The 57,671-nt window shown below is 40.7% G+C and carries 51 protein-coding genes (1 of these 51 only partly in view); 21 read left to right on the forward strand and 30 right to left on the reverse strand.

The window, feature by feature from the left end; all coding sequences use genetic code 11:
• Positions 1–343: 343 nt before the first annotated feature.
• A complete protein-coding gene (tnpA, locus tag MTN97_RS06755; RefSeq protein WP_036932746.1) occupies positions 344–772 on the reverse strand; it encodes an IS200/IS605 family transposase in 429 nt (142 codons plus the stop codon).
• Between the two features lie 56 nt (positions 773–828).
• On the opposite strand from tnpA, the gene MTN97_RS06760 reads away from it, so the two are divergent.
• Together MTN97_RS06760 and MTN97_RS06765 are read left to right on the forward strand one after the other, a co-directional pair.
• Positions 829–1,971, forward strand: a complete 1,143-nt coding sequence (locus tag MTN97_RS06760; protein ID WP_248474015.1) for a transposase — start codon at positions 829–831, stop codon at positions 1,969–1,971.
• Positions 1,972–2,181: 210 nt separating this feature from the next.
• On the forward strand, positions 2,182–2,526 hold the full coding sequence (locus MTN97_RS06765; protein ID WP_248474016.1) for a hypothetical protein: 345 nt from the start codon (positions 2,182–2,184) through the stop codon (positions 2,524–2,526).
• 55 nt (positions 2,527–2,581) lie between these two features.
• Here MTN97_RS06765 and trpS read toward each other — a convergent pair whose 3' ends face one another.
• From trpS to rpe, 3 genes are read right to left on the reverse strand one after another with little or no spacing between them, the layout of a single operon-like run.
• The gene (gene trpS, locus MTN97_RS06770; protein WP_138626375.1) at positions 2,582–3,586 is read right to left on the reverse strand and encodes a tryptophan--tRNA ligase; all 1,005 of its coding nucleotides are present in this window, start codon (positions 3,584–3,586) and stop codon (positions 2,582–2,584) included.
• Positions 3,587–3,619: 33 nt separating this feature from the next.
• Positions 3,620–4,285, reverse strand: coding sequence for a phosphoglycolate phosphatase (locus MTN97_RS06775; RefSeq protein ID WP_069438818.1), 666 nt, complete (start codon positions 4,283–4,285; stop codon positions 3,620–3,622).
• Positions 4,285–4,968: a ribulose-phosphate 3-epimerase gene (gene rpe, locus MTN97_RS06780; protein ID WP_248474017.1), complete on the reverse strand. Its 684-nt coding sequence runs from the start codon at positions 4,966–4,968 to the stop codon at positions 4,285–4,287. The genes MTN97_RS06775 and rpe overlap by 1 nt, the downstream gene beginning before the upstream one ends.
• Before the next feature lie 297 nt (positions 4,969–5,265).
• On the opposite strand from rpe, the gene MTN97_RS06785 reads away from it, so the two are divergent.
• Together MTN97_RS06785 and MTN97_RS06790 are read left to right on the forward strand one after the other, a co-directional pair.
• Entirely contained in the window at positions 5,266–5,565 is a 300-nt protein-coding gene (locus MTN97_RS06785) for a hypothetical protein (protein WP_248474018.1), read from the forward strand.
• A 4-nt stretch (positions 5,566–5,569) separates the two neighbouring features.
• Entirely contained in the window at positions 5,570–5,755 is a 186-nt protein-coding gene (locus MTN97_RS06790) for a DUF2970 domain-containing protein (protein ID WP_008115053.1), read from the forward strand.
• Here the strand turns inward: MTN97_RS06790 and MTN97_RS06795 are convergent.
• The 9 genes from MTN97_RS06795 to MTN97_RS06835 all read right to left on the reverse strand — a co-directional run bounded on the left by MTN97_RS06795 (position 5,718) and on the right by MTN97_RS06835 (position 14,850).
• Entirely contained in the window at positions 5,718–6,569 is an 852-nt protein-coding gene (locus MTN97_RS06795) for a Dam family site-specific DNA-(adenine-N6)-methyltransferase (protein ID WP_036981101.1), read from the reverse strand. The genes MTN97_RS06790 and MTN97_RS06795 overlap by 38 nt on opposite strands.
• 53 nt (positions 6,570–6,622) lie before the next feature.
• On the reverse strand, positions 6,623–7,939 hold the full coding sequence (locus MTN97_RS06800) for an AAA family ATPase (RefSeq protein ID WP_036981100.1): 1,317 nt from the start codon (positions 7,937–7,939) through the stop codon (positions 6,623–6,625).
• Complete coding sequence (aroB, locus tag MTN97_RS06805) at positions 7,940–9,010, reverse strand: 3-dehydroquinate synthase (RefSeq protein WP_036981098.1); 1,071 nt, start codon at positions 9,008–9,010, stop codon at positions 7,940–7,942.
• Between the two features lie 29 nt (positions 9,011–9,039).
• A complete protein-coding gene (gene aroK / locus MTN97_RS06810) occupies positions 9,040–9,558 on the reverse strand; it encodes a shikimate kinase AroK (RefSeq protein WP_008466255.1) in 519 nt (172 codons plus the stop codon).
• 447 nt (positions 9,559–10,005) lie between these two features.
• Positions 10,006–12,096, reverse strand: a complete 2,091-nt coding sequence (locus MTN97_RS06815; protein ID WP_214552035.1) for a type IV pilus secretin PilQ — start codon at positions 12,094–12,096, stop codon at positions 10,006–10,008.
• Entirely contained in the window at positions 12,083–12,619 is a 537-nt protein-coding gene (locus MTN97_RS06820; protein WP_036983362.1) for a pilus assembly protein PilP, read from the reverse strand. The genes MTN97_RS06815 and MTN97_RS06820 overlap by 14 nt, the downstream gene beginning before the upstream one ends.
• The gene (locus MTN97_RS06825) at positions 12,619–13,221 is read right to left on the reverse strand and encodes a type 4a pilus biogenesis protein PilO (protein ID WP_036981094.1); all 603 of its coding nucleotides are present in this window, start codon (positions 13,219–13,221) and stop codon (positions 12,619–12,621) included. Before MTN97_RS06825 ends, MTN97_RS06820 begins: the two co-directional genes overlap by 1 nt.
• Positions 13,211–13,783: a PilN domain-containing protein gene (locus tag MTN97_RS06830; RefSeq protein WP_069438813.1), complete on the reverse strand. Its 573-nt coding sequence runs from the start codon at positions 13,781–13,783 to the stop codon at positions 13,211–13,213. Before MTN97_RS06830 ends, MTN97_RS06825 begins: the two co-directional genes overlap by 11 nt.
• A complete protein-coding gene (locus MTN97_RS06835) occupies positions 13,771–14,850 on the reverse strand; it encodes a pilus assembly protein PilM (RefSeq protein ID WP_036981089.1) in 1,080 nt (359 codons plus the stop codon). The genes MTN97_RS06830 and MTN97_RS06835 overlap by 13 nt, the downstream gene beginning before the upstream one ends.
• Positions 14,851–14,981: 131 nt before the next feature.
• Between MTN97_RS06835 and MTN97_RS06840 the strand changes: the two genes are divergently transcribed.
• The gene (locus MTN97_RS06840; RefSeq protein ID WP_248474019.1) at positions 14,982–17,456 is read left to right on the forward strand and encodes a penicillin-binding protein 1A; all 2,475 of its coding nucleotides are present in this window, start codon (positions 14,982–14,984) and stop codon (positions 17,454–17,456) included.
• Between the two features lie 48 nt (positions 17,457–17,504).
• Here MTN97_RS06840 and metL read toward each other — a convergent pair whose 3' ends face one another.
• Both metL and metB read right to left on the reverse strand, forming a co-directional pair.
• Positions 17,505–19,850 (reverse strand): bifunctional aspartate kinase/homoserine dehydrogenase II, encoded by a 2,346-nt coding sequence (metL, locus tag MTN97_RS06845; protein WP_248474037.1) that lies wholly within the window; start codon positions 19,848–19,850, stop codon positions 17,505–17,507.
• Positions 19,851–19,899: 49 nt separating this feature from the next.
• The gene (gene metB, locus MTN97_RS06850) at positions 19,900–21,147 is read right to left on the reverse strand and encodes a cystathionine gamma-synthase (protein ID WP_248474020.1); all 1,248 of its coding nucleotides are present in this window, start codon (positions 21,145–21,147) and stop codon (positions 19,900–19,902) included.
• A gap of 198 nt (positions 21,148–21,345) precedes the next feature.
• Here metB and metJ point away from each other — a divergent pair, with 198 nt between their 5' ends.
• Positions 21,346–21,666: a met regulon transcriptional regulator MetJ gene (gene metJ / locus MTN97_RS06855; protein ID WP_008115021.1), complete on the forward strand. Its 321-nt coding sequence runs from the start codon at positions 21,346–21,348 to the stop codon at positions 21,664–21,666.
• 70 nt (positions 21,667–21,736) lie between these two features.
• Here the strand turns inward: metJ and MTN97_RS06860 are convergent, their stop codons facing one another.
• Both MTN97_RS06860 and rpmE read right to left on the reverse strand, forming a co-directional pair.
• The gene (locus MTN97_RS06860; RefSeq protein WP_013463901.1) at positions 21,737–22,978 is read right to left on the reverse strand and encodes a malic enzyme-like NAD(P)-binding protein; all 1,242 of its coding nucleotides are present in this window, start codon (positions 22,976–22,978) and stop codon (positions 21,737–21,739) included.
• A 524-nt stretch (positions 22,979–23,502) separates the two neighbouring features.
• Positions 23,503–23,718, reverse strand: a complete 216-nt coding sequence (gene rpmE / locus MTN97_RS06865; protein WP_008115018.1) for a 50S ribosomal protein L31 — start codon at positions 23,716–23,718, stop codon at positions 23,503–23,505.
• A 230-nt stretch (positions 23,719–23,948) separates the two neighbouring features.
• On the opposite strand from rpmE, the gene priA reads away from it, so the two are divergent.
• The 5 genes from priA to MTN97_RS06890 all read left to right on the forward strand — a co-directional run bounded on the left by priA (position 23,949) and on the right by MTN97_RS06890 (position 29,060).
• Entirely contained in the window at positions 23,949–26,132 is a 2,184-nt protein-coding gene (gene priA / locus MTN97_RS06870; RefSeq protein WP_069438811.1) for a primosomal protein N', read from the forward strand.
• A 20-nt stretch (positions 26,133–26,152) separates the two neighbouring features.
• Positions 26,153–26,680: an SPOR domain-containing protein gene (locus MTN97_RS06875; RefSeq protein WP_028834485.1), complete on the forward strand. Its 528-nt coding sequence runs from the start codon at positions 26,153–26,155 to the stop codon at positions 26,678–26,680.
• Positions 26,681–26,760: 80 nt separating this feature from the next.
• Entirely contained in the window at positions 26,761–27,279 is a 519-nt protein-coding gene (gene hslV, locus MTN97_RS06880; protein ID WP_008115012.1) for an ATP-dependent protease subunit HslV, read from the forward strand.
• 12 nt (positions 27,280–27,291) lie between these two features.
• Positions 27,292–28,620: an HslU--HslV peptidase ATPase subunit gene (gene hslU / locus MTN97_RS06885; RefSeq protein ID WP_013463899.1), complete on the forward strand. Its 1,329-nt coding sequence runs from the start codon at positions 27,292–27,294 to the stop codon at positions 28,618–28,620.
• Between the two features lie 65 nt (positions 28,621–28,685).
• Positions 28,686–29,060 (forward strand): gamma-butyrobetaine hydroxylase-like domain-containing protein, encoded by a 375-nt coding sequence (locus tag MTN97_RS06890; RefSeq protein WP_036981078.1) that lies wholly within the window; start codon positions 28,686–28,688, stop codon positions 29,058–29,060.
• Positions 29,061–29,130: 70 nt separating this feature from the next.
• Here the strand turns inward: MTN97_RS06890 and MTN97_RS06895 are convergent, their stop codons facing one another.
• Positions 29,131–31,011, reverse strand: a complete 1,881-nt coding sequence (locus MTN97_RS06895; RefSeq protein ID WP_036981076.1) for a methyl-accepting chemotaxis protein — start codon at positions 31,009–31,011, stop codon at positions 29,131–29,133.
• 427 nt (positions 31,012–31,438) lie between these two features.
• On the opposite strand from MTN97_RS06895, the gene rraA reads away from it, so the two are divergent.
• Positions 31,439–31,936: a ribonuclease E activity regulator RraA gene (gene rraA, locus MTN97_RS06900; RefSeq protein WP_008115004.1), complete on the forward strand. Its 498-nt coding sequence runs from the start codon at positions 31,439–31,441 to the stop codon at positions 31,934–31,936.
• A gap of 1 nt (position 31,937) precedes the next feature.
• On the forward strand, positions 31,938–32,987 hold the full coding sequence (locus tag MTN97_RS06905) for a formimidoylglutamase (protein ID WP_248474021.1): 1,050 nt from the start codon (positions 31,938–31,940) through the stop codon (positions 32,985–32,987).
• Between the two features lie 6 nt (positions 32,988–32,993).
• Here the strand turns inward: MTN97_RS06905 and MTN97_RS06910 are convergent, their stop codons facing one another.
• Both MTN97_RS06910 and hutI read right to left on the reverse strand, forming a co-directional pair.
• Positions 32,994–34,718: a GGDEF domain-containing phosphodiesterase gene (locus MTN97_RS06910; RefSeq protein WP_248474038.1), complete on the reverse strand. Its 1,725-nt coding sequence runs from the start codon at positions 34,716–34,718 to the stop codon at positions 32,994–32,996.
• A gap of 59 nt (positions 34,719–34,777) precedes the next feature.
• On the reverse strand, positions 34,778–36,025 hold the full coding sequence (gene hutI, locus MTN97_RS06915; RefSeq protein WP_036981072.1) for an imidazolonepropionase: 1,248 nt from the start codon (positions 36,023–36,025) through the stop codon (positions 34,778–34,780).
• Positions 36,026–36,135: 110 nt separating this feature from the next.
• On the opposite strand from hutI, the gene hutC reads away from it, so the two are divergent.
• From hutC to hutH, 3 genes are read left to right on the forward strand one after another with little or no spacing between them, the layout of a single operon-like run.
• Positions 36,136–36,864, forward strand: a complete 729-nt coding sequence (gene hutC, locus MTN97_RS06920) for a histidine utilization repressor (RefSeq protein ID WP_096038897.1) — start codon at positions 36,136–36,138, stop codon at positions 36,862–36,864.
• 22 nt (positions 36,865–36,886) lie between these two features.
• Positions 36,887–38,566, forward strand: a complete 1,680-nt coding sequence (hutU, locus tag MTN97_RS06925) for a urocanate hydratase (RefSeq protein WP_248474022.1) — start codon at positions 36,887–36,889, stop codon at positions 38,564–38,566.
• Positions 38,563–40,095: a histidine ammonia-lyase gene (gene hutH / locus MTN97_RS06930; protein WP_069438805.1), complete on the forward strand. Its 1,533-nt coding sequence runs from the start codon at positions 38,563–38,565 to the stop codon at positions 40,093–40,095. Before hutU ends, hutH begins: the two co-directional genes overlap by 4 nt.
• Here the strand turns inward: hutH and MTN97_RS06935 are convergent.
• Complete coding sequence (locus MTN97_RS06935) at positions 40,092–40,862, reverse strand: NADP-binding protein (protein WP_069438804.1); 771 nt, start codon at positions 40,860–40,862, stop codon at positions 40,092–40,094. The two genes, hutH and MTN97_RS06935, sit on opposite strands and share 4 nt — an antisense overlap.
• 614 nt (positions 40,863–41,476) lie before the next feature.
• On the opposite strand from MTN97_RS06935, the gene secA reads away from it, so the two are divergent.
• Both secA and mutT read left to right on the forward strand, forming a co-directional pair.
• Positions 41,477–44,185, forward strand: a complete 2,709-nt coding sequence (secA, locus tag MTN97_RS06940) for a preprotein translocase subunit SecA (RefSeq protein WP_036981064.1) — start codon at positions 41,477–41,479, stop codon at positions 44,183–44,185.
• A gap of 70 nt (positions 44,186–44,255) precedes the next feature.
• Complete coding sequence (gene mutT / locus MTN97_RS06945; protein ID WP_016899312.1) at positions 44,256–44,654, forward strand: 8-oxo-dGTP diphosphatase MutT; 399 nt, start codon at positions 44,256–44,258, stop codon at positions 44,652–44,654.
• A gap of 84 nt (positions 44,655–44,738) precedes the next feature.
• Here the strand turns inward: mutT and MTN97_RS06950 are convergent, their stop codons facing one another.
• The 3 genes from MTN97_RS06950 to pmbA form a co-directional block, all read right to left on the reverse strand.
• Positions 44,739–46,811, reverse strand: coding sequence for a M13 family metallopeptidase (locus MTN97_RS06950; RefSeq protein ID WP_248474023.1), 2,073 nt, complete (start codon positions 46,809–46,811; stop codon positions 44,739–44,741).
• 239 nt (positions 46,812–47,050) lie between these two features.
• Positions 47,051–47,530: a DUF721 domain-containing protein gene (locus tag MTN97_RS06955; protein WP_036955747.1), complete on the reverse strand. Its 480-nt coding sequence runs from the start codon at positions 47,528–47,530 to the stop codon at positions 47,051–47,053.
• Positions 47,531–47,639: 109 nt separating this feature from the next.
• Positions 47,640–48,989 (reverse strand): metalloprotease PmbA, encoded by a 1,350-nt coding sequence (gene pmbA / locus MTN97_RS06960; RefSeq protein ID WP_248474024.1) that lies wholly within the window; start codon positions 48,987–48,989, stop codon positions 47,640–47,642.
• Between the two features lie 145 nt (positions 48,990–49,134).
• Here pmbA and yjgA point away from each other — a divergent pair, with 145 nt between their 5' ends.
• Positions 49,135–49,659, forward strand: a complete 525-nt coding sequence (gene yjgA / locus MTN97_RS06965) for a ribosome biogenesis factor YjgA (protein WP_069438800.1) — start codon at positions 49,135–49,137, stop codon at positions 49,657–49,659.
• 115 nt (positions 49,660–49,774) lie between these two features.
• Entirely contained in the window at positions 49,775–51,148 is a 1,374-nt protein-coding gene (gene hemN / locus MTN97_RS06970) for an oxygen-independent coproporphyrinogen III oxidase (protein ID WP_248474025.1), read from the forward strand.
• A gap of 69 nt (positions 51,149–51,217) precedes the next feature.
• On the opposite strand, the gene MTN97_RS06975 is transcribed toward hemN, so the two are convergent.
• From MTN97_RS06975 to MTN97_RS06985, 3 genes are all read right to left on the reverse strand, one after another.
• Positions 51,218–51,733, reverse strand: coding sequence for a DUF2489 domain-containing protein (locus MTN97_RS06975; protein ID WP_024602131.1), 516 nt, complete (start codon positions 51,731–51,733; stop codon positions 51,218–51,220).
• Positions 51,734–51,745: 12 nt separating this feature from the next.
• Entirely contained in the window at positions 51,746–52,330 is a 585-nt protein-coding gene (yihI, locus tag MTN97_RS06980; RefSeq protein ID WP_036981057.1) for a Der GTPase-activating protein YihI, read from the reverse strand.
• Positions 52,331–53,062: 732 nt separating this feature from the next.
• Positions 53,063–53,695 carry a c-type cytochrome gene (locus tag MTN97_RS06985; RefSeq protein ID WP_013463877.1) on the reverse strand — a complete coding sequence of 211 codons (633 nt, stop codon included), beginning with the start codon at positions 53,693–53,695 and terminating at the stop codon, positions 53,063–53,065.
• Positions 53,696–53,975: 280 nt separating this feature from the next.
• Between MTN97_RS06985 and yihA the strand changes: the two genes are divergently transcribed.
• Positions 53,976–54,632 carry a ribosome biogenesis GTP-binding protein YihA/YsxC gene (yihA, locus tag MTN97_RS06990; protein ID WP_036981056.1) on the forward strand — a complete coding sequence of 219 codons (657 nt, stop codon included), beginning with the start codon at positions 53,976–53,978 and terminating at the stop codon, positions 54,630–54,632.
• On the opposite strand, the gene MTN97_RS06995 is transcribed toward yihA, so the two are convergent.
• From MTN97_RS06995 to polA, 3 genes are all read right to left on the reverse strand, one after another.
• Positions 54,633–55,151 (reverse strand): DUF1285 domain-containing protein, encoded by a 519-nt coding sequence (locus MTN97_RS06995; protein ID WP_138626390.1) that lies wholly within the window; start codon positions 55,149–55,151, stop codon positions 54,633–54,635.
• Positions 55,148–55,735 carry a YceI family protein gene (locus tag MTN97_RS07000; protein ID WP_036981054.1) on the reverse strand — a complete coding sequence of 196 codons (588 nt, stop codon included), beginning with the start codon at positions 55,733–55,735 and terminating at the stop codon, positions 55,148–55,150. Before MTN97_RS07000 ends, MTN97_RS06995 begins: the two co-directional genes overlap by 4 nt.
• 499 nt (positions 55,736–56,234) lie before the next feature.
• A protein-coding gene (gene polA, locus MTN97_RS07005) for a DNA polymerase I (RefSeq protein WP_036981053.1) crosses the window boundary here: on the reverse strand, positions 56,235–57,671 show its 3' portion. It continues 1,299 nt past the right edge of the window; the window shows 1,437 of its 2,736 coding nt (coding positions 1,300–2,736); its start codon lies off the right edge, out of view; its stop codon occupies positions 56,235–56,237.

Here is a 57,671-nt window from a genome sequence, read left to right on the forward strand (position 1 = left end):
ATGGTTTAACCTTAACACCGCGCAAAAACTTTATCTGCTTGCGTTTATAACCCTAGCCATTTTTAAGTTAACGTGGCTATGTGCCACTATTACTATTATTGCGCTGATCATAGAATTTTGGCCTAAGTTTAATCAGCTCTGGAATTCACTCGCCGGTAAAGCAGTTATTTTGGTATTTTATGCCAGTATTACTAATCAAGCCATTTGGATCTGATCGCATAAAGTTTATTAGCCAAAGCTACTCACCACTTCTAACTGCATTAACCCGCTTTTTTTAGCAGTTTCGCCGTAAACCCTCGCCCGATCCTAGGGCGGGGATATAAGGCATAAAGTTCGAAGAACTTTAATCTGGTGTTGATTGGCTATCAACATAAGCTCGAAGCGTTTCAATCGTTGCTCCACCCGCACTGCAAGCAAAGTAAGACCTAGACCACAAAGCAGCACTCTTACTTTGTCTTGTTAAATGCGTATTTTGTAATCTCAGCATCCGTGATGAAACGGCTTTAAGATTATTCACCATTACACTAATTGAAAGTTTTGGCGGGTACGCCACAAGTAGATGTATGTGATCTTGTTCTCCGTCCATCTCAATAAGTTCACATTCTAATTTTCCGCAAGCTGACTCAAGTGCATCCCTTAACTGTTCGATCATTACGCCAGTAAGTAACTTACGCCTGTACTTCGTTGTGAAAACTAAATGCACTACCAACTTGCTTACGCTGTGGCGCTTTCTCAGGTAATTACTCAATAGCTCTTTATTGTGCGCACTCACTTTACAAATCCAGTTTAAATTAATAATATATAGATATTATACAGGTGAGCACTGAAATGTTAAGAGCAACAAAGGTACGTATTTACCCAACGCAAGAACAGGCTGAGTTTTTAATTGCTCAGTTTGGCGCTGTACGTTTTGCGTATAACAAAGCTCTTTATTTAAAATCTCACATGTACCGCAAGTATGGTGTCACTCTGAATCCTAAAAAGGATATAAAGCCACTACTTGCAGTTGCCAAGAAATCACGAAAATACCACTGGTTGAAGCAATACGACTCCATCGCTTTGCAGCAATCGGTAATTAACCTTCATCAAGCCTTTGATAACTTTTTCAATCCGAAGTTAAAAGCCAAATACCCGCAATTCAAGCGTAGACAGGGCAAACAATCTAGTTATCACTGCGTAGGTGTTAAGGTGCTTGATGGCGCAATCAAGCTCCCAAAGATGAAGCCTGTTAAAGCGAATATCCATCGTGAAATTATTGGCTCAGTTAAAAGCATCACGGTAAGCCTAAGCAAAACGGGTAAGTTCTACGCCTCGATCCTTGTTGATGATGGAGTTGAAGCGCCAGTACTGCTTCACACGGTAAGTAAGGTTACAGGTATCGATCTAGGTTTATCTCATTTTGCTATTCAATCTAATGGCAGAAAAACCGCCAACCCAAGATTTGTAAAACGTGCTGAGAAAAACCTCAGACGCAAACAGCGTCAGTTATCCAGAAAAGCAAAAGGCAGCGCAAACAGGGCAAAAGCACGTTTGCTGGTAGCCAAATGCCATGAAAAAGTAGCGAATGCTCGCGCTGACTTTCAACACAAACTCTCTCGAACTCTCGTTGACGAAAACCAAGCGGTGATAGTTGAGACATTGAAATCAGCCAATATGATGAAAAACCACAAACTGGCGAAACACATAGCGGATGCCTCATGGCATGGCTTTGTCGTTAAGTTGGAGTACAAACTGAAAGAGCAAGGTAAGCACCTAGTGAAGCTCGACCAGTGGTATGCAAGTTCTAAAACTTGTCATTGTTGTGGTCATAAAATGGATGAAATCCCCTTATCAGTTCGCAAGTGGGATTGTCCATCTTGCGGCACTACAGGTATAGATCGCGACTTAAATGCCGCCCTCAATATCCGTGATAAAGGTATTCAGGAATTAAAGGCGGCTGGACAGTCGTCTCTGCTTATGGAAGCTGCGTAAGTCTCGATACTACCGAGCAACGGCTAACGAAATAAGAAGCATCGCCTGATAAGGCGGTGAGTAGTCACCGACGGTAGTGTTTGTAAGTCTGATTGCATTTATTGATGAAAAACAACCTGAAAAAGTATTAAACGATATAGTAAATAGCTTTGAAAATAGCCAATCGCTCGCAAATAACCCCCCGCTGAACAAGAGCAAGCCATAGAAAAGTTGAGTAAGCAAATAAAGAAAAAACTTCCCTCTTCAGACGATGACGGCGCTCAGACAAAAACATTTGGTATTCGCTTAGAAGGCGAAGATGAGAACACTCAAACGGTTAGGCAGTTTTTAGATACTAAAGGCTACTTTGAACATAGTAAGCGCTTAATTGCCATGTTTGCCTATAGTTATGAAGCTGACAGTTATTCACGCTGTAAGAAATCAACAGAGAGTAAGTCAATAGAGCTAAATGATTACGAAATTATTGAAATAACGCCTGATCAAAGCATGCCTTACGGTTATAAATTTATAGTTAGAGCCTGTGAGTCTGCCGGTATTTCTGCTACAAAACATTAAAATACAAAAAATGCCGCTAAATTAGCGGCATTTTTGTATCTGCAAATAAACGAGCCTATGGGCGTGGAATAAACCCAACCGCATCATAAACTGCTTTTAATGTAGTTTCTGCACGCGCGCCGGCTTTTTCAGCCCCTGCTCTCATGATGTCATTAAGAAGTGTTTGATCTTCACGAATTTCTTTAAAACGTGTTTGAATTGGCTCAATCATGCTGACAACAGCTGCTGCGGTGTCTTTTTTCAAATGGCCATACATTTTGTCTTCGTATTCAGGGACTAACTCTTCAATTGAGCGCTTAGTTGCCACACTTAGTAGTGTAAGTAAATTAGATACACCTGGCTTTTCTTTGCGATCAAAGTAAATACGCGCTTGCTCGTCAGAATCGGTAACTGCTTTTTTAAGCTTTTTCTCAATCTTTTTCGGCTCGTCTAACATCATAATAAAGCCATTTGGATTTTCATCTGACTTAGACATTTTCTTCAGTGGATCTTGCAGGCTCATTACTCGCGCACCAAATTCTGGAATATACGGTTCTGGCAGCGTAAAAATATCGCCGTAAACATTATTAAAGCGAGTTGCAATATCACGCGTTAGTTCAAGGTGCTGTTTTTGATCTTCACCTACAGGTACTTTGTCTGCTTGGTACAGTAAAATATCAGCCGCTTGCAAAGCTGGATAAGCAAATAACCCCACATTAATATTATTAGCATGCGTTGCCGACTTATCTTTAAACTGGGTCATGCGATTAAGCTCACCCATTTGCGCATAACAGTTTAATACCCAGCCAAGTTGCGCATGCTCAGGTACCTGAGATTGTACAAATAACGCTGCTTTTTCTGGGTTAATACCGCATGCCGTATATAACGCAACGCCATCGAGTACACGAGCACGCAATAATTCAGGGTCTTGGCGTACGGTAATTGCATGCAAGTCTGCAAGCATAAAGTAGCTATCATATTCTTCCTGTAGCTTAACCCACTGGTTAATAGCGCCAACATAGTTGCCTATTGTCATACCACCGGTTGGCTGCATGCCACTTAATACTACTGGTTTGCTCATGATTTTCCTTTATTTTTACTTAATTAAATATGCTTAACGCTGTGTTAGTGTCGGTATTATAGCTAAGAAGTTATCGCATAGGTACTGCGGATTATAATCCGCTAACTGCTCTCCCTGGTGATACCCATAAGTAAGCGCTATCACGTCAATGTTAGCGGCTTGCGCTGCGAGTATGTCACTCTTTGAATCACCAATCATAATCGCTTTATCAGGCGTTATATTTAATGCATCGCAAGCAAATAATAGCGGCTCAGGTGACGGTTTTTTTGCCATGTCATCACCGCAAACAATCACTTCAAAATGACTGCGAATAGCGAGCTTATCTAAAAGCATTTCAGTAAAGCGGCGTGCTTTATTAGTAATAAGTGCTTTAGGCATACCACTGAGAGCAGCAAGACCAGTTTCAACATGCTGATATAACACACTGTATTCACCGACCTGCTCACTGTAATGTTGATAAAACAGGTTGGTAGCTCGTTCGCTTAAAGCCTCATCGAGATGCTCACTAATTTGCATATCGCCGCAAAGAGCTCGTTTAACTAACACCTCAATGCCATTACCTACCCAGCTTTCAACTAATCGCTGACTGACAATTGGAAACGCTAAATCGCTAAGTGTTAAATTTAAAGCCATATACAAGTCGTACACGCTATCAACTAGGGTGCCGTCTAAGTCAAAAAACGCTGCATCATATTTCATTATTTAACACTTTCTAATTGCTGACGCATCTCATCAATCACCGTTTTATAATCAGGCTGATTAAAAATAGCTGAGCCTGCAACAAACATATCGGCTCCCGCTTCAGCCGCCGCGGCTATGTTATCTACTTTAATACCACCATCTACTTCTAAACGAATATCACGTCCATATTCAACAATGCGTTGTTTTGCCTCTCGCAGTTTCTCGAGTGTTTGTGGAATAAAACTTTGCCCACCAAACCCAGGATTTACTGACATTAATAAGATCACATCTACTTTATCCATTACGTGATCGAGGTAGCTTAAACTTGTTGCAGGGTTGAACACTAAGCCTGCTTGACAACCTTCATCTTTTATCAATTGCAAAGTACGGTCAATATGCTCGCTCGCCTCTGGATGGAAGGTAATAATTGATGCACCCGCCTCGGCAAATTGTGGAATTAAGCTATCTACCGGTTTTACCATTAAATGCACATCAATCGGGGCTTTAATCCCGTAGTCGCGAAGTGCTTTACATACCATTGGGCCAACCGTTAAGTTAGGTACGTAATGGTTATCCATTACATCAAAATGAACGACATCAGCACCAGCGGCTAACACTTTGTCGACATCTTCGCCTAATCGTGCAAAGTCTGCAGATAATATTGAGGGCGCTATTAAGTATTTTTGTTCACAGTTGAGCATCGCTAATCCGTTAATGAATAATTTATGCCGTTAATGTAACTTAATTAGCGAAGTTACCCAAGTACCACCTTTAAAAATAGCGCCAAATAAGTAATGTTAAAGCCTTATTGCGGCTAGTCATGAAAAAGAATAACCTGCTGAGGATGTAGGCTTTATAATTAAAAACAGAGTCAGTTTTTAAGGGGGTATCACTCAGTATTTAAAACACAATACAAATAAACAATAACAAAAATAAAGTGTATTATTTAAGCAGTTTTTGTTATGCTGCGCGAAGAACTAAATTATTAGGTTTATATTATGCGTGCTTTTAAAATTGGATTATTAATCACGTCGGTAAGTGTTATTATTGGAGCAATATCGTTTTGCTCAAATACTGAGCAAGATTTAAGCTCTGCCAACATTTGTCTTCATAAAGAGCAAACCAACGCTATTAATAATAACGCAACCCGTTGCATTCAAATTGAAGAGGATTCGTCTTGGGCCTCTTGGTTAACAGGTGATAGCCGTAGCGCTCAGTTTCATTACTTAGACTTGCTAGAGTTGTTAACGGGTACTGATGATAAACACAAACCCTCTTCAATCAAGCCATTATTTTAATTAAATGCAGCACTTTTTTAGCGCGTTACAAAGCGTACTGGCTGCATTTTTTGGTGTTCAATCTGAAGATAAGCGCAAAACAGACTTTAAGTACCACTCTCCAATTACGCTGATAGCTATTGCCGTAGTACTGTTTGTATTATTTGTACTGGCTATTTATGCAACCGTGACTTCGGTGCTAAATACATAGCCATTAGCTCATCCACTTTATTTCGTGAACCGCCCTTTGGACTAATCGTACGTTTAACCTGAATTTTATCCAGTGATGCTTGACTGTAAATTTTGCGTGTCCACACGGTATCGTGGTTTGAAATAAGGACTGGCGTGTTATTCTCAAATGCCGCTTGCTCAGCCAAGTTAGCTAAATTAGCCTGATCATCTAAGTTAAATCCGCCTTTAGCGTAAGAGGTAAACGATGCGGTTTTACTTAATGGCACATAGGGCGGATCGCAGTATATCACCGCATTTTTAGGGACCAGTTTAAATACATCATCGTAGCCTAAGCAGGTAAATGTTGCTTTTTGTGCTTTGCTAGCAAAAAAGTACATTTCTTTTTCAGGAAAATAAGGCTTTTTATATTTACCAAAAGGCACATTAAAAATGCCCTTTAAGTTATAGCGACATAATCCGTTATAACCATGGCGGTTCATATATAAAAATAAAATAGCTCGCTCATACACATCGCTGCTTTGGTTAAACTGCACACGATAATCGTAATACGCATCTGGATGGTTATTTAAATCAACAAATAGTTTTTTTGCATCGCTAATAAACTCATCCGGCGAACGTTTAAGCTCTTTATATAAATTGATTAAATCAGCATTTATATCGTTAAGTACGTAGTGTTTAAAATTACTATTTAAAAACACTGAGCCCGCACCAACAAAAGGTTCAACCAAGGTATCTGCATGTTTACTTGCTTGATTTAGTCGCGCGTTAATATCTTCAACGAGGCTGTATTTTCCGCCTGCCCATTTAAGGAAGGCTCTACTCTTTTGCTGCATTGGCTCTTTACTTCAATTCGGTGTTGCGCGATTTTACACTAAAGTCACTGAGTTTACTGATCAACTCGTGCAATTTCTTGTTTTATTTTGCTAATTTTTTTATAGAAAGGTTTATTTTTTCTTACTCCAGCGGGGAGTGCTTGCAGTGCTTGTTTTGCCTCATTTAAGTTAGCAAAACTGCCTGTTGTTACCACCCACCACATTTTACCATTTCGCTTAGTTTGGTATGTATTGATAATACTTTCTAGCTTATGTTCAGCAATAAACTCATTGCTTACCTGCTGCTGAGTTACGGCTAATAGCTGAATAACAAAATTATCTTCAGGTTGTTCCAGGTACCAGTTACTAGGTATTTTTACCATTTGGCTTTGCTGCTTTACCACCTCAGGTACGCTAATGACTTCTTCAACCGGCGGCGGTGCTGGCTTTTCTTGTTCAGTTAAAGTCGATGGCTCAGTTAAACTTCCTACAATTGCTGGCACGTCATTGTGGGCACGCTCATCTGTAGTTGGCTCTTTAGTTATAGGCTGTGGTGAGGTAAACAGGGTTGGTGATTTAGCCGGTTGTTGTTTATTTTGAATAGCTTGCTCGGTTGTAATAGCGGTTGTGAGGACTTGCTCATCGCTTTGACTATTAGCATTTTTCCACCATTGGGTCATATCAGCTTTGTATACAACGCCAATAATCAATAACATAATTATGAGTAATAGTGTGAGCAACTGTAAGCGCCAAGATACTTTGTCTTTTACTATAATATCAGCAACTTGTTCGCTAGGCTGCCAGGCTAATAAAAGACTTGGGTTACCTTGGGCTTCAACTAAAAAGGTTTTAAATACAGGGTCTTCATCATAAGGTAGCGCCGTGAAGTACCATCCCATTAGCTGCTTACTTTCAACCAAGTTTAATGGCTCTAAATGAATATTAACTGCCTCTTTAAACGGCAATTTAGACTGCGATGCAATCATAATGTAAAGCACATTGGGCGCATTTTTTGATAACAGCTCGAGCTCTGCAATTAGCTCATCAGATAAGTGCCTGCCGCCATCGATAACCCATAAACACGCGCCGCATTGTTGTTGCTTCGCTAATTGATAATAATTTTGTGATAAGCTCAGGTTGTGATCAATTAAAGGGCCATTAAAGCTTTGCTCTAATAATTGAGTCATCAATTGCACATCAGTCATTTGAGCGCCAACTTGCACAAACGCTTTATTAAAATCGTTATATTTATCAGTGATGAAGGTTTCAAGCAAATAGCTTTTACCTAAACCAGAAGTGCCCAACAAAACAATTAGGTTTTGACCATATTCAAATTGCAATGCGATTCTATCCACCAAAGCCGCACGGCTCGGTAAAATTTGTGACTGCATTTATTGCTCGATCAATGCTCTGACTTGCTCATCAGACACATCATCAACTAATGCACATTGACCAAATTCGGTGGGTAAAATGAATCTGATAGTCCCTTTTTTATTCTTTTTATCTTTTCGCATATGCAGTAAAAAGTGCTCACTGGTCATATCGCTAGGTATCTCGATTGGTAAGCTATATTGTGCTATTAATGTAGCAATACGCTCTACATCTTCTCGTGTTAAATCTTGGCGAGTATAAGCAAGCTTTGCAGCAAGCACCATACCTGTCGCGACCGCTTCTCCATGTAACCAAACACCGTAACCCATTTGCGCTTCAATAGCATGCGCAAACGTGTGCCCTAAATTTAACAACGCACGAAGGCCCTGCTCTTTTTCATCTTGTGCAACAATAAGCGCTTTAATTTCACAGCATCTGAAGATGATGTGCTGTAAACACGCCTCGTCTAATTGTTGTAATTTAGCGATGTTATGCTCTAGATAAGCAAACAGTTCAGTATCGTAAATCAAGCCATACTTAATAACTTCAGCCATACCTGCAGCAAACTCGCGTGTTGGTAAGGTATGCAACGAACGTGTGTCAATAAATACAGCTTGGGGTTGATAAAAAGCCCCAATCATATTTTTACCTAGCGGGTGATTAACCGCTGTTTTACCGCCAACTGAAGAATCAACTTGAGATAATAAAGTGGTTGGTATTTGGATAAATGGGACGCCACGCTGATAACAAGCAGCAACAAATCCAGTTAAATCACCTACAACGCCACCACCTAATGCAATTAAGCAGGTGTCACGGCCGCAATTATTCTCAAGTAGGAATGCCGATATTTTTTCAAACCAAGTGAGTGATTTATATTGCTCACCATCTGGAATAATAAAATGCAGTGGGTTTAGCTGTGCTAATGAATCAAGCAACTGTTGAAGGTACAGCGGTGCAATCGTTTCATTAGTAATGATGATAGGCCGACAATCACCAATGTGATGGATTAGACGGCCTGTATCTTGAAGTGCAGATTGACCAATATAAATAGGATAACTTCGCTCGTCTAAATTAACAGTTAATTCAAGCATGCTGGGTTAGTCCTTTTTAATACTGGCTTTTAAAAATCCAATTTCTCGATGATTTGGTTAGCAACAACTTTCGCGCTCTGCTCATCAGTGCGTACAACAAAATCAGCTACTTCTTTATATAATGGTTCACGCTCTTCTGCTAAGCGCTCAAGTACATCACGAGGTGCTTCTTCTGTTTGCAGTAATGGGCGACGCTTGTCGCGTTGCGTACGTGCAACTTGCTTTTCAATCGGTGTCTCTAAGTATACAACAATACCGCGAGCCGAAAGCTTGTTTCGAACTTCTTTACTCATTACAGAACCACCACCGGTTGCAAGTACAATACCTTGCATTTCGGTTAAGTCACCAATAACAGATTCTTCACGAAGTCTAAAGCCTTCTTCACCTTCAAGATCGAATACCCAGGCAATATCTGCGCCCGTGCGACGTTCGATTTCTTGATCAGAATCAACAAATTCAAGGTGTAATTGGTCAGCGATGTGACGACCAATCGTGCTTTTGCCAGCCCCCATGGGGCCAACTAGAAATATATTACGTTTCTCAGCCATATCTTTTAGTACAAACGAACTCTAAAATTTGAAATAAAACCCCGCCTAACGACCTGGCCCCAAAATTAAGAAAGGGATTATCTCAGTAATCGGTCGGGTATTTCAAGTCAATTAGGATAAAAAGCCATATAACGAGCAATTAAACTAAATAATTACCCACTGGTTAACAAAAAAGCACCTTATTATAGGCAAGTTTATCTTCTAGGGTTAAAATTTATGCAATTAAGGTTACTACATTGTTGCTTCATGAAAGCTTTTGCATGGTAACTTTACAAGAGCCTGAATTACAAACAACATAAACGCAGCCTTAAATACATCCGCAGTACAGTACATGATCAAAATTATATACTGTCTTATTGTACATTTATAGGGAGTGTTCACACCACGATAACTAAATTACATACCCATACTATCTAGGCTGGTATTCAACCTAGATAGCTTAAATATTTAGTCTATTTGGATTTTAGGTGTAACAAAAATCAGCAGTTCGCGCTTTTCATTGAACTCGCTTGTGCTTTTAAATAGTCTTCCTACGTAAGGAAGGTCGCCCAATAAAGGTACTTTTTTGGTCGAATTAATAATTTGCTGTTGGAAAATACCACCCAACACTACCGTTTGTCCATTCTCAACGAGTACTTGAGTCTCAATTTGTTGCGTATCGATGGCAACCGCTGGGCCTGTACCTGTTTGAACCGTATCCCCTCGGGTATCTTGAGTAATGATTAAATTTAAAATAACTTTGTTATCGGGTGTGATATGAGGTGTCACTTCTAGGCTTAGTACCGCCTTTTTAAAACTTACGGTTGTTGCACCACTTGAAGCTGACTCCACATACGGGATCTCAGTACCTTGTTCAATACGCGCTTTTTGCTGATTAGCTGCAGTAATGCGTGGGCTTGCAATGATTTCACCTTTGTTTTCTTCTTCAAGGGCGGTTAATTCTAAATCAATTAATGTTCCGTTAGCCAATTTAGCAATGTGCATACCTATACTTGCCGATGGATTCGCCACTGGTAAATTAACGTTAAGTCGATCAGAAAGACTAGGAATATTACCATTAGAAATCGTTTCAGCTCCTTCTAATGTGCCAGAAACACCGTCTGAGCCTTGCTGATCACTAAACCCCCAACGAACCCCCAAGTCTTCAGTTACGTTGTCACGTACGGTTACCATACGCGCTTCAATAACTACTTGTTTAACTGGTATATCTAAAGTTTCGACCATACGACGAACACTTTCAATACTTTTTGCAGTGTCTTTCATTAATAACGTATTGGTACGTTGATCAACAGACACGCTCCCTCTGGCTGTAATAATACTATTGGTATCTGTTTTTAATAAGTCGGCAAAGTCTTCTGCTTTTGCATAATTTAAGCGGATGTATTCACTGTAAAGTGGCTCTAAATCCTCAACTTGCTGTTTAGCTTTTAACTCTTTTGCTTCACGGGCAGCCAGCTCTTCAGATGGTGCAACCATTAAAATAGAACCGTCCATGCGTTTGTCTAAGCCTTTTATTCTAAGCACGACATCTAACGCCTGATCCCACGGAACCCCATCAAGGCGAAGAGTAATATTGCCTGTCACTGAGTCGCTTGTTACCAAGTTAAAATCATTGTAACCGGCAATAATCTGTAATACAGCACGAACAGAGATATCTTGAAAATTAAGCGTCATAGGACGACCCAAGTACTCTTTACCACCATCTAAGTAGGCATTTTGCGTTTCATCTTTCTCAACCGTTAAGGTAAAAATATTCTCAATTTGCTGATAGGTATAGACAAATGCAGTGTTTGGTTCAATCACTAAACGTGTAAGGTTATCTTCTTTAAACGTTTCAATACTGCTCACCACAGTACCAAAATCAAGTACATCTAATTCATACAATAAATCATCTAAAATATCGGTATGATGAAACTCGGCAATGATTTTTCCACCGCTTTCATGCACCTCTACAGCTGCCTGAGTATCTTGTAGATAAACAAGTACTTTCGCTTCACCTTTTTCTCCACGTCGAAAATCAATTGCTTGAATACCGTTAATATAATTAGACGTGTAAGCAGGCTCATCTTCGCTGGTTGTTAAAATTTGCTCTGTAAGTGGGTTATCTGAAATTCTAATAGAAACTAAATTATTGTTTACTTCAGTCTCATAAATTTTTAATCGGTCCAAGTTAATGGTCACTTTTAAACCCGCACTGGTCATCATACTCGTGATGTTACTGATACCAGCTTGGTTGATAGCGATATTCGTCAACCCTTCATCTAATTCTACCCCATCAAATAGTAGCTCTATTCTTGCAGGGCTATTAAAAACTTGTACTGCTGGTTGCTGCTGCAACTCTTCATCAAAAACTAGCTGTAATTCGGTTTCACCTTTAAGCAATGGATTATATCGAACGTCATAGAGTAAAGGGGCTGCACTTACGGCTTTTGTCATTAGTAGTAAAAAAACAAACAATAAAGCAGATAAAATACGATGATGCGAACACTCACCTTTATGCATATAGGGTATACCTTTTTTCTTATTAATTTGCGCCATTGGTTGCCGCCTCTAACATTTCTAATTTGGTCAAACGTTCTTTCCAACAACCTGACCCATCAGGGATTAATTCTACTAATTCAATATAGTCACTATTAACACTGCTTACTTTTCCGTCATAGGTGCCTAAGTAGCTTCCTATTGTTACTCGGTGCAAGGTGTCATCAGCAGCTGTAATGAGCGCCCATGTTTTGCCGTTCGATCCTATTGTGCCCCTCATTGCTAAATTATCTAATGGGTACTTCTCCAGTGGCTGACGAACACGCTCTGGGTCTGGGTGAAGACAGTTTTTAACTTGTGTTAGCTTGTTTTGAATAATTTCTGGTTCTGGTGCTACAAAAGGGCTACGTAAGTCTTTGGCGTTATACTCAAAGTGCTCAAACTTAACTAGCTCAGGTATTTTTTCAATACGTGCCGTGGTATTTGCTTTAACCTGATCAATAAATTCTTTTTGCTCCGATGTATCCTCATTACAGCCACTGAGCAGCAACATCGCGGTGGTTAAAAAGAGAAGCTGCTTCATCATCTCACCCCCTCTTCATAACGGTAAGTTTTTGCTACTACACTGAATGTTAGCTGCTTTTCGCCAGATGATAAAATAGAAAAGTCATGTAAACTGACAATTCTTGGTAGTTGAGCCACTTTCCCTACAAATTCGCCAAACTCATGATAAGTACCTACCACCTCAATTTTAATTGGCAACTCGGTATAAAACTCTTTTTCAACTTCTGGCAACCAACCAATTTTTAAAAATGTTAACCCGCTGGTTGTACCCACATAAGAAAGGTCGTCCAATAATCCTGGCGTCTCATTTGAAGTAGGTAGGCGTTTTAATAATTGAGAGAATTTATCTTCCATCTCAACCATTTGCTCACGATAAATATCAAGCTTACTGGCAACTGCATATTTAGTTCGGTAGGTTGTGCGTAACTCAATTTCCTTAGCAACGGCATTGTGGTAGCTGTCTATTTCATCCGACACTAATAAACTGTAGCTAAAAAACAACACCAAACAAGCTACAAAAGTTACGCATATTGCTTTTACAATAACGGGCCACTCACCGATGTTATCGAGCTCGATTTCATTCCAATCGATTTCTGTAAACGATTTAAAATCAAGGTTCATTGCGTACCTCACCTATTTTGCCAAATGGTTTTACGTAAAACTCCATATTAAAATCGCTGAGTAAACGTGAAGATTGATCGCCGGCAACAATACCTTGCATAGTCGGGCGCTCTAATAAGTAAGAGCTTTGTACCTGTCTGAGCATAGTAGATAAACGATTATTAGACTCACTTTTGCCTAACACTTGAATTTGATTACCTTTTCGCTCCAGCTTGGTTAAATAAACCCCTGCAGGCACTATTTTTGCCACTTCATCCATTATTTGGGTGCCTAAATTACGGCTACTTTGTAACTCTTCAATTAAACGCATACGTTGTTGTAAGTTTTCTTTTTTCTTGTCTAAATCACGTATGTCGCGAATTTTATTGTCGAGCGTTGTAATTTCTGAACTAAGATAATTATTTTTTAACGTTTGCCCTTCTTTTAGAGCACCATAAAACACACTCAGCATATACATACCAGCAAAACAGACGATAACCACAGCCATAAGAAGTGTTATAAATTTCTTTTTAGACTGCTCACGCTGTAGCTCACGCCAAGGTAATAAATTTATATGTGGCATGATGAAAAGCTCCTCAACGCCAGGCCAGTCGCAATTGCAAATTGAGTGCGGTGGCGCTGTATTATATTACGATCAACTCTAGGGGATATTTCCATCTTATCAAATGGTTCAACAACAACTGTGTGTATTCCTAATTCTTCAATCAGCAATCTATCAATGCCTTTAATCATCGCTGAGCCGCCCGTCAATACAATATAGTCCAATTGTTCTTTACCTGTGGTAGTTAAAAACATTTGAACAGCACGACGAACCTGCTGGAGTAACGATGTTTGAAAAGGAGCTAACACTTCAAATGTATAGTTTGGAGGTAAATCACCGGTTGTTTTGCCAATTTCAGCTTCATCAAAGCCTTTGTTGTAGTAAGCAACGATACTATTTGTGTAATGGTCGCCACCAAATACTTGGTCACGGGTATAAATTGTCTCACCAGATTGCACTACACTCACCAAGGTGAGTACAGCACCAATATCAACCACTGCAACCGTTTTGTCATATGCATCTGATGGTAACTGTTGGTAGTAAACATCCATAGCGCGACTTAGTGCATAGCTTTCAACGTCCACTACTTTTGCGGTTAAATTCGCAGCACTTAACGCACCGACTCTGGCTTCAACGCTTTCGGTTCTAGCAGCAGAGAGCAGTACATTTATTTTGCTCGGGTCAGCACTATTTATAGAGAGCTTTTCAAAATCAAGACTCACTTCATCTAGTGGGTAAGGAATTAAGCTGTCGGCTTCAATTTCAATCTGCGACTCTAATTCAGCGTCGCTTAAGGAAACATCCATAAAAATAACTTTGGTAATCACGGTTTGCCCAGAGACGGCAACAGACGCGAATTTTAGCGACTTCGGTAGCTTTCGTTTTAACTTGATTATCACATTACCAATTGCTTCAATATCTTGAATATTACGCTCGCTCATGGCGCCTTTTGGCATAGGTTCAATTGCAAGTGCTTCTAGTCGAAGCCCAGTTTCTGTTTCACTTAAAAGTACGGCCTTGATAGAGTGCGATCCAATATCAATACCTACCATCATTGGTGATGGTTTTTTTATTAGTTGACTTAGCATGTTTGCAACTTTGCCTTTGTTTTAATAATAAACAAGTTATAATTTATATCTTAAAAAATATTATTCAATTTTTAATCAATATATACTAGCAGTCTCAACCTGTAATTGGGAGTCCGTTTAGGGAAATATCAGTGATTTTATTAAAAAGAACTTTACAATTTTTGATCCTTTGTGCATTACTTGCACTAATTACATTGCTCAGCCTTTATTACTACGTTAAATCCGATATTCCCAGCGTGCAAGTTTTAAAAAACGTGCAATTACAAACGCCTATGCAAGTATTTACTAAAGATGGGCTTTTAATCAACCAATTTGGTGAAAAAAGACGGATCCCTGTAACTATAGACCAAATTCCCCAGCCTTTATTGCAGGCTTTTTTGGCAACTGAAGATAACCGCTTTTACGATCATATCGGTATTGATCCAATTGGTATTGTGCGCTCAGCACTAGTACTTATTTCTACTGGTGAGAAAAAACAGGGTGCCAGTACTATTACCATGCAATTAGCTCGTAACTTCTTTTTAACACGAGAAAAAGCCTACATTCGTAAAGTAAAAGAAATATTTATTGCCATTCATATCGAAAACCTCCTCTCAAAAGATGAAATATTTGAGCTTTACCTAAATAAAATCGAATTAGGAAATCGTGCCTTTGGTATTGGTGCTGCGGCTCAAGTTTATTATGGTAAAGAACTAAAAGAGTTAACTCTTGCGCAAATGGCAATGATTGCTGGTTTACCAAAAGCTCCTTCAGCACTTAATCCTATTCGTAATCCAGAACGTGCTAAAGCAAGAAGAAATGTGGTGTTAGGAAGAATGCTTGAAGAGAAGTATATTTCAAGAGCGCAGTATAACGAAGCCACTAACCAACCAATTACCGCGTATTTTCATGGAGCTGAAATTGACTTATATGCGCCGTACATTTCAGAAATGGTACGAGCAGAAATGGTGTCACGCTACGGTATAGATAAAGCCTATAACTCAGGGTTTAAAGTGTACACCTCTGTTGAATCAGATGTTCAAAAAGCAGCACAAACAGCTCTAGTTAATAACCTACATGCCTACGATATGCGCCATGGCTTTAGAGGCCCTGAAGCCATATTGTGGGATCCGCAAACAGAGCCGCCATTAACGCAGTCGAAATTATTAAATACTTTAAAAGCTGTTAATGAATTTGGCCCTTTAAAAACGGCTGCGGTGTTAAGCGTGAGCGATAAAAGCGCTGAAGTTATACTTAAAAGCGGCGAGCGCACAACCCTTACTTGGGATAACCTAAAATGGGCACGTAAGTTTATTACACGCTATCGCCAAAGCTTTGCGCCTGAAACAGCAAGCGATATATTAACCCCAGGCATGCAAATATGGCTGCGCAAAAATGACGATAATAGCTATATTTTAAGTCAAATACCTGAAGCGGCGAGCGCCATTGTTTCTTTAGACCCACAAGACGGGCGCATAAAAGCCATTGTTGGTGGATATAGTTTTGAACAAAGCCAATACAACCGAGCTGTACAAGCTAAACGCCAAGTAGGCTCAAATATTAAGCCGTTTATATATTCAGCTGCGCTTGAAAAAGGCTACACACTAGCGTCAATTTTAAATGATGCTCCTATAAATCAATGGGATAAGAGCCAAGGCGTTGCATGGCGACCAAAAAACAGCCCAGCTATTTATAATGGTCCAATTCGCATTCGTCGTGCTTTAGCCCAATCTAAGAATGTAATTTCCGTACGCTTATTAAGGGGCGTTGGACTGCAAAGAACAGCCGATCATTTATTAAAATTTGGTTTTGACGATAAAGATATAAATCGTAGTGAGTCACTGGCATTAGGCAGTGCATCCATTACGCCGCTTGAATTAGCTCGTGGGATGAGTGCTTTTGCTAATGGCGGTCACCTAATTGAGCCGTACTTTATTTCACAAATCCAAGATGCAATGGGTAATACGTTATTTAAAACCAATCCCACCATTATTTGTGATGATGAAACGACAACACCTAGCTCGCTAATGCTAGGTGAGCACGTAGCACCAAATTGTGCGCCGCAGATCATCTCTAAACAAAATGCATTTTTAATTGCCAGCGCAATGAATAGTGCTATTTGGGGTGGCGGTAGCTGGTCACATAAAACCGGTTGGAGTGGAACAGGCTGGCGTGCACAAGCGCTAAAACGTCGCGATCTTTCTGGTAAAACAGGCACGACTAATGATTCTGTAGATACTTGGTTTAGTGGCTTTAACCGCGATGTGATGACATCAGTTTGGGTTGGCTTTGATAACCCAGGTAATACACTGGGACGCTCAACCTACAATAACAACTTAGGAAGTGGTCAAATATCAGGTGCTGAGTCAGGCGCAAAAACAGCTCAGCCTGCATGGGTTGATTTTATGCGCGCTGCACTGGATGGTAAACCTGCTGCGCCAATCGAACCACCTGAAGGCTTAGTTTCTATTCGTATTGATTTAGAAACCGGGTTATTAAGTCATAAAAACGATTACACCAGCCGTTTTGAATACTTTGAAAAAGGCACCGCTCCTACCAAGTATGTGTTATCACAACCAAATGATATATTTGAAGAAAACACTAAAACTGAAGAAGAGCTATTTTAAATATAGTGAACAATGAAAAGGCCGCTAATTAGCGGCCTTTTTGATGGTCTAACTAATATTTTGTACCAGCCAGTATAAGTCAGAGTGAACGCCAGCAGCAGTCACTTCTTTACCCGCACCGGGGCCTTGTATCACTAATGCGTTTTGGTTATACCACTGGGTATTAATCACAAAAATATTATCGCCAGGGGTCAAATTCGCAACCGCTTCGCTTTTTGGTACATAGGCAATCCCTACCTTAACGTTTAGCGTGTTGTTTTCAAACTCTAATAACCCGGTGTAGCACAGTGCAGCATTTTGTTGCTGAGCCGCTTGCGCATGCTGCTCAATAAACGCATCTAAACGAGCCTTATTATCAATAAAGTCATTCCAGCTGCCAGCACTTAACTCATCGGGCATCAATGCGGATAAAGAAATGTCATCAAGTTCCAATTCAATACCTAATTCACGCGCTAAAATAAGCAACTTACGTTGCATATCTCGTCCAGATAAGTCTTCTCGAGGATCAGGCTCTGTGAACCCCAAAGCTTGCGCTTCTAGAACTAAATCTGAAAACGCTTTACTGCCATCATACATACTGCATAACCATGACAGCGTGCCTGAAAACACGCCTTCTATTCGCGTTATTTTATCGCCACTATTTTGTAAATCAGCCAAGGCAAAATTAATCGGTAGTCCGGCCCCTACACTTGCATTATAACGCCAATGTAAGCCACGTTGAGCAAGGCTTTCACGTAGTGTTTGATACCACGAAAGCGATGCGGTTCCCGCGTATTTATTAGCACTAATTAGATGGCAGTTTAATTCAACTAACTTACTATAAAGCTGACTAAAATATTCACTTGCGGTCATGTCGATCACTATTTTATGTTCATACTCAAGAGTATCTATGTATGACAATAAATCGGCTTGTTTATAGGAGCTTGCATGGTTTTCCCATTGAAGTTGCCAGCTTTCACAGTCTAATCCATTAGCATTCACCAGCATCTGCTCTGAGCGTAAAAGCGCTACTAACTTGACGTTAAAATCAGTTGATAAGCGTGCTAGTTGAGCAGGTAATTGGCGCATAAACTCAGCACCTACATTACCAAGTCCTGCAATAATTAAAGCTATTTCTTGTGCTTTATTAATGAGCTTGTCATGTAACAGGCTCAGCACATCACTTTCAAGTACTTGATCGGTTAATAGTAACGTATATCCCTCACCGTAATGGGTAAACCGAGGCTGGATAGATTGTGTTTGTAATAAGGCTTCACTTTGCTTACCAAGCGGCGCTACCTCTTGATCAGGTGCAATAATCGCCACCCCATTTAAGTTTGACTCACTAATATTGGCGCGGCCAGCAAAATAATTAGCCACCTGATGTGTCGCTGACGCAGGGACTAGTAAGTAGATTTCGCCTTCGTGTTCAAAGTGATGCAAACTATGCTGAATAAGTTGGCTAACATGTGCTACTTCGCCTTCACTCAGATCATCAACAATGAGTAAATCCACATTATTTACTGTGGTTAAAAAGCGTTTTTGTTTACTCATTCCTAGTTTAACTATTTCGGTATGACTGCCTTGAGGATCGTAACTACTGCGAACAACTAATTCTATATCGGTACCTTTTAATGGCGATAATGTTTTAGCGTGTAATACTGGATTACCTAACCTCGCTAATAAATTAGCTTGATCACGGCACACTCGCGCATACTTAACCGCATTAGCAACCTTACGCGGATCAGTACTAAAAACACCTTGAGTGTCAGTCCAAATAGAGACTTTTTTAGCATTGCAATACCGCGCTAATAAAGTGGCACTGTAATCACTGCCATTTCGCCCTAAGGTCACTGTTTCACCATGTAAATCAGCCGCAATAAACCCTGTAACTACATTAATTTTACTCGTCTGTATGGCTTTTAAGCACTGCTGCTGATTATTAGCATGCTGCAGCTGTCCGGCATCTAACGTAAATAACTGCCTAGCGTCATGGGCACAAGCGCTAACGTTAAGTTGTTCTAAGTAAGCGCTTAGTAACCTTGCAGACCACAATTCACCATGGGCTAATAACGCAGCTTCAGCTAATGTCCCTTGCTTAGCCTGCTTGGTAATAATACTGAGCTCAGTTTCAAGTAAATCAAGCGCATGGTGCTTAGCGTTAGCTATTAATAATTGCTCAATTAGAGCTATTTGATGGTTGCTCAATAGCAATACAATATCAGCAATAGCTTGAGTGTCTTGCTGTTGATAGCTTTGCCACAGTTTAACTAAGGTATCGGTGGTTTTACCGGCGGCCGATACCACCACACAATCCCCAGCGTGAGCGTGAGTTAAAATAATATTTGCGACACTTTTAAAGCGATCCGCTGAGCTTAAACTCGAACCACCAAATTTATGAACCTGATTTACCATATTAATACCGACTCGCATTTATGTTTCGTATTTTGAAGAATGGTATGCACTACCATAACGCCGGATGCGCCGCGTTTAACTTTGCTGAACCAAATGATTCACTAGCACCACTTTTTGCCGATAGGCCGGGATCGGCTTGCCCTGGGCGCACCAAATTAAATACCCTGTCTAAGTCAGCGAGTAAATCATTTACATCTTCAATACCCACCGAGATACGAATAAGCGTGTCGCCTACTCCGGCTTCTGCACGCGCGGTTGCGTCCATGCCGGCGTGGGTCATAGTCGCAGGGTGACAAATCAAACTTTCTACTCCACCTAATGATTCCGCTAAGCTAAATTCATTTAAGCGCGTTAAAAACGCTGCAGCATCGTTTATATCGCCTTTTATATCAAAACTAACCATAGCACCAAAGCCAAGCTGCTGCGCCTTAGCTAGCGCATGTTGAGAGTGTGATTCAAGACCTGGGTAGTAAACTTGGGCAACAAACTGGGAACGTTCTAAATACTGTGCAATGGCGAGTGCATTTTCTTGGTGTTGCCTTAAACGCACGTTTAAAGTACGTAAGCCTCTGAGAGTTAAATAGCTATCAAATGGCGCGCCGGTGATGCCAATGTTATTTGCCCACCACGCTAACTCTTCACCTAACTCAGCAGTCGCTGCGATAACCGCGCCACCAACAACGTCTGAATGGCCATTGATATATTTTGTGGTTGAGTGCACCACAATATCAGCGCCAAACTTAATCGGGTTTTGTAATGCTGGCGATAAAAATGTGTTGTCGGCGGCAACGAGTGCACCACACTGTTTAGCTGTATCAGTTACCGCTTTAATATCTGTTAAGCGTAAAATAGGATTGCTAGGTGTTTCAATCCAAATCAGCTTAGGTTTAATAGCAAGGATGCGTGTCAAACTGTCGCTTTTGGTAAAATCGACCACTTCTAGTTTTAATAAGCCGCGCTTTTCTAGCGAAGTAAATAAGCGATAGCTGCCCCCATAACAGTCATGAGGGATCACTAACGTATCGTCACTATTAAGTAATTGTGTTGTTAGGTGAACGGCTGCCATGCCTGTTGCGGTAATAATGCCTTTAGCGCCACCTTCAAGCTCCGTGAGCGCCTCAGCCAAAATGTCACGATTAGGGTTACCACTGCGGCCATAATCATATTGGCGCTTTGTATCAAAGTCAGCAAATGAGTAAGTTGTTGATAAATAAAGCGGTGGAACAACCGCACCATGCTGCTTGTCGGCTTCTATTCCACTACGAACAGCAATTGTTGCCTTATTTTTTTCACTCATTTTCGCTACCTTTACTGGTTTGGATGTTTAGACGTCTAAAAGGTAGCGCATGCAATTTAAGATGTCAAAACATTTAAATGTCTAGATAGCTAAATAACTAGTATTTGACTATCTTTTTTAAACCGATAGAATTTCACGCATATTTACACGCTTTGATGCTGTGTGAGCAATTTATAATCTGAGGCAACGATACATCTTATGGCTAAATGGAATGGTGAATATATTCACCCATACGCAGAACACGGGAAAAAATCCGAACAAGTAAAGAAGATCACCGTTTCGATCCCGCTAAATGTATTAAAAGTATTAACTGATGAACGTACTCGTCGTCAAATAAACAACTTACGTCATGCAACAAATAGCGAGCTTTTATGCGAAGCGTTTTTGCATGCGTTTACCGGGCAACCGCTGCCTAATGATGATGATTTGCGTAAAGATAACGCAGAAAAAGTACCTGAAGAAGTGAAGAAAATAATGCAAGAAATGGGACTAGAAGTGCCTATTTTAAATGAAGACTAGAAGGGTCTTTATACAAAAAAAAACCTCAGCAAATGCTGAGGTTTTTTTTGCGCTAATTTACACGTAACAATTACGCCATGTAGTTTTCTGGCATATCAATTTGTGCCACACCAGAGTCTACCGCCGCCTGCGCAACCGCTTTAGCTATGCGTGGTAACAAACGTGGATCCATTGGTTTTGGTATAATATATTTAGCACCAAACTCTAATTTGTCGATGCCTGCGGCAGTAAGCACTTCAGTCGGCACGGGCTCTTTAGCAATACTGCGAATTGCTTCCACAGCAGCAATTTTCATCTCGTCGTTTATTTCACTGGCACGTACATCTAACGCACCACGGAAAATAAACGGAAAACACAATACGTTATTAACTTGATTCGGATAATCAGAGCGACCTGTAGCCATAATTAAATCGTTACGTGCAGCGTGTGCTAATTGCGGATCGATTTCAGGATCGGGGTTTGAACAAGCAAATACCACGGGTCTATCAGCCATTAATTTTAAATCTTCAGGGGCTAATAAATTAGGGCCCGATACACCCACAAACACATCGGCATCTTCAATTACATCTTGTAAAGTACGTTTATCGGTATTGTTTGCAAATAATTGCTTATATTCATTCAAGTCATCACGACGCGTATGAATAACTCCTTTGCGATCTAACATATAAATATGTTCACGCAACGCGCCACACTTAATTAAAAGCTCCATACAGGCAACAGCTGCAGCGCCGGCACCTAAACATACAATAATTGCATCTTCAATTGCTTTGCCCTGTACTTCCAGCGCGTTTAGCATACCCGCAGCCGTTACAATAGCCGTACCATGCTGATCATCATGAAAAACAGGAATGCTACAACGCTCTATAAGCGCTTTTTCTATTTCAAAACACTCTGGCGCTTTAATATCTTCTAAATTAATTCCACCAAAGGTGTCGGCAATATTAGCCACCGTGTTAATAAAGTCTTCGGTAGTACGGTGCTTAACTTCAATATCTATAGAGTCTAACCCTGCAAAACGCTTAAATAGTAGCGCTTTACCTTCCATAACGGGTTTTGAAGCGAGTGGACCTAAATTACCTAAGCCTAAAATTGCGGTGCCGTTAGTAATAACCGCAACCATATTTCCTTTACCAGTATATTTGTAGGCATTTGCTGGATCAGCGGCAATTTCACGAACAGGTTCTGCGACACCGGGGCTGTATGCGAGCGCGAGGTCTTTAACCGTCTCAGCGGGCTTGGTCAGCTCAATACTGATTTTACCTGGAACGGGATGGGCATGGTAATGTAGTGCTTGTTCACGAAAATCTGACATAACGCGATTATATCCTGCAATTTAAGTTAAAGTGAGAGGTAGTTTTAATCTACGATACCTTTATTATTTTTAAATTCCAAGCAATATCAGGTCTATCCTGTTATATGCTAGAACTGTTAATTTTAAGTGATTTATCAGCAACTTCCCTAGATTATCCTGACATTTTTAAAATATAAATTCGTCATAAAAATGAAAAACACAGGTACTTTTTGCCCTTGTTCTATTTTTATAAAGCGTATTTTTTAGTCTTAAATTAAAATAGTGAAATACCGAATTTTATTTAACTTTAAACACAAATAACCTCACGTTACCTGCATTTGAGTACCATCTTTAAAGTTTAACAAATAAAAATATAGAGAATATTGGCTGTTTTGTCTGCAAATGTTTATGCATACTCAGAATAAGAACAGGAAATAGTTATGCAAAAAAAATAAATACAAAATTGCTAAGAAAGCAGATAGGAAAGTAAATTTTGGCCACAAAAAAAGCACCCTAAGGTGCTTTTTTTACATAGAAACAAAAAATTATTTTTTGCTGCTAAGTGCACCGAAGCGCTTGTTGAAGCGATCAACACGGCCGCCAGTGTCTAAAATCTTTTGCTTACCAGTGTAAAACGGGTGACACGCAGAACATACGTCTAAGTGAATGTCTTTACACAGAGTAGAACGAGTTTCGAATTTGTTTCCGCATGAACAAGTTGCAGAAATTACTTCGTACTTAGGGTGAATACCTTCTTTCATAGGAACCTCTAGTTAAGGCCGCATCGCTCTCCAAACCCGAAGTCTGGCACCATACGTCGTTAAAACAAATTTATTGGTCGCGAATTTTATCCAACAACCCGCACGCACACAAGCTTTAATTACCCTTTTTGCTAAAAACTCGGCAAACACCTATTCATTACTGATTTGTCGGTAGGCTTTTAATGCTATTTTTAGTACATTAAACCATTACGTTAATTGGTTGAGTTGTTATGCATTTTGCTGAAGTTGCAATAAAAGTCCCCTTGCCTCGCACCTTTGATTATAAAGTGGATGAGCAATTAGTACCGCTGACTCAATTACAGCCTGGTATGCGCGCGTTAGTCCCTTTTGGCAATCAACGTAAAGTAGCGGTTATTCTTAGCTTAAAAGCGGATACAGCAGTCCCCGAAGGCAAAATAAAATCTATTATTGAAGTTATTGACGACTCACCGGTGTTATCTGCGCAGCATTTAGAGCTACTGAAGTTTACAGCGCGTTATTATTGCTATCCACTCGGTGAAACTATTCATATTGCATTGCCCAGTGCACTGCGCCAAGGTGAGTGCCCTGATAAAACCAGTATAAACATGGTGACATTAAGCGAAAAGGGGGCACTTTTACCGTCTTTAAAAGCTAAAACACAGCTTAATCTGCTTAAGCAATTATCAGCATCCGGTAAATCATCATTAACCGAACTCAAAGCCCTCGGGTTTAATAAAAAAACCATTGATACCCTTTTAGATAAAGAGCTAATAATTCAAACCATTGAACACGACAATCAATGGCAACATACCTCGCCAACGGTTGGCAGCAAACCTCGTTTGAATAAAGAGCAAGCCATTGCCTGCACTGCAATTAATCAAAGTACTGGGTTTAAGAGCTTTTTGCTAGAAGGTGTCACTGGCAGCGGAAAAACCGAAGTTTACCTACAATGCCTAGAAGAAGTATTAAAACGTGGCGAACAGGCGCTAGTGCTTGTTCCTGAAATAGGGCTAACGCCTCAAACGGTCAATCGTTTTAGACGTCGCTTTCCTGACACCCCTATTATGTTATGGCACTCGGCATTAACCGATAACGAACGTCTACAAACATGGCGCTTTTGTGAAAAAGGCAGTTGTGCCATTGTTATAGGCACCCGTTCGAGTATTTTTCTGCCATTTTTAAAGCTCGGGATGATTGTGGTTGATGAGGAGCATGATGCCTCATTTAAACAACAAGACACTTTACGCTATCATGCCCGTGATTTAGCTGCGTATCGTGCCTATCAGCATCAAATTCCACTTATTTTAGGTAGCGCCACGCCGGCATTAGAAACACTGCATAAAGCAATTAATAACAAATACCAGTTACTCACATTAAGTGAGCGCGCGCAAACCGCCACCGATAATCAGTTTAAGCTGCTCGACATGAAAGGTCAGCCTGATCGAGCCGGTATTGCGCATGCCAGTCTTGCAATAATGCGCCAGCACCTAAATAGAGGAAAGCAGGTGATGGTATTTTTAAATCGCCGTGGGTTTTCTCCTACCTTGATTTGTCATGAATGTGGTTGGTTGAGTGAATGTAGCCGATGCAGCACCAGTGCGACTTTCCATAAGGCAATAGGCCAAATGATTTGCCACCATTGTGGCGATCAATATCATGTACCGCATCAATGCCCTGACTGTGGCAGTACGCAAATATTTCCTAACGGCAAAGGCACCGAGCAAATAGAAGAGTTTTTAAGTAGTGAATTTGCAGACACCCCGATCAGCCGTATCGACCGTGACTCAACTCGGCGTAAAGGTAGCCTTGAAAAAGCACTGGATGAAATAAACCAAGGCGGCGCACGTATTTTAGTTGGTACGCAAATGCTGGCAAAAGGCCACCATTTTGCTGATGTTAGCCTAGTACTTATTTTAGATGTCGATAGTGGTTTGTATTCGTGTGACTTTAGGGCTACTGAGCATTTAGCACAATTAGTAACACAAGTTGCAGGACGCGCGGGACGTTCTGGCGAACCCGGTGAAGTATTATTACAAACGCACTTTCCTGAGCACCCCTTATTACAAGACTTAGTTAATAATGGCTATCAAGATTTTGCCCGCTTTGCACTCACTGAGCGAAGTGATGCACAGTTGCCACCTATTACGAGTATGGCAATTGTTCGCGCACAAGGGCATAACATAAAGCAAGTCGTCGACTTTCTAACGGATTTGGTTCCTGTCAATGGGGTATCTGGTATACAATTGCTCGGACCGATCCCCGCGCCTTTAGAAAAAATTGCGGGAATGTATCGTTTTCAATTACATATTCAAGCGCAAGATCGACGCATACTACATCAGTATCTCGCGCAAATGGTTGATTATCTCAGCACTAGCAAACTTGCACAAAAAGTTCGCTGGAGTTTAGACGTAGACCCTACAGACATGATTTAGGTAAGGCCACATATAACACCATGGCACAGCACGATTATATTAATAAAAAACCAAAAAATAGAAAAAATACTAAACAAGAGCCGGCAAAAAAACCCTTCCCGTTTTTGTTAATCATTATTGCCTTGTTACTAGTCGGTGGTTTTGCATACGGACTCTGGTTTGTTAAAAACAATGCCGACCCAGAGCTTGTTGAAAAGCAAGCAAATCCAACACCCGAAAAACAAGTAGAAATAGCTAAACCGCGGCCACCTAAATTTATTAAAGAAATTAAAGAGCATGAGATTCAGGTTGAAGTAAAAGAACTTGAACAAAAAGGTCCTTATGTCATGCAATGTGGTTCATTTAGAACCCATCAGCAAGCTGAAACCTTAAAAGCTAAAATAGCGTTTGCAGGATTAATTTCAGAAATCAAAAAAACCACAGGCAGCAATGGTATTTGGTACAAAGTGCGTTTAGGGCCTTATGAAACCAAGCGTCATGCAGAAAGTGACAAGAACAAACTTAAACGAATTAATATTGTCGGCTGCGGAATTTGGGGCTGGACTTGAATTTAAACCATTCACCCATATAACCTCTTCATAATCGATTTTTACGCGCTGCCCCTTGCAGCGCGATGATGAGGAATAACATGACTACAATCGTAAGTGTACGCCGTGATGACAAAGTTGTTATTGGTGGTGACGGCCAAGTATCTCTTGGTAACACAGTAATGAAGGGCAATGCCCGAAAAGTTCGACGTCTTTATAATGGCAAAGTTATCGCTGGGTTTGCTGGCGGCACTGCTGATGCCTTTACTCTTTTCGAACGTTTTGAAAGCAAACTAGAAATGCACCAAGGTAACCTCACTAAAGCGGCTGTAGAAATGGCTAAAGATTGGCGTAGCGATCGTGCCCTGCGTAAACTTGAAGCTTTACTTGCTGTTGCTGATGAAACAGCTTCGCTAATTATTACCGGCAACGGTGACGTGGTGCAACCAGAAAATGACCTAATCGCAATTGGCAGCGGCGGTAACTTTGCGCAATCAGCTGCAACCGCCTTATTAGAAAATACCGACTTAAGTGCTCGTGAAATTGTAGAGAAAAGTCTAACAATTGCTGGCAACATCTGTGTATTTACGAATAACTTCCAAACTATCGAAGAATTGTAATAGGAACTCGCTATGTCTGATATGACCCCAAGAGAAATTGTTCATGAGCTAGACCAACATATTATTGGCCAAGCTAAAGCGAAAAAAGCGGTTGCTATTGCCCTTCGTAATCGCTGGCGCCGTATGCAGTTAAACGAAGACTTACGCGCAGAAGTAACGCCAAAAAACATCTTAATGATTGGCCCTACGGGTGTAGGTAAAACCGAGATTGCTCGTCGTTTAGCAAAGCTTGCCAACGCACCTTTTATTAAAGTTGAAGCCACTAAATTTACAGAAGTAGGTTATGTCGGCAAAGAAGTTGAAACTATCATCCGTGATTTAGTTGATGTTTCAATTAAAATGACACGAGAGCAACAAACTAAAAAGTTCAAACATCGCGCTGAAGAAGCGGCTGAAGAACGTATTTTAGATGTATTACTGCCTCCAGCGAAAGATCAATACGGTGAAGTTCAGCGCGATGAAAATTCATCGACACGCCAATCGTTTCGTAAAAAGTTACGCGAAGGCCAATTAGATGACAAAGAAATTGATATTGATTTAGCCCAAGCTCAACCTAATATTGAAATTATGGCTCCTCCTGGTATGGAAGAAATGACCAACCAGTTACAGGGAATGTTTCAAAACATGGGTGGTGATAAACGCACTAAGCGTAAGCTTAAAATTAAAGAAGCGTTTAAGTTACTTACTGAAGAAGAAGCCGGTAAACTGGTTAATCCTGAAGAATTAAAAGAACAGGCCATTTTTGCAGTAGAGCAAAACGGCATTGTGTTTATTGATGAAATAGACAAAATTTGTAAACGTGGTGAAGCCTCTGGCCCAGATGTAAGTCGTGAAGGTGTACAACGTGATTTACTTCCGCTTATTGAAGGCTCTACCGTTAATACCAAGCACGGCATGGTAAAAACTGACCACATGTTGTTTATTGCCTCAGGCGCATTCCAAATGTCTAAACCATCAGACATGATCCCTGAGTTACAAGGCCGTTTACCTATTCGTGTTGAACTTGAAGCACTCACAGCCGATGACTTTAAACGTATATTAACTGAGCCACACGCGTCACTTACTGAGCAACAACGCGAGCTACTCAAAACAGAACAAGTCGCTATTGAATTTAGCGACGACGCAATTGAGCGTATTGCTAAGGCAGCATGGCAAGTAAACGAAAAAACCGAAAATATCGGTGCTCGTCGCCTTCATACAGTTATGGAAAGGCTAATGGAAGAGATTTCATATGACGCTTCTGAAAAAGCGGGTTCAAGCCTTGTTATTGATGCCGCCTACGTTGAAAAACACTTAGGTGCGCTAGTTGAAGATGAAGACTTAAGTCGTTTTATTCTTTAATTGAAAACACAAACAGTTATACTAAAAGCCTCCAATATGGAGGCTTTTTTGTAAGCGAGATGACGATGAAACAAGTTACAAAAGTGCACTATCATAGTGTGAGTAAAAATTTAGATGTTTATTTTGATGATAACTCTGAAGTTATATTTAGCGCTGAATTTTTACGGGTACACTCTCCCTCAGCAGAGGTTCAAGGCCATGGAACTGAGCCTATGAAGTTAGTACTAAATAAACAAGCAGTGGGAATTAAAACCATTACGCCAGTAGGGCATTACGCGTTACGTTTAGAGTTTGACGATGGCCATAATAGCGGGCTGTTCAGCTGGCAATATTTTGCTAAGTTACAAGCTGAACAAACGAGCTTATGGGATACGTATTTAGAACGTGTTAAACAACATGAAAACAACAAAGACAGCGTACCCATAAAGTTTGTCCCCTAGTATTTAGTCTGAACTTATACTCTGTGAATGAGAAAAAAGCGGCAATTAAGCCACTTTTTTCTGTTAGTAGTTAAACCTTATATTTTGAAATTGCTTGATGAAGTACCCTTGCTTGCTCAGAGACCTCTTCACTGGTTTGCGCATTAGTTTGTGAGTGAGCCGCAGCCCCCTCTGCAATATCTCGAATACGGACCACGTTTTTATTTACCTCAGAAGCCACCTGACTTTGCTCGTCAATAGCAGTAGCAATATGTGTACTCATTTCCATAATAGTTTGCACATCAATGGTAATTGATCCTAGCAGCTCACCCGCTTTTGTTGCTTGTGTAGCACTTTCGCCACCTTGAGTACGACATTGGTGCATGATACTCACAACTTCTTGAGTACGCTGTTGTAGGGTGTTAATAATGCCTTCTATTTCGCTGGTTGACTCCTGCGTACGCTGTGCAAGTGAGCGCACTTCATCTGCAACAACCGCAAAGCCACGACCTTGTTCACCCGCTCTCGCCGCTTCAATGGCAGCATTTAAAGCAAGTAAATTAGTTTGCTCTGCAATCGCACGTATCACATCAAGCACAGAACCTATGGTTTCACCATCTTTTTCTAGCTGAGACACCACGCTGGAAGCTTTACCAAGTGAATCAGATAAGGCATTAATATGCTTAATGGTTGACTCAACTTCAACCTGACCTTGCTGGGCGCTTACATTGGTCGATTCAGCTTTTTTAGCGGCGGCTTCAGTATTGTGTGAAATATCTTGAATCGTTGCCTGCATTTCTGTAGCAGCGGTTGCTACCATATCCGCTTCATGTAATTGCTCTTGCATACCAGAGCTAGTCGCTGAGGTTGTTTCAGATAGATTCTCTGTTGCTATATTAAGCGTTGTTAGAGCCGTATTTACTTCATAGATGAGATCTTTAAAGTCACTAATTAAACTATTAAAGTCTATGGTCATCCTCGTTACTTCACCTTTCCCTTTGTGCTCTATGAATAAGCTTAAGTCATTGTTTCGTCTGATCTGATCTATTGCTTGATAAACTTTTTCAATAGGCTGGATAATTGAACGACTGGTTAAGTACACAAGTAGCATAACGATGATACCTGCAATTATAAATATGACTATTGCTAATAATTGCGCCTGCTGCGCCGTTTCAGTTACTTGCTGTTTAGTCGCATTAGTGATCAAAGTAACCACTTCATCACTTTTCTTGACGCTTATTCTCATTTTCCCTAGGGCACCCGAATCTAAATCGACGCCTAATTCCACCTGCGCCTCTACCAATGCAGTAAATTTATTTTGGTAGTTAGCCATTAACGAGGCTAATTGATTACGTGTATTATTGGGTAGCTCTGCAGTATTTACTTGTTGTTTCAACTCGCTTGCTAATTTATTAAATCGATCTAAATACTTGGTATCTAAACGTAACATAAAATCTTTTTCAGCTCGGCGTAGCTGTAGCATAGTGGTGAGTAATTGGTAATTATTTTGCTCACTAAGCAATGTTTCTATTTTATGAACTGCTTCTCGCAGCTCGCCATATAAAGCGTCTTTTGGGTGCAACCCGATTTTACGCTGTAGTTTTACAACATTTTGAAAGTCGTCATAGTACTGTTGGGTTAACGTAGAAAATTGATTGACCTGAGCCGTAGCAATATTTAAATCTGCAGATAAAACAGATAGCTTTTCTAGTTTAAATTGTAGTTTTTTATATTCTTGTGCAAATAGCTCTAAACTAGACTCATCTTTGTAAAACAAAAAGTCTTTTTCGTATTTACGCATCGAAAGCTCATGCACATCTAGCTCTTCAGCGTACTGAATAGTTTCATTTAATTTAAGCATAATACGTGCTTCATAAATGATGATGCACAGCATAACAATCATGGCTAAGCCAACGATTAATGCATTAAATTGTAAACGACGTTTAATCGTTAGATTCTGTAAAAAGTTCATTGTAAATACCTAAATTAAATTTGCCAGTTCAGTATAACGTGATGCTTTCTTGTATTAACATAATTTTGTTACATGAAATAAACAATAATGCCTATCATTAAAAACCATAAAAAAGGGCTACCAGTAAAATTTAACCATTTACAAACTCCCTTTATACAAATGGACAATATAATCATCGGCCTGATCACAGTATTGTTTAATTTTAACAGTCTCGCCAATCAGAACTTACATCTCTCGCACTTATAAGCGCTCAGTCCATAGCTTAAAAAAATTTATTTATAAAGATGACAATTTTATTAAAAAATTATGAGTCGTGTTATTGATTTAGTTCTATTTCTGGCTAAATTTACTGCAATTAAGTCGTTGTTATTGAATATAAGGAGGGTATACTAAGTTACTAACTTATGTATCTTTTGAGGATAAAATAATGGATTACAGCACTTCTGATTTATGTGACCATTTCGCTGATGTGGTTGACGTGCTTGAACCTATGTTCATCAACTTTGGTGGTCGACACAGTTTTGGTGGCCGCATTAAAACGGTAAAATGTTTTGAAAATAATGAACTGATCCGTCAATTGCTTTCTCAAGATGGTACAGATCAGATTTTACTTATTGATGGTGGAGGCTCCACTCGCAGAGCCTTAATTGATATTGAACTGGCTGAGCTGGCACTTGAAAACAATTGGCAAGGTATTATTGTATATGGTGCACTGCGTCATGTTGATGAACTTGAAGAACTGGATTTAGGAATTCAAGCCATTGGATCAATTCCGGTTGCAGCTGACAGTGAAGGCGCGGGTGAAAGCGGCATAGGCGTTAACTTTGCGGGTGTATCATTTTTCGATGATGATTTTGTTTATGCCGACAGTACAGGTATTGTACTTTCTGCTGAAGAATTAGAGCTAGAAATAATAGAGCTGTAGCGTGACAGCACACCTTAAAGTATATAACGAAAGCACGCTCAAGCGCATTTGTTCTAACCGTGCAGGTGAACAAAAAGCGTGGCAGTCAATGGCATTACTTGACGCAAACGTTAATATACAACAAGCGCTTACTGATGCTGCACAGTTTGGTATGCGCTTTGTTTTACTGGGCGTTTGCGAAGACATTGGACCTAGAGCTAATTTAGGTAAAGGCGGAGCACAGCATGCTTGGCCCGCTTTTTTACAACACTTTTTAAACCAACCTCACAATCACGCTATTGCCATGCAAAAAGTGTTACTCCTTGGCGAAGTAAACCTTGATGACTTAATGGAACAAGCACACCCGCTTGATAACCAAAATCCTCTCGATTTAGACCAATTACGTCAGTTGTGCGCTGAGATTGATGTGCGGGTTGAAGCAATTTTAAGCATGATTTTTAAAGCCGGTCTTGAACCCATCATTATTGGTGGCGGACATAACAACTGCTTAGGTATTATTCGCTCGCTTGCAAAATATAAAAACAGCGCAATTAACGCCATTAATTTAGACCCCCATGCCGACTTTAGAGAGTGTGAAGGCAGACACAGTGGCAATGGTTTTCACTACGCCTATCAAGAGCAGCACCTTAACAGTTACCATGTAATTGGCTTACATGAGCTTAAAAATAATCAACAAATTTTTAATGCGATACAAAGTGCAAAATTTAGTTTCACCAGCTATCAAGCGATTAATGTTAGGCGAGAAATAAGTTTAACGGAGGCAACTAACAATGCACTAAACGCATTTGATAACGCACCGTTAGGAATAGAAGTTGATTTAGATAGCCTAACCAACATGCCTGCAAGCGCATTTAATTATTGCGGTTTTGATGTTAGCGATGGCGAGCATTATGTTTATTTAGCTGCAAGCAATCATCACAGTGCTTATTTACATTTATGCGAAGCAGCACCGTCGCAACATCCTCACTCTCTTGCTGCGGGTAAATTACAATGTGGTCAAGTTATCAGCGCCTTAGTAAATACCTACCTGCAAACAAAGCAAAAAATCTAATCTTCCCTAGTCTTCTTGTGCCTGTAACCACTGTTTAAACCAACTCATTAACCCTAAGCTACTTAAAGGGTGTCCGAAGTAGTAGCCTTGTGAGGCATAAGCTTTCAAACTTTTCACAAATTTAAGTTGGTCCAGTGTTTCAACACCTTCAAAAATCACTTTTGTTTGTTGCTGATTATGCATTTCTACCATGCCGCTTACTAAGCTGCGTATATTATTTTGATTACTAAAGTCAGCAGTTAAGGCCGGAGATACCTTAATATACTCCACCGCTAAACTTGGTAATTTAGACAGCAATACGGGGTTATCTCCCAAGCCATCAACGCATACTTTTAAACCTAAACTGTTAAGCCTTGCGATCATGGCTCTGCCTTTATCATCTAGGCTGGTAAAAACATGAAGCGGACATTCAATAATTAAATCGCCTGGTCTTAGTTGATGCTCACCAATTACTCCGTAAACAAAATCAACAAACTCTTCATTGAGCATTTCTGGGCCAAATAAATTAACACTCAAAGGCACCGACATCCCTTCCATACGAAGTGCCATCGCTAATTCGCCAGCACGCTCTATAACAAAGGTAGCCAGTGAATAACCAAGCCCTGCAATTCTAATATCATTTATAAATCGGCTTGCCGATAAGGTGCCTTGCGTGGGGTGTTGCCAACGCAATAACAATTCTAAAAATTCAATTTGACCATCGCCGTTGCGAATAACGGGTTGAAAAAACAGCTCAAACTCATCAGCAAAGCTGATATTCGCAAGCTCTGTTAATCGCGCTTGTTGCTCTAAATGCTCAACCGTCATTTGTTGATGATAAGCCACTATTTGTTTGCTTGGCTGACTATCAAGTGCCAAGTAAGCATGACTAATTAAATCATCAAAGTTCGTACTTTGTTGATCGCAATGAACATAACTGGCTCTTACCTTTACTTCAATAGTGCAATTTGCCACGTTAAAGGGCTTTAATGTAGCGCCAATAATTTGCTTGATAAGCTGTTGATGTAAATGATTATGGCTTTGTAGAACACAAATAAACGCGAAATTTAACCCGCCTAAATGCGCTAATTTAGCGTGCGGAGCAAGGAACAACACTTCATCACTGTCTAGTAAGTCTTTTATTCGATTTGCCGACTGCGACAACAATAAGTCACCAAAATCTCGTCCAATATGTTGATTTACCTGCGCAAACCCCTCTAGCCTTAATACAATAAGTGCGGCTCTGAATGGACCTTCATCAGTAAGCTCATTATACTTTTGACGTAACTGTTGTTTATCGGGGAAGCTGGCTAAGGGTGAGTTTTCAACATACACCTCAGGCTCGGTTTGTGGCTTTAAAGGCGCAGTAGTTTTAGGCTCATTATCAGCTAAAAAACCACTGACTGAGAGCAGTAAAATAGCCATGAGCAACCACGCTAAATGCAGCGTAAAAAAGAGATACCCTATTAACAATAAAGCAAGTAATGCGCTTGCACAGGCACTGATAAGAAGTGGTTTTTTTTGCTTTTGTAACTTCGCTTGATATAAATTAAAACCAAAACCTAGCGCTAGTAAAATAGCGAGCCAGGGTATTGCGCTACTCACCATAGCTAAGCCAATGAGCCCAGTACATACAAAGCTGAGTCTCATTACGTTACTTTTAACGGTTAATAGCGTGGCAACCATTGCCATTAAAAGTGCACCACTTAAAAAAATAGCTAAATTGATGTAGCTAAATAACGTTCCATCCATAGCTGACGTACTCACTGACATTAAATAAAACATAGGTTTAAGAGTTAATTTTATACAAACTAACTAAGTTTACCCAATATCCATAGATTTAACAGTTTATTTACCCCAAACTGATAACTTAATTGTGCAGGATGGTCAATTTGCCAATGAGCTATATCTGCGCGAGCGCCAACTTTTAACACCCCTCTATCAGTAAAACCTAAAGCACGAGCCGCATGTGCTGTTACGCCAGTTAATGCCTGCTCTGGGGTGAAATTAAATAAGGTACAGGCCATATTCATCATTAATTGCAACGAACATAAGGGTGATGTGCCGGGATTAAAGTCACTGGCGATCGCAATGGGTACTTTGTATTTATTTAACAGTTCAATTGGTGGGTATTTCGTTTCTTTTAAAAAATAAAAAGCCCCAGGCAGTAATACCGCCACAGTGCCTGCGTTTGCCATAGCTTTAACGCCTGCTTCATCAAGGTATTCTAAATGATCAGCTGACAGGCCATTGTATTGTGCTACCAGCGCTGCACCGTGTTGATTTGATAATTGCTCGGCATGACACTTGATTGCCAAACCCTGTTTTTTAGCTGCATCAAATACGCGTTGAGTTTGTGCGTAGCTAAAGCCAATGTCTTCACAAAATACGTCAACTGCGTCCACTAGGTCATGTTCAACAAGCATGCTTAGCATTTCATTGCATACTAAATCTATGTAATCATCACTGCGGTTTTTAAACTCCAGAGGCAGTGCATGCGCCCCTAAAAAGGTGTTAACCACGTCAATAGGATGATGTTGATTTAACAGCCTAGCCACCTCCAATATTTTTTTCTCATTGTCTATATCAAGCCCATATCCTGACTTAATTTCAACCGTTGTCACCCCTTCAGCTAACAATGCATTTAAACGCTCTTTTGTTGCTACAAATAACTGTTCGTGGTCAGCCTCTCGGGTTGCTTTAACTGTACTTGCTATTCCCCCGCCCTGCGCGGCTATTTGCTGATAGCTCACGCCCTGCAAACGCTGCTCAAATTCTTGCGCACGAGAACCGGCAAACACTAAATGTGTATGGCAATCAATTAAGCCAGGGGTTAACCATTGCCCTTTTACACTTAATATCGGGGTGGCTAACACATCAAAATTAGGTAAGTCAGCTTGCTTACCTAGCCACACTATTTTGCCATTTTTAATAGCTAGCGCCGCATTTTCTATTGCCCCATAAGGCGCATCAATATTGCTATCCATAGTGGCAATGTTGGCATCTGTGAGCAATAAATCGATATCATTTAACTGTTCTGTAGATTCTGTGGCTTGCATAAGTTTCTCCGCGATAATGTTCAAACAAGTTTAACAACACATCTTGTATATACAAGGTAATTATGCCATCTTATTAAGTATTGTTTATTTTTAATACATCAAAAGCGTCTATGCCAACACCTAAATTTACACAAATAAAACAGTTTATTGTGGACAAAATACGCAGTGGGCTTTGGCTTGAAAACCAACGCGTGCCCTCAGAAAATGAACTGGCAAAGCAGTTTGCGGTAAGTAGAATGACCGCACGTCGAGCGTTAAGTGAGCTAACTGATACAGGCATTTTAACCCGTAGCCAAGGGCTGGGTACTTTTGTCGCAAGCTTTAAGTCGCAATCATCATTACTCGAAATAAAAAACATTGCACATGAAGTCAAAGAGCGAAACGGAAACTACAGCTGCACAGTACAGGTGTTGGAATCAATCAATGCCGTGGCGCCAATTGCTATTGCTTTAGGTGTTGAGGTAGATAGTGTGGTGTATAGAAGTGTCATTATTCATAACGAAAACGACAGTCCCTTGCAAGTTGAAGAACGCTTTGTAAACCCGTTACTTGCCAAGGATTATTTACAACAAGATTTTACCGCTCTCACCCCACACGAATACCTATCAACGGTTGCCCCTTTAACACAAGCAAGGCACACCGTAGAGGCTATTACACCAAGCAGTGAAATGTGCCAATGGCTTAACCTGTATAACGAAGAGCCATGCTTACAAGTAATACGCCGCACTTGGTCGGTTAACGGGATTGTTAGCTTTGCACGACTTATATCGCCGGGTAGTAAGTACCGCTTGGGCGGACAATTAACATTTAAAAACAATAATAAAGCCCATAACGCTTAACACTATTTAACAGGAGTGAACAATGGATCATCGACTGGACACACAACGTGAAATACGCGCACAGCATGGCAATCAAATATCTACTAAAAGCTGGCAAACCGAAGCAGCTAAACGCATGCTAATGAATAATTTAGACCCTAATGTTGCCGAGCACCCTCAAGCTTTGGTGGTGTACGGCGGGATTGGCCGTGCAGCCCGTGATTGGCCAAGCTATGACAAAATAATTGAGACGCTTGAGCGCCTTGAAGATGACGAAACCTTATTGGTGCAATCAGGTAAACCAGTGGGGGTATTTAAAACTCATAGCAATGCACCGCGGGTATTAATTGCAAATTCTAACCTTGTTCCGCACTGGGCTAACTGGGAACACTTTAACGAGTTAGATAAGAAAGGCTTGATGATGTACGGCCAAATGACCGCTGGCTCTTGGATTTATATTGGTTCTCAAGGAATTGTTCAAGGCACTTACGAAACCTTTGTAGCTATGGCAAAACAACATTTCTCAGGCGATGCCAAAGGTAAGTGGGTGTTAACAGGTGGCCTGGGAGGAATGGGCGGTGCACAACCATTAGCTGCAACCATGGCTGGCTTTAGTGCCTTAGTGGTGGAATGTGATGAAAGCCGTATCGATTTTCGAATAAAAACAGGATACGTCGATGTAAAAGCGACAGATCTTGAGCATGCATTAAAATTAATAACCGATGCCTGTGTCAAAGGTGAAGCGCTTTCTGTGGGTTTACTCGGTAACGCGGCTGATGTTTTTAGTACCTTAGTAAAAAGTGGTATTACTCCCGATATAGTCACCGATCAAACCTCAGCCCATGATCCGCTTAACGGCTACCTACCACAAGGTTGGAGTATGGAGCATGCAGAAAAAATGCGAATCGATAATCCACAAGCAGTAGTCAAAGCGGCCAAACAGTCAATGGCTGTTCAAGTAACAGCGATGTTGGCACTGCAAGATGCGGGCGCAGCAACTACTGACTATGGCAATAATATTCGCCAAATGGCGCTCGAAGAAGGCGTAGCAAATGCATTTAATTTCCCTGGATTTGTGCCTGCTTATATTCGTCCATTATTTTGTGAAGGGATTGGTCCGTTTAGGTGGGTAGCACTATCTGGCGATCCTGAAGATATTTACAAAACAGACGCAAAAGTAAAAGAGCTAATTCCTGATGATAAGCATTTGCATAATTGGCTTGATATGGCGCGTGAGCGAATTCAATTTCAAGGCTTGCCTGCACGTATTTGTTGGGTCGGTTTAAAAGATAGAGCGCGCCTTGCTGTTGCCTTTAACGATATGGTTAAAAGCGGTGAGCTTAAAGCGCCGGTAGTTATTGGACGAGATCATCTCGACTCAGGCTCAGTTGCCAGTCCTAACCGTGAAACTGAAAGTATGAAAGATGGCTCCGACGCGGTCTCCGATTGGCCACTATTAAATGCCCTGCTTAATACCGCAGGCGGTGCTACTTGGGTATCGCTTCATCATGGCGGTGGTGTAGGCATGGGGTTTAGCCAGCACTCAGGCGTAGTGATTGTTGCCGATGGTACCGATGAAGCAGAGCAGCGTCTTGCTCGAGTATTATGGAACGATCCCGCGACCGGTGTAATGCGCCATGCTGATGCGGGTTATGAAATTGCAAAAAACTGTGCGCAACAGCAGCAGCTAGACTTACCAATGCTTAATGAGGACAAGTCATGATTTCATATACACTCAAACCGGGTCAGCTTGACTTAAACACGCTAAGAAAAATTAACAAATCAGCCATACACTTAACTCTGGCCAATGATGCACAGGCGCAAATAGCAGCCAGTGCCCAAACAGTACAAAACGTGATAAACGAACATCGCACTGTATATGGTATTAATACTGGCTTTGGGTTATTGGCCAATACTAAAATCGCTGACGATGAACTCGAACTATTACAACGCAGTATAGTGCTTTCACACGCCGCAGGTATTGGTGAGTTAATGGATGACAGCACCGTTAGGTTGATGATCACGCTAAAAATAAACTCCTTATCGCGCGGTTATTCTGGCATTCGCTTAGCTGTGCTTGAGTTTTTTATGCAGCTGCTTAAAAGTGAAGTTTACCCTTGCGTGCCTAAAAAGGGCTCCGTGGGCGCATCGGGCGATTTAGCACCGCTTGCGCATATGTGTTTGCCTTTATTAGGTGAAGGGCAAATGCGTTACCAAGGTGAGCTGATAAGTGCTGCACAAGGACTCAACATTGCAGGGCTTGAGCCACTAACATTAGCTGCAAAAGAAGGCTTAGCATTATTAAATGGCACGCAAGCCTCTACTGCATTTGCACTTCAGGGATTATTTAGAGCCGAAGACTTGTACGCACAAAGCTGTGTAATTGGCTCTATCAGTATAGAAGCGGCCATGGGCAGTCGCGCACCATTTGATGCTCGTATTCATGAGGTTCGTGGTCAACAAGGGCAAATTGATACCGCGCATGTATTTAGAGAATTACTCGATACGCACTCACAAATTAGTGACTCACATATTAATTGTGAAAAAGTACAAGACCCATATTGCCTGCGCTGCCAGCCGCAAGTTCTTGGTGCATGTTTAACCCAAATACGCCAAGCCGCCGAAGTATTACTTTGTGAATCAAACGGGGTAACCGATAACCCTCTCGTATTTGCCGATATAGGGGATATTATTTCAGGCGGAAACTTTCATGCTGAGCCCGTTGCTATGGCGGCTGATAACCTGGCAATTGCTATTGCTGAAATTGGCGCCTTAGCTGAGCGACGTATTGCTCTATTGATTGACTCTAATTTATCTAAATTACCGCCATTTTTAGTAAAAAACGGTGGGGTAAATTCAGGATTTATGATTGCTCAAGTCACCGCAGCTGCTCTCGCCTCTGAAAACAAATCCTTAGCACACCCTGCCTCGGTAGATAGCTTACCGACTTCAGCAAATCAGGAAGACCATGTTTCTATGGCAACGTTTGCAGCACGACGACTGGTTGATATGGCTAATAATACGCAAGGCGTACTGGCCATAGAATGGCTCAGTGCTGCCCAAGGGCTTGAGTTTAGAGCGCCACTACGCGCGTGTGATAAAGTAGAAAGTGCCAAAGCACTGCTACGCCAACATGTTAGCTATTACGACAAAGACCGGTATTTTGCTCCCGATATTGAAGCGGCCAACACGCTACTAAATGAAGGTAAATTGTGTGACTTCATAAGCCACTCCCCCTTACCTTCTTATTAAATACCATACTGATAACTAAAACCCAGTGCTTCTATCGCTGAGCCAATAACTTTGCGCTCAGCGACCTCATTACTACTAAAGCTTGGCATTTGTGTGCCATACAGCTCACACTTTTGTGCATAATAATCTTCTTTGGTCGGGTGCGCTGGGTTCACCACATTATAAATGCTCTGTCCTTGCGACCAGTTATTAAGGACCGCATAAATAGCATTGATCACATCTTGTTGATGCACCATATTCACTACTTGCTTACTAGAGGTATTGAGTTCTTTACCCGCCACAAAACGACCAGGCTCTCTATTTGGCCCCAACAATCCAGCTAAGCGAAGCACTTTACCTTGCTGTTCAAGCACTTGCTCTTCGGCGTCATACAGCTTTATTTGTCGCTCGTTAGTGCCTGATATATCGCTGCTTTCACTATAAACGCCAGGTTCTTGGTCATATACCCCAGTCGATGAGCACAATAAAAAGCCTTTGCAATTAAGCTCAGTTGCCAGCTTTAACGCCTGCTCAAGCACTTGCGGATAATCACTTTGACTATCTCGACTGCGAGGCGGGATTGCACAGACCCAATACGCATTTTGTAAATCCACTTGGTGCTGCAACTCGCCGTTTTGTAAAACAAACTGACGTTCAAAATCAAATTGATGAGTGTCACTTCGATGAGTCCCCTGCACTTGCCAACCTTGTTTTTGTGCATCAATACATAAGGCTTGGCCAAGCCAGCCAGCGCCAAGAACGACTAAATTATCTTTGTTGGTTTGCACTTTATTTACCCTTATTAAAACTCAATCAACGCGTTTTATAGCGATAAAAAATATAATTCTTTATGCGACTAAAAATAATATTAGCAAACGCTGGTTGCAGAAGATATTTACACACGCTTTTTTTCAATTAGTAATCTCTTTAATGATACCGCAACCATTCATTACATGTAGATAAAGCGTATGACTTAAGTGACTTACCGAGAGTAATATATAAAACGATTGCTCAATTTAAGCTTTAAAAAACGATGGCTGCTAACAAGGCGTTTAAGGGTGAAATTTAAGCGCTTTGCTCTTGTTTTTAATTTATTCAGCACCATATCTTTAGGATCTGTTTATCTGCAGTTTTAATCAAGTTTCGTTACATAACGCTATTTTTATGAGCGAGATCTCATTTTTCTGTTTTAAATGAAGATCTTTTTATTGAGGTAGTTTGATGTTTAGCAGAGTCTGGTATAGTAGCGCAGGTAATAAACAGTGCTTTTTAAGCAGCTTAATACAAAATTGCTAATTAATGTGTCCTAAAGGTTAATTTAAAGAATACATTAATTATCAATTGTAAAAAATGGGTTAGCCGATGCACGGCTAGCAAAAAAACACATTGTAACGGTTTTATCATGATATCTAATTTATTTACCAAGATTTTTGGTAGTCGCAATGACCGCACTATTAAAAACCTAAGAAAGACGGTCGCACTGATCAATGCACTTGAAACGCAGCTAGAAGCGCTTTCAGATGAAGATTTAAAAGCTAAAACAGCCGAGTTTAGAGAGCGTTACAATAACGGACAAAGCTTAGGCGATATTCTACCAGAAGCATTTGCAGTGGTACGTGAAGCATCAAAACGTGTAAACGGTATGCGTCATTTCGACGTGCAGTTATTAGGTGGTATGGTTTTACACCAAGGTCGTATCGCAGAAATGCGTACCGGTGAAGGTAAAACACTCACAGCGACACTGCCGGCTTATTTAAATGGTTTAACAGGTAAAGGTGTTCATGTCATTACCGTGAATGACTACTTGGCCAAACGTGATGCTGAAACCAATCGCCCATTATTTGAATTTTTAGGGTTAACCGTAGGCTGTAATGTTCCGGGCATGATGCCGCAACAGAAAAAACAAGCTTATGCAGCTGACATCACTTACGGTACCAATAACGAATTTGGTTTTGATTACCTGCGTGACAATATGGCATTTAGTATTGATGAGCGCGTACAACGCCCATTATTTTATGCTGTAGTGGATGAAGTGGATTCAATCCTTATTGATGAAGCACGTACGCCACTGATTATTTCTGGTCCCGCTGAAGATAGCTCTGAGCTATACACTGAAATTAATACCATTGTTCCTCTACTTGAATTACAAGAAAAAGAAGACGAGGAAGGAATTGAAGGTGATGGCGATTTCACAATCGATGAAAAATCTAAGCAAGTTCATCTTACTGAGCGTGGGCAAATAAAAGTAGAAGAGTTACTTACCGAGCGCGGCCTAATTGAAGAAGGTGACTCACTGTATTCAGCAGCGAACATCACGCTACTTAGCCACGTTTATGCAGCTCTTCGTGCGCACAAGCTTTACCAAAAAGATGTTGACTACGTTATTAAAGAAAACGAAGTCATCATTATTGATGAGCATACAGGTCGCTCTATGGAAGGACGTCGTTGGTCAGAAGGTTTACACCAAGCTGTAGAGGCAAAAGAAGGTGTGAAAATTCAAAACGAGAACCAAACGTTAGCTTCTATTACGTTCCAAAATTACTTCCGCTTGTACGAAACGCTAGCAGGTATGACAGGCACAGCCGACACAGAAGCGTTTGAGTTTCAGTCTATCTACGGTTTAGACACTGTGGTTATGCCAACCAATAAACCAATGATCCGCGATGATCGCGCTGATTTAGTTTACTTAACGCAGGAAGAAAAGTACGAAGCGATTTTAGCAGACATTAAAGACTGTCAAGAACGTGGTCAGCCGGTACTTGTAGGTACTATATCAATTGAAAGCTCTGAGTACTTATCGCAGTTTTTACGCAAAGAAAAAATTAAGCACAATGTACTTAATGCTAAATTCCACGCACAAGAAGCAGACATTGTTTCTGATGCGGGCTTACCTGGTACAGTTACGATTGCCACTAACATGGCCGGTCGTGGTACCGATATCGTACTTGGTGGTAACTGGAACAGCGAAGTTGAAAAACTTGAGAACCCAACTGACGAACAAATTGCTGAAATAAAAGCAGCATGGAAAACTCGCCATGATGCGGTAATTGATGCTGGCGGCTTACACATTATTGGTACTGAGCGTCATGAATCACGTCGTATTGATAACCAATTACGTGGCCGTGCTGGTCGTCAGGGTGATGCCGGCTCTAGCCGTTTTTACCTATCTATGGACGATGCGTTAATGCGTATTTTTGCCGGTGAGCGCATGACTAACATGATGCGTAAACTAGGTATGCAACGCGGTGAAGCGATTGAACATCCATGGGTTAACCGCGCAATCGAAAACGCTCAGCGTAAAGTAGAAGCACGTAACTTTGATGTGCGTAAACAGCTACTTGAGTACGATGATGTAGCAAACGACCAACGTCGTGTTGTTTACTCTCAACGAAATGAATTGCTTGAAGAAGGTGATATTTCAGAAACGATTACCGCTATCCGTGGTGATGTGCTCGCGGGTGTGATTGATCAATACATTGCCCCACAAAGCTTGGCTGAAATGTGGGATATACCAGGGCTTGAAGAGCGCTTAAAACAAGACTTCTTGATTGAGTTGCCTATCGCGCAATGGCTAGCTGATGACAATAAACTATACGAAGAAAAACTGCGTGAGCGTATTGAAGAAGCGGTTGAACAAGCTTACAAGCAAAAAGAAGAAATGGTTGGCGATTCTGTACTACGTCAGTTTGAAAAAGCCATTATGCTTCAAAGTCTTGACCAACATTGGAAAGACCATCTTGCTGCAATGGATCACTTACGCCAAGGTATTCACTTACGTGGTTATGCACAAAAGAACCCTAAGCAAGAGTACAAACGTGAGTCGTTTGAATTGTTCTCTGAAATGCTAGAAAACTTAAAAGTCGATGTCGTCGGTATTTTAAGTAAAGTGCAAGTTCGCGCTGAAGAAGATGTTGAAAAAGTAGAAGAGCAACACCGTAAAAGTGAAAATGCCCCTCGCGAATATCAACATGAAGAAGCAGAGCATGTAGGTGGTGAAGCACCACAAAGCGCTCAGGTTATGGCGCGTAGCGAGCCAAAAGTGGGTCGTAACGATCCATGTCCATGTGGTTCAGGTCAAAAATACAAACAATGTTGTGGTAAATTAAAATAACACCACTTTGTTACGTTAGATAAAAAGCGACGCTTGCGTCGCTTTTTTTATGCTATTTAAGGGAGAGGTAATGACTAAAGTAATCATCAATGTTGCTGTGGGTGTAATTAAAAAAAATAACAATGTGTTTATTTGTAAACGTGCAGATGAACAGCACCAAGGTGGCTTATGGGAATTTCCAGGCGGAAAAGTGGAAGCCGGAGAAAGTGTTTTTCAAGCACTGAAGCGCGAATTATTTGAAGAAGTAGGACTGACTATTCATAGCTCAAGCGAACTTGTCACTATAGAGCATGACTATGGCGATAAATGCGTACGACTTAATGTACACGTGGTCAGTAACTTTAATGGTCAAGCTCATGGCGCAGAAGGGCAACCAAGCGAATGGGTAAGTATAGACGAACTAGATAACTATGATTTTCCTGCAGCCAATGTCGAGATTATCAGCGCCATAAAAACGAAATATAGCTAAGTATAAAAGTAACTAAAAAGCCAGTGAGCATCATACTCACTGGCTTTTTAGTTTTCGATTAGTTTAAGCTAATTTTAGCTTAAATTACCAAATTTTTACGCGATCTTCAGGCTTGATATACATTTTATCGCCCTCTTTAACATCAAACGCTTGGTAAAATTCCGGCATGTTCGACAAAATACCAATTACGCGATAATGACTCGGTGAATGTGAATCGGTCATTAAACGATTGCGCAATGCCTCATCACGGTATTTACGACGCCAAATTTGCGACCAGCCCATAAAGAAGCGTTGGTCGCCCGTATAGCCTTCAATAATGGGCGCTTTAGAATCACCCAGCGATAATTGATACGCTTTATAAGCGACGGTTAAGCCGCCTAAATCACCAATGTTTTCACCCAGTGTCAGCTCACCATTAACGCTGGCATCTTCAAACGGTTTATATTGATTATACTGCGCTACTAAGGCTGCACTTCGCTGTTCAAACTGCTTAAGGTCTGACTCGCTCCACCAATTACGTAAATTGCCATCACCGTCGTATTTTGCACCTTGGTCATCAAAGCCATGGCCTAACTCATGGCCAATAACCGCACCAATAGCACCATAGTTAACCGCATCATCTGCTTCTAAATTAAAGAAAGGAGGCTGCAGAATCGCCGCAGGGAATACTATTTCGTTATTCACTGGGTTGTAGTAAGCATTCACCGTTTGTGGCGTCATATGCCACTCAGAGCGATCAACTGGCTTACCTAATTTAGCAATCATATCTGCATAAGCCCACTCACTGTAGCGAATATAGTTACCTACTAGCTCATCGGGGTTAATCGCTAAATCTGAATAATCTTTCCATTTATCTGGGTAACCAATTTTAGGCGTAAACTTATCCAGCTTTTCTTGCGCCGCAACTTTTGTTTCAGGGCTCATCCACTCAAGGTTTTCAATTGCCACTGAATAGCCTTTAATCACGTTATCAACTAATTCTTCCATGCGCGCTTTCGCTTCTGGCGGGAAGTTTTCTTTAACGTAGACTTTACCTAAAATTTCACCCAGTACACTGTTTGAAGCATCAACGGCTTGCTTCCAAAGTGGCGCTTGCTCTTCAACACCGCGTAACGTGGTGCTGTAAAAATTAAACTTTAAATCCACTAAGTCTTTATTTAGCAACTGCGCGTAATTACTAACAAAATGAAATTTTAAGTAGTTTTGCCAAACCGATAAGTCTGTATTTTTGAAAATGTCTGCAAATTTTTCAAAGTAACTCGGTTGGCTCACAATCAGTTCTTCGGCATCAACACCAACTGCTTCAAAGTAAGCACTTAAATCAAATTCACCCATTAGCTCGTTAGCTGCAGCTACTGACATTTTATTATATGATTTTGTTGCATCACGACTTTGTACCCGACTCCACTGTGCATCAGCAAGTGTCGTTTCAAGGGCAAGTATCGCTTTGGCTGCATCAGCGGCATTATTAACGCCAGCTTTAGCTAAAATATCGGTAATATAGGTTTGATATGCCGCGCGAATTTTTGTGAATTTTTCATCATCTTTTAAATAATAATCACGGTCAGGTAAACCAAGTCCCGCTTGATAGGCATAAAGCGCATTTTCACTTGAGTTTTTAGCATCATTATTAACATACCAGCCAAAAGGAAGATCTCCGCCTTTAACTTGTAGCTGTGCCATCAGTGTGACCAACGCGGCTTTATCTTTTACTGTATCAATGCTTTTAATAGCCGGCTCAAGTGGTAACATCCCTAACTCTTCACGAGCATTTTCAGCCATGTAGCTAGTATAAAATGCGCCGATCTTATATTCATCCGAACCTGGCTTTGCGCTGCTATTGGTACTGGCGTTTTCTAGTACTGTTTTCATTGCCTTTTGCGATTCATCATATAACTGTGAGAACGACCCATAGTTTGACTTATCGCTAGGGATTTCAGTTTTTTCTAACCATTTACCGTTTACGTGATAGTAAAAATCATCCTGTGCACGAACATTTTCATCGATATTTTGTAAATCAACACCTAAGGCACCAGGGGTTGCCACCGGTGCGGTTACTGTTGTTGCTTCTGCTTGCATTTCTTGTGGCTTTTCGCCGCAACCAACCAAACCTAACGCCAATGCAATACTGGCGGCAGTCATTGTTATTTTTTTCATAAGAATTCCGTATATTAATTAGAATAAATACGCATTTCATTAAGGTTTGATAACTCAAAAAAACAACAATAGGATGAAGTCTATTATCTGCTTAATGAAATACGCATCAGCTACAACCTAATTTAGGAAGTACTAACTAGGCATCATAAACCTGATTTAAATAACAATAAAATCGAATATGTAACAAAGTATTTTAAAGCCAGCAAAACAAACCGAGTAAGGTGTTAAATGGTATTTAATTAGGGCTTATTTTTACCATGCAAAGCTAAGCGTTGAAGCTTTTCTTTTAATGACGGTGGAGCAGAATCGGCGATCGCATTTAAATAATCAGCCGTTTGTTCACTCATTTTAAGGGAGTTTGTTGGTTTGCCATCAGCCACTTTAGGTCGGGTGCTTAACCGTTGAGTTGCCTGTGGATTGGCGGTAATTTTTATTTGCCCAAGCTCAGCCATACCCGCGGCTCTAAAATGCGATTGCATGTCCATTTTTAAATAATTAAGCCTAAGCGCAATAGGTGCAGAAACGGCTTCTATCATTAAGGTGCCGTCACGGTAATTACTTACTCGGCACTTTTCACCTAACTTAGGGCCTAAGAAATCGCGCAACAATTGTTGCTGTGTATCCAGTGCTTGGCTTTTTCCCGCATAGGCTGCTAAGCGATTGTTCAGCCCAGCCATAATATCGGTTAACGGTTTTGGCGCATATCTATCTTTAGCCATATCACACCTTAAAAACATCAAAAGAAGGCTTGCTTAAATTAAGTTTAATTTAAGCAAGCAAAGTGGGTTTATACCAATTCACTGAAATAAATGTTATTGCGGATGGGTATTAAGCACCTGCTACTTGCATTTGTTCAATCAGTACTGAACCAGTCTGAATCCCGCCGCGACGTTCTATATCGCCACCTATAGCAGAAATACCTTTGAACATATCTTTTAAATTACCAGCAATCGTAATTTCGCTTACTGGGTATTGTATTTTCCCATTTTCAACCCAAAAACCAGCCGCACCGCGAGAGTAGTCACCGGTTACGGTATTCACGCCCTGCCCCATCAATTCTGTAACTAATAAGCCCGTACCCATAGTTTTTAATAATGCAGTTAAATCTTGATGCGTTTGTTCTACTAACCAATTATGAATACCGCCAGCGTGCCCGGTTGGGGTCATATTCATTTTACGCGCCGCATAGCTTGCTAATAAATACGTTTGCAGCTCGCCGCCGTGAATTATTTCTCTGTCGAGAGTTTTAACTCCTTCGCTATCAAATGGCGATGATGCTAAGCCTTTAAGTAAGTGCGGACGCTCTGAAATATTAACGGTTTTGCTAAATACCTGCGTGCCTAAGCTATCCAATAAAAAGCTGGATTTACGATACAGTGCGCCACCACCAATTGCTGATACCAAATGGCCAAACAATGAATTAGCAATATCGGCTCTAAAAATAACCGGCACTTTCATGGTGCCTAGCTTTTGGCTGTTTAGTTTTGCTAGGGTTTCTGCTGCAGCTTCAAGTCCAACACTTGCTGCATCTTTTAACCCTGCTTGATCGCGAGAAATCGTGTAGGCTGAGTCGCGCTGCATATGCTCACCCTCTTTGCCTATTACCATAGTGCTTATGCTATGGCGTGTTCTTGGGTAGCCGGCAATTAAACCATGACTATTGCCATACACTCGCAGCCCTTGGTGTGAAGAAAAGCTAGCACCATCAGAATTCACAATTCGCTCATCGGCGTTTAATGCGGCTTGCTCAGCAGCATGACATAAATCAATTCCTTGCTCAGGGCTTACATCCCAAGGATGAAATAAATCTAAATCTTTAGGCGAAAACTCAAGCAGTTCTTTATCAGCAATACCATTGCACGGATCATCTGAGGTGAATTTAGCAATATCGATGGCTTTTTCGACCACAGCACGTAATGTTTTAGGATTTAAATCAGCCGTTGATGCCGAGCCTTTGTTATTACCAACATACACGCTAATGCCTAAACCACCGTCTTGATTAAACTCAATAGTTTCTACCTCCCCCATGCGCGTACTTACCGACAACCCCGAAGTGCTAGACATAGCAGCTTCTGCAGCGGTAGCACCTAGTTTTTTAGCATGTTCAAGTACTTCTGAAACGGCGTCTTTTACTTGAGAAATTTGCGAATATATTGGATCTTGGTGTTGGCTTTTCATAAATTCTGTCCTGAGCCCTGAAGGCCGTATTGCACACATTTTTTATATTTAAATGCTAACACACTCACTGCACCACATCAGCTAATATTAATCACTAAAAGAATCGCGTATAATAGATAAAGTTATTTTTACTTAAGAGCACCCCATGGCGAAGAAAAAAGGCAAGCCTGCTGAAATTGAAGAAGAAATTATATATGTATCAAAAAGTGAACTTAAGCGCGAAGCGCAAGAGTTTCATCAGTTAGGATCTGAAATTGCCAAAATGGGTAAAAAGCAGCGCGAACGCCTGCCGCTCAATGATGACTTAAAAGAAGCAATGGTGGTTGCTGATAAAATAAGTAATAAAAGTGATGCCTACCGCCGACATTTAAATTACATCGCAAAAACCCTTCGTACGGTAGAAAATATTGAAGAAATTAAAGCGATCATTGATGTCATGCTAAATAAAAATAACCAAGCTGAGGTTATGATCAAAAAAATTGAGCAACTGCGCAGTGATTTAATTGAACAAGGCGATGACTTAATCAACGAAACAATTAAACAATATCCAGCTCTTGAGCGCCAAAAAATGCGCCAAATGGTGCGTAATGCTGCCAAAGAAGTAAAAGCTGAAAAACCAGCGAGAAGCTACAAAGAGTTATTTCAGTACTTAAAAGACGCCATAATGTAACGCAGCCGCGTTATATATTAAAAGGTGCTGCGGCACCTTTTTTTGTTGTAGATCAAAGCCTCCTCCCCTTTGCTTTTTTACAATACGCAGCAACTTAAAAGATAAGGTGCGCGTGATGATTAAACTTCCTCAATGGGATCAAACTTTAATAAACAAATACAATGTATCGGGCCCGCGTTACACGTCTTACCCGACCGCACTTTCGTTAGCTGATGGTTATCAGCAACAAGATTTGATTAGCGCTATTGAATCATCGCAAACCCGTTCGTTGTCTTTATATATCCATATTCCTTTTTGTAGTCAGCTTTGTTATTACTGTGGCTGTAATAAAGTCATTACTCGCCACCAATCTAAAGCCGATACCTACCTAGACTTTTTAGCTAAAGAAATTGCAGCACAAGCGCCGCTGTTTCAAGATTATCGGGTTGAGCAATTACATTTGGGGGGCGGCACACCAACCTTTTTAACCGTAGCGCAAATGACGCGCTTAGTAAAGCTGCTAGAGCAACACTTTAACTTTAGCGATACCTGCGAGCGCGGTATCGAAATCGACCCTCGCTCACTGGCTGACAATATGCTGGTTGATTTAAGCGAGTTGGGGTTTAATCGTGTGTCATTTGGTATTCAAGATTTTAATGATCAGGTTCAGCTGGCTGTTAATCGCCCTCAGCATGTTGATGAGGTAAAACAATTAATTACCCAAGCAAAACAGTTGGGCTTTAAATCAATTAATGCAGATATGATTTATGGCCTGCCTCTACAAACACCTGAGAGTTTTAAGCAAACTATTGAGCAACTGATTGCCTTAAACCCTGACCGCGTTTCAGTATTTAACTACGCTCATTTACCAGAACGTTTTGCCGCCCAACGTAAAATTAAAGACGCCGATTTACCCAGTGCGCATAATAAGCTCACCATGTTTAAAAATACACTAGAGCAAATGACGCAGGCGGGCTATCAATTTATAGGTATGGATCACTTTGCAAAAGTTGATAATGAGCTAGCCATTGCACAAAATACTGGTCAGCTGCATCGTAATTTTCAAGGCTACACCACTCATGGTGAGTGCGACTTATTGGGCTTAGGTGTCTCGTCTATTTCGCAAATAGGCACAGCGATATTACAAAATAAAAAAGAGTTAAAACATTATTATCAAGCAGTTGATGAGCAAGCAGGCAGTGCCATTAATAAAGGCATGCATTTAACCCAAGATGATCTTATTCGCGCCGATGCGATTAAGCAGCTTATTTGCCAGTTTGAGCTTGATATGAGCGTATTCGCGAACAGGCATAAAATCAGCTTTAATGACTACTTTCAGGATGCCTTAGAGGCACTCGCACCATTAATTGCCGATGAAATGGTAACAATAGAAAACAACCTAATTAGCGTAACACCAAAAGGGAATTTATTTATTCGTATTATTTGTATGTGCTTTGATGCGCATTTACAAAAACAGATAAATGCCACTCGCTTCTCACGCGTTATATAATTTAAAACTAGCACGTACAAAAAAGCAGACCAAGGTCTGCTTTTTTATATATGCCGTAAAATCTAAGCGCTAGTTAAAAACCACGTTTTCGCTGCCTTGGGCTGCTTTAAACTCAACAATAATTTTTTTACAGTCAGCTTCAATTTCATCACTCAGTGATTCTTCTGCACGCCAGCGCGCCGTGTCTTGCTTAAAAATTTCTTTTTTAGCGTACTTTTTGCGCGAATCATGGGTTGGCATTTCTTTTACCACGTCGTACATTTTATAAATACCCGGGTATGCACTCGTTAGGTCGCGCTCAGTATCAAAACTATATTGCGACATAAGCACCCAAATACGTAAGCACCCCTCAGAATAATCACATTGCTTTTCATTCATAGCACGTGCAATTAAATGAATACTATCGGCTAACTTCGCATTACGCTTTAAACGCGACTGTTTTAGCTTTTGCTGTTGCTCTGCCTGTTTTTTGCTAATTAGCTTTTTTTGCACATTTAGCTTATAGAGCAACTGACCCGCATAAAATGCCAAGCCCGCTATAATAGCAGCACCTACAACTAAGGCTAAGATCACTGCTGTACTCATTGCGTGTCCTTATTACTTATCTTCGTCGTCATCTAGCCATTCATTCGCTAGATCGTTTGATAGGTATTGATCAAAGTCTGAATTACTGTCTTCATCGCTGAAGTCATCTTCAAACTCTTCTTCATCTTCAATGCCTAATAATTTACAAAGCACTTGGTGACGCGCTATGCGGCTATTGAAGTATTTTGCATCTTTACCCGTTAGCATTTCACCTTGCTCATGACGCTCAACTAATTTAAGTAAGCGCTCATCATTTTCAAGGACTTCTAACTCTTGTTCAGGCGTTAATTCTGGTTCAACGGCCTTTTTAAGCTCAGCTACAGGTTTAAGGTTACGTTTCATTTCGATTTTTGGTTCAGCAGCAGGTGCAACCAATGGCACTGCTTTTTTACTACCAACGCGTTTATCTTTAGTAGCCGAACTTGCTTTTTGAGTGTCATTACTCAATGCATCCGGTGCATTACGTGAACCAGGCTTAGCACCCTTAGTTTTTTTAACACGTTGCTCTTTCAATGCGCGCATTTCTCTAAGCTTATCTTGGCTTAAACGAACGGGACCATTTGATGGTATTTTACGTGACTTTTTCTTTCTACTCATATCTTGATCGTCTCACTTAAGAGGTTTTGAGCGAGGCGCAACTCAATGGGCATCGCGGTGCTGGCCTAGCCAGGAGAATTCAGTTTGGGCATTTTGTGCGCCAAAGCACAGTTAAGGTGCTTTTTTTAAACGGGGGGTATTGTAACAGGACAAATAAAAAGGCGGTAGAGAAAACATCTCTACCGCCTACTAATCTGAGCGCCGTTATATGGACACTTCTCCCTTCGACTTTTTAGCCTTTATTGTTTTTATTATTATTTTCTATCCGTATTTTTATTATTTATCTTCCGTGTAGCATTCCATTTTGTTTTTATTATTAAACTTCCATGAGTATTTTATTATTTTCGGTCTTCCTAACACTTTTTTGATATTTCCTTTGGTAGCACACTCTATGTGCTATTCAGTCGTGCCGCGCTACTATCCTTATAACGTTTTCCTATTTGTTATTGTTTTTGCGACAGGGGTTAATTTACTCGTTAATAATTTTGTTACAACTAATTTATATCTTTTTTATTGTACTACACATGATAAAAAGCACTAAAAGATATTAATTACAAGAAGTTACATTAAAAAATAAAAATAAAATGAGATTTTTCTTACATCAAAGCATGGTCAATGTCTTACAAGAGAAGGAGCTTTATCGGTCACGGCAGGCACAAAAAAAGCAGCTAAAGCTGCCTTTTTCACTAATTAACAATATATTATGTTAACAACATCTAAATAAATACGACTTTAGTGTAGACCACCAAGGTATTTAGAGAGTGTTTCAATGTCTTTATCTGTTAGTTTCTTTGCAATGTCCTGCATAACACCATTTAGGTCGTTATTACGAACACCATCTCTGAACTGTTCAAGTTGTGACTTGATGTATTCTGGATGTTGGAAAGAAATCTTTGGGAATTTAGCAAGTGAAGAGCCATTACCACGTGGACCATGACAAGCCGCACATGATGGGATACCGCGCTCAGCATCACCTGCTTTATATAACATGGCGCCTGTTTCTTGAACATCTTTCGGTGTAGCACCTTCAGACATGTTCAAAGAAGCAAAGTAAGCAGCCAAGTCTTTCATATCTTGATCACTTAATGGCATTGCCATGCCGCTCATTACTGGGTTCATACGACCTTCTTTACCGCCCGAAGTCATACCTAATTTAAATTCAGTAAGCTGCTTGTATATGTAATCTGCGTGTTGGCCTGCAATTTTTGGGTAGATGTTAACCGGCGCATTACCGTCTGGGCCGTGACAAGCCGCACACGTTGCTGATTTTTCTTTACCTGCGTTTACATCGCCATCAAATGCTGTTGCGTTGCTTGCTGACAACGCACCAAGCAATATAGTTAAAGATAGTGCTATTTTTTTCATGGTGAATTCTCTGTTTCCGACCCTGTATCATCTACAATATGGATGTTGTGATTTTTATATTCTACACGATATTAAATTCTCTGGCACGTTTTCTACACACATTAAACCTATAAATTATAGGGTTTTGAGTAAAATTAAACGCTAAGCCAGTTAAAATGTACTGTCAGCAATGATCTTACATGCTCAAATACACTTTTTAATAGCTACTTTATAGTATAAAATACGCGCCAGGGGTGAATTTGGTTTACCCAATGTTATTTTTTAAGTTTTAGGAGAGCCTGTGCTCAAATCTCGTATCAAGTATAACACTGCGTCTTTTGTTACAAGCGCGCCAGACATCACTAAATTACCTGCTGATACGGGAATTGAAGTCGCGTTTGCCGGTCGCTCTAATGCAGGTAAATCAAGTGCGCTAAATGCCCTAACCGATCAAAAGTTAGCACGAACCAGTAAAACACCCGGCCGTACTCAGCTGATCAACACCTTTGAACTTGCCGATGTAGATAATATGCGCCTAATTGACCTACCTGGCTATGGGTTTGCAAAAGTGCCGATTGAAATGAAAAAGAAATGGCAAAAATCGCTAGGCGAATACCTGCAAAAACGTCAAAGTTTAAAAGGTATTGTGGTATTAATGGATATCCGTCATCCATTAAAAGATTTAGACCGCGACTTAATTAATTGGGCTGTAGGCAGTGAAATTCCGGTATTGGCACTATTAACTAAAGCCGATAAGCTAAAGCAAGGTCCGCGTAAATCACAAGTTCTTAGCGTACGTCGTGAGTTAAGTGAATTAGATGGCGATATTACGGTTCATGCATTTTCATCACTTAAAGGCACCGGCTTACCAGAAGTCGCTAAAAAGCTAGATGAGTGGTATTTAGGCCCAATCGTGGCCGTTCCACCTGCTGATTTAGCAACGCCAGATAGCGAATAATTACTGTAAGTAAAATTTCTGCTGTGCGGAGGTAATAAAATAGCCGAGCTCATCTGTTTCGGCTATTTCAGCCCACTGATAAAACACATTACGCGCAACTCGCGCAAAGCAGCCGTAGGGTAACTGCATATAAGGCACGGCCGCGCCTTTGTAGTCATTGATATAAAGTGACTCAGAACGACTTAATAGCCATGTACGGTTTAAATTATCAATACAACAAATAACGCTTCCCTCTGATGTCGGTTCACTGTGCCAATTTACAATAATAAAAGGCGCATCCTTAACCTCAATCGCGATTTTTTCTACAGGTGTTTTTAAGTAAAACTGCCCATCTTCGTTGCATAATACACTGGCAAAAAGTTTCACCATTGATTGACGGGTAATTTCACTACCTGCGTAAAACCATTTACCTTGCTCATCAATCAATAATGGTAACTGCCCGCAATAAGCGGGCTGCCATTGTTCAAAAGGTTTGCTTGGCTCGCTGAGTTGCTTGCTAAGCTCGTTAAGTGAAATCACTGTTTTTTAAATGTTAGTGCAAAAGTAACCGGTACAGCAGTAGCAATTGAAGGTAATCCGGCTAATTTTTGTAACTGCATTACCCCTTCAGTGATCTTAAAGTCATCACTGTTGATAATAATAGGGGAGAATGATGCCACACTTAAATCTCCATTGGCCGCACTGCTTACGAGTACATCAACAGCAAGTGGCTTTTTATGGCCATGAAAGTCTAGCTCAGCGCTAATACCTTTTAATACGTACTGCCCAGGTTGCTTAATAAGTGACAACTTATCAGATAAGTCAGCGGTTAATACTGCGTTTGCAAACGTGTCAGACTCAAACAATATTTTACTTAAACGTTCGTTACGGATAGGGATAAAGGTTTCGGCTGAGGTTAAATCAACGTTTACGCTAAATTGACCCTGATCGCTCAGCTGCCCTGCTAACTGAGTAAAGTGACTTGCTTCAGCAATGCTATTTTTTTTAATTGATACAAAACTTAATTGGCTTTTATCGTTCAATAGTTGCCAGTTTGCCGATGCAGCACCTGAAACTAGTAAACATGATAAAGATAAACCTGCGATAGCTAACGTTTTAAACATAATGCACTCCTAAAATAAAAAGACTTATACCGGTAAAAATAATACTTTGATCAGCCAAGCTGAAAATCATTAGTTACTGTGTGGTAAATCGAAAATGCTAAGTAGACTGATGGTATCACTTGAAACGCTAAGTGCAATTAGAGAATAAATTTAACGCTTGGATGCAAGGCAATAAAAAACGGCCCATCAAATATATGATAGGCCGATATAGCAAACTGGGGAGAAGCTATTAATACGTTGCATCTTACGATGCATCATCAACAGGATGCCCTACAGGATGAGGACGGGCGGCACTTTACCAAAAGCAAGTGTAAAAATACAAGCATATTATTAATAATCGTAGCGAATTGACGAACCCCTAACGATTTAATACAAACTGCTGTTTAATTTAACTTTTTTTTAACCTGCAAGATGAAGAAAAAGCGCCGTTAGGCGCTTTATGATAATCTTTTTGAACTCTGTATTTGGCCTATATTAAAGCCAGTACAGTAGCGCTAAATTAGTGTGCTTGTTCCCAGTTATCACCTTCGTCAGCTTCAACAATAAGTGGTACATCTAACTGCGCCGCTTGTGACATCAGCTCACAAATCTGTTTGGTATATTGCTCAGTACATTCTGTTTTAATCTCAAATACCAATTCATCGTGTACCTGCATAAGCAGCTTAACTGTATTAGGTGCTTGCTGATTAACCCAAGCATGCACGCTTAACATCGCTTTTTTAATAATATCGGCCGCAGTACCTTGCATCGGCGCATTAATTGCTGCGCGCTCAGCGCCTTTGCGACGAGCACCATTACGCGCATTTATTTCTGGTAAATGTAAGCGACGGCCAAAAATTGTTTCTACATAGCCTTTTTCGGCCGCTTTCTCACGCGTTGTTTCCATGTATTCTAAAACACCTGGAAAACGCTCAAAATATTTATCAATATAATGCTGCGCTTCATGGCGTGGTACATCAAGTTGACGTGCTAAGCCAAATGCTGACATGCCATAAATTAAGCCAAAGTTTACCGCTTTAGCTTTACGGCGCATATCTGATGTTACCTCTTCAAGCTCAACCCCAAATACTTCAGCAGCCGTGGCACTGTGAACATCTAAGCCATTAGCAAATGCGCTTAGTAATCCCTTATCTTGCGAGAGATGCGCCATAATACGCAGTTCTATTTGGCTGTAATCGGCAGCCACAATTTTATATCCATCTGCGGCAATAAACGCTTCACGAATACGACGCCCTTCCTCTGAACGAATAGGAATATTTTGTAAATTAGGATCGCTTGAGCTTAATCGACCTGTTGCTGTTACCGCTTGATGATAAGAAGTATGCACTCGCTGCGTGCGTTCATTGACTATCAAGGGTAACTTATCGGTGTAGGTTGATTTGAGCTTAGATAAACCACGATGCTCAATAATCACTTTAGGCAATGGGTAATCATGCGCTAACTCTTGTAGTACTTCTTCTGCTGTAGAGGGCGCGCCTTTAGGTGTTTTTTTGATAACGGGCAATTCGAGCTTTTCAAATAACAGCACCTGTAGTTGCTTTGGTGAGCTTAAGTTAAACGGTTCGCCCGCGATTTCAAACGCTTCTTTTTCAAGCTCAAGTAATCGCTCACCTAAACGTTGGCTATGCGTGGCCAACATGTTGCTGTCGATAGCAACACCGGTGCGTTCAATATCAGAAATAACACTTACTAGTGGCATTTCTATATCTTCAAACACCGATTTTAGTTTTTCATCCGCTTCAAGTTTCGGCCATAACACTTGGTGCAAACGCAAAGTAATATCGGCATCTTCAGCGGCATAAGGCGCTGCTTTTTCAAGTTCTATTTGATTAAATGTAAGCTGCTTTTTACCTTTACCAGCAATATCTTCAAAGCTAATATTTTTGTGGCCTAAGTATTTAAGCGCCAACGAGTCCATATCATGACGGGTGCCTAC

The sequence above is a fragment of the Pseudoalteromonas sp. 2CM36K genome (genome assembly GCF_023161865.1).
GTDB lineage: Bacteria > Pseudomonadota > Gammaproteobacteria > Enterobacterales > Alteromonadaceae > Pseudoalteromonas > Pseudoalteromonas tetraodonis.

Bases quoted from the DNA above. Each gene is read 5' to 3' on its own strand.
- MTN97_RS06760 (WP_248474015.1), top strand. From the start codon at position 829: ATGTTAAGAGCAACAAAGGTACGTATTTACCCAACGCAAGAACAGGCT.
- trpS (WP_138626375.1), bottom strand. From the start codon at position 3,586: ATGAGCAAACCAGTAGTATTAAGTGGCATGCAGCCAACCGGTGGTATG.
- MTN97_RS06775 (WP_069438818.1), bottom strand. From the start codon at position 4,285: ATGAAATATGATGCAGCGTTTTTTGACTTAGACGGCACCCTAGTTGAT.
- rpe (WP_248474017.1), bottom strand. From the start codon at position 4,968: ATGCTCAACTGTGAACAAAAATACTTAATAGCGCCCTCAATATTATCT.
- MTN97_RS06785 (WP_248474018.1), top strand. From the start codon at position 5,266: ATGCGTGCTTTTAAAATTGGATTATTAATCACGTCGGTAAGTGTTATT.
- MTN97_RS06790 (WP_008115053.1), top strand. From the start codon at position 5,570: ATGCAGCACTTTTTTAGCGCGTTACAAAGCGTACTGGCTGCATTTTTT.
- MTN97_RS06795 (WP_036981101.1), bottom strand. From the start codon at position 6,569: ATGCAGCAAAAGAGTAGAGCCTTCCTTAAATGGGCAGGCGGAAAATAC.
- MTN97_RS06800 (WP_036981100.1), bottom strand. From the start codon at position 7,939: ATGCAGTCACAAATTTTACCGAGCCGTGCGGCTTTGGTGGATAGAATC.
- aroB (WP_036981098.1), bottom strand. From the start codon at position 9,010: ATGCTTGAATTAACTGTTAATTTAGACGAGCGAAGTTATCCTATTTAT.
- aroK (WP_008466255.1), bottom strand. From the start codon at position 9,558: ATGGCTGAGAAACGTAATATATTTCTAGTTGGCCCCATGGGGGCTGGC.
- MTN97_RS06815 (WP_214552035.1), bottom strand. From the start codon at position 12,096: ATGGCGCAAATTAATAAGAAAAAAGGTATACCCTATATGCATAAAGGT.
- MTN97_RS06820 (WP_036983362.1), bottom strand. From the start codon at position 12,619: ATGAAGCAGCTTCTCTTTTTAACCACCGCGATGTTGCTGCTCAGTGGC.
- MTN97_RS06825 (WP_036981094.1), bottom strand. From the start codon at position 13,221: ATGAACCTTGATTTTAAATCGTTTACAGAAATCGATTGGAATGAAATC.
- MTN97_RS06830 (WP_069438813.1), bottom strand. From the start codon at position 13,783: ATGCCACATATAAATTTATTACCTTGGCGTGAGCTACAGCGTGAGCAG.
- MTN97_RS06835 (WP_036981089.1), bottom strand. From the start codon at position 14,850: ATGCTAAGTCAACTAATAAAAAAACCATCACCAATGATGGTAGGTATT.
- metL (WP_248474037.1), bottom strand. From the start codon at position 19,850: ATGGTAAATCAGGTTCATAAATTTGGTGGTTCGAGTTTAAGCTCAGCG.
- metB (WP_248474020.1), bottom strand. From the start codon at position 21,147: ATGAGTGAAAAAAATAAGGCAACAATTGCTGTTCGTAGTGGAATAGAA.
- metJ (WP_008115021.1), top strand. From the start codon at position 21,346: ATGGCTAAATGGAATGGTGAATATATTCACCCATACGCAGAACACGGG.
- MTN97_RS06860 (WP_013463901.1), bottom strand. From the start codon at position 22,978: ATGTCAGATTTTCGTGAACAAGCACTACATTACCATGCCCATCCCGTT.
- rpmE (WP_008115018.1), bottom strand. From the start codon at position 23,718: ATGAAAGAAGGTATTCACCCTAAGTACGAAGTAATTTCTGCAACTTGT.
- priA (WP_069438811.1), top strand. From the start codon at position 23,949: ATGCATTTTGCTGAAGTTGCAATAAAAGTCCCCTTGCCTCGCACCTTT.
- MTN97_RS06875 (WP_028834485.1), top strand. From the start codon at position 26,153: ATGGCACAGCACGATTATATTAATAAAAAACCAAAAAATAGAAAAAAT.
- hslV (WP_008115012.1), top strand. From the start codon at position 26,761: ATGACTACAATCGTAAGTGTACGCCGTGATGACAAAGTTGTTATTGGT.
- hslU (WP_013463899.1), top strand. From the start codon at position 27,292: ATGTCTGATATGACCCCAAGAGAAATTGTTCATGAGCTAGACCAACAT.
- MTN97_RS06890 (WP_036981078.1), top strand. From the start codon at position 28,686: ATGAAACAAGTTACAAAAGTGCACTATCATAGTGTGAGTAAAAATTTA.
- MTN97_RS06895 (WP_036981076.1), bottom strand. From the start codon at position 31,011: ATGAACTTTTTACAGAATCTAACGATTAAACGTCGTTTACAATTTAAT.
- rraA (WP_008115004.1), top strand. From the start codon at position 31,439: ATGGATTACAGCACTTCTGATTTATGTGACCATTTCGCTGATGTGGTT.
- MTN97_RS06910 (WP_248474038.1), bottom strand. From the start codon at position 34,718: ATGGATGGAACGTTATTTAGCTACATCAATTTAGCTATTTTTTTAAGT.
- hutI (WP_036981072.1), bottom strand. From the start codon at position 36,025: ATGCAAGCCACAGAATCTACAGAACAGTTAAATGATATCGATTTATTG.
- hutC (WP_096038897.1), top strand. From the start codon at position 36,136: ATGCCAACACCTAAATTTACACAAATAAAACAGTTTATTGTGGACAAA.
- hutU (WP_248474022.1), top strand. From the start codon at position 36,887: ATGGATCATCGACTGGACACACAACGTGAAATACGCGCACAGCATGGC.
- hutH (WP_069438805.1), top strand. From the start codon at position 38,563: ATGATTTCATATACACTCAAACCGGGTCAGCTTGACTTAAACACGCTA.
- secA (WP_036981064.1), top strand. From the start codon at position 41,477: ATGATATCTAATTTATTTACCAAGATTTTTGGTAGTCGCAATGACCGC.
- mutT (WP_016899312.1), top strand. From the start codon at position 44,256: ATGACTAAAGTAATCATCAATGTTGCTGTGGGTGTAATTAAAAAAAAT.
- MTN97_RS06950 (WP_248474023.1), bottom strand. From the start codon at position 46,811: ATGAAAAAAATAACAATGACTGCCGCCAGTATTGCATTGGCGTTAGGT.
- MTN97_RS06955 (WP_036955747.1), bottom strand. From the start codon at position 47,530: ATGGCTAAAGATAGATATGCGCCAAAACCGTTAACCGATATTATGGCT.
- pmbA (WP_248474024.1), bottom strand. From the start codon at position 48,989: ATGAAAAGCCAACACCAAGATCCAATATATTCGCAAATTTCTCAAGTA.
- yjgA (WP_069438800.1), top strand. From the start codon at position 49,135: ATGGCGAAGAAAAAAGGCAAGCCTGCTGAAATTGAAGAAGAAATTATA.
- hemN (WP_248474025.1), top strand. From the start codon at position 49,775: ATGATTAAACTTCCTCAATGGGATCAAACTTTAATAAACAAATACAAT.
- MTN97_RS06975 (WP_024602131.1), bottom strand. From the start codon at position 51,733: ATGAGTACAGCAGTGATCTTAGCCTTAGTTGTAGGTGCTGCTATTATA.
- yihI (WP_036981057.1), bottom strand. From the start codon at position 52,330: ATGAGTAGAAAGAAAAAGTCACGTAAAATACCATCAAATGGTCCCGTT.
- MTN97_RS06985 (WP_013463877.1), bottom strand. From the start codon at position 53,695: ATGAAAAAAATAGCACTATCTTTAACTATATTGCTTGGTGCGTTGTCA.
- MTN97_RS07000 (WP_036981054.1), bottom strand. From the start codon at position 55,735: ATGTTTAAAACGTTAGCTATCGCAGGTTTATCTTTATCATGTTTACTA.